A 48,411-nucleotide genomic window follows, 5' to 3' on the forward strand; every position below is an offset into this window, starting at 1 on the left:
GGCGAGCGCCTGCTTGGCCAGCGCCTGCGGCAGCGCCGAGCCGCCGATCACCATCTTGAGGCCCTTGAGATCGACCTTGGCCGCAGCGGCGGCATTGAGCAGCATCTGCAGGATGGTCGGCACGCCATGGGTGAAGGTGACGCCTTCGCTCTTGATCAGCTTGACCAGCATCGCCGGCTCGTAGCGGCCTGGATAGACCTGCTTGACGCCAGCCAGCGTCGCCGACCACGGGAAGCCCCAGGCATGGACGTGGAACATCGGCGTAATCGGCATATAGACGTCGTCGCGCGAGAAGCGCCCCTGCGAGCCCGCCATGCCGAACAGCGCTAGCCCGGCGATCGAGTGCAGGACGAGCTGGCGGTGGCTATAGTAGACTCCCTTGGGCAGCCCGGTCGTCCCGGTCGTGTAAAAGGTGGTCGCCTGGGTGTTCTCGTCGAAATCCGGGAAGTCGTAGTCGGGCGAGGCCGCGGCGAGCAGGCCTTCATATTCACCGATGAAGGACAGGCTGCCGGTCTGCGGCGTCGGACGGTCCGACATCACGATCAGCCGCTTGACCTTGGGCAATTGCGCCTTCAGTCCTTCCAGCAATCCGACGAATTCGTCGTTGACGAGAAGCGTCGAGGCGCCGGCGTGATCGATCGTGTAGGCGATCTGTTCGGGCGACAGGCGGACATTCACCGTCTGCAGCACGGCGCCCATCATCGGGATCGCGAAAAAGGCTTCGAGGAAGCGATGGCTGTCCCATTCGAGCACGCCGACGGTTTCACCGGGCTCGACCCCCGCCTTGCTCAGCGCCGACGCGAGACGGCCGATCCGCTCCCTGGTTTGACGATAGGTGAAACGCTTCAGATCGCGGTAGACGATCTCCTGGTCCGGCGCCTGGACGCTCGGCGTGTGCCACAATTGCTTGAAGATGAGCGGATATTGATAGGCGGATTTGGCGGTCTGAATCAGCCTTCCTACCATGGCGGCCTCCCTCGACTTGTCATTGCCTCCGACCGATGCAGGCGTCCGCAATTCTGAATGCGCGGATCGCCTAGTCTGCCGTCCTGTGCCGCGACGATTTCACCGCGCGACCTTACGGCGGAAGCGTCGCGTGATGCCCGCTCCTTGTGAAGGTCCGAAACGGACATCGCCCCGGTCTGAACCGGACAGGCTGCTCGCATGACAAGCATCGGTCTTGTCCGAAATTGCTCTCTTTGTCGTATCCGACTTCTTTTCAACGCGATCCTTGCTGCTCCGCAGCAAGGACGACGCGGCCAATATGCCTTGGGTTGTGCCGGGAACCGGTTATGTTCTGTTGCATCGCCGAACAGAATCCGCCCGGGAGAAGCAGGCCCGGCTCAAACATACGGCGTCCTTTTCCGCCACGGAACGAAAGGCTGCTTCAGATTGCGACCAACCACGCGACCCAAGAGACCTCAGGGCTCACACGGCGACATCATGACCGTCGGCGTCAGCGACAGGGTCTATGAGACCACCAAGCTGGGCGCCGTCTTCGACGTGCTGATCAGTCACGGCGTCGCCGCCGATGCCATCTTGCGCGACGTGCGCATCCCGTTGCAGGACATCCATTCGCCGCAGGCACGGATATCGCTGACGCAGTTGATCACCGTCTGTCAAAACGCGCTGCGGCTGTCGACCGACCGTAACCTGCCCTATCGGATCGGCGCGTCGATCCACGTCTCGACCTACGGGATGTACGGCTATGCCCTCCTCTGCTGTCCCGACTTCCGCAAGGCGATGGAATTTGCGATGCGCTACCACGCACTCGCTGCGCCCCTGGCAACGATCGACTTCAGGGAAGACAAGGCTGACGCGAGATGGGTCATCGAACCCAATCTGCATGCGATGGGCGACTCCGCACTCTGCCGTTTTGTCACCGAGATGCAGATCGGCATCCACATATCGCTGATGCGCGACATCATGGGGCCGACCTTTGCACCCTCGGAAATCACGCTCACCTACCCGCAGGCGTCGGACTTCGAGCTTCCGCGGAATCACATCGGATGCCCGGTCCGTTTCGACCAGCCGGTCAATCAGATTGTTTTCCAGTCAAAATGGCTGGATCAACTTGCCGGCCTCGGCAACAAGACGACGTATCCGACCATTGTCGCCCTGTGCGACGACTTGCTCGGAGACCTGACGTTACGGATCGGGATCGCAGGGAAGATTCGCACCGTCCTGCTCCGCGACATCGCGAACCCTCCGACCTTTGAGGCCATCGCCAAGCTACTTGGTGTGAACGAACGGTCGCTGCGGCGCCAGCTTCGTCAGCAAGGCTTCTCCTTTCGCGGACTGCGGGATGAATTGCGCAGGCAGATCGCTCTTAAATATCTCCGCAGCACGTCTCTGGCCAACGAAGACATCGCGCTTGCGCTCGGATTCAGCGATGCCGCGAACTTCAGGCGCGCATTCCATCGCTGGACCAACAAGGCGCCGAGCGAGATCCGCGGCGAATAATCGCAACTCGTTCGCTGGCCCCGCAGCGCTGCCGACGCGCGAACAGGTGACGGCGAGCCCGAGGCCGGCTCGATGCTTGAAAAAATGGGCCGATGGCGGCGGCGCTGGCCATCGGCCCAACTGACCCGGTTGACGTCACGCAAGGACTGCGACGACGACGAGCATCTCGGGAGAAGAAGACGCCCACCTCAGGTCGGGTGTCGCACGCATGGTACGGGGGTGAGTGCGACGCAATTCAAGCTACATGATCGCGGTGGTCGCCGCTTGTCTGGAGTTGTCGTGAACACAGACCAGCGGAGTTGACGGCACGTCGCGCCCGCCCGCATTTGCGCAAGCCCGTTCATATGGGCGCAAGGTCATTCGCGAAGCTATGCGACGGCGACGCTAGAACTCACGGCATCAAGTCCGTCGTGGAGCTACCCAATGACGAGAATTGCCATTCTCATCGCGTCTGTGGCGTTCAACGTCGCGTCGATCGCTGCCCGTGCTTCCGAATGCATATCGAATTCCGACATCGCGGCCTCGCGCACCCGTCTGGCGGCGACGCGCAGCCTGCCAGCCGGCATGGCACACGACGACAGGACTTGCCGTGCGTACGCCGCCTCGTTCTACGAGCTGGTAACCATCCGCCAGGCAGCCGCGAACTGCGTCCGCGGCTCCGATCGCGAACGTGGCCTCGCGCTTCTGGATTCGGAGATCGACGCCTTCAACGACGCCCTCGCCCGATGCGGCGGCTAACGCTTCCCGCGAGAGGCTTGGGTGTGATCGCCGGACTGGTCGGCTTCGGCTTTCGAACGGAACGGAGATTTCTGTGTAATCACCAGCGGTAGCGCGGCCAACGGCAAACGGCCTGGTTCCCGCAGGCCGAGCGAGGGCCGAAACCACGAAGCCAGCGTCGGCACAACGGACGAGCCCGATGCGCCGGAATCAACGTTGAGCTCTGCTTGATAACCGCGTCGCGAAAGATCAACCGTGGCGCCGCGGCCGCCACCGGCAAGCCCCTACGGTATCGACCAGCGATAGTCGCGCGGCGACATTCCGACGTGCTGCCGGAAACGCCGCGCACAATGGCTTTGATCCGCGAAGCCCGCCGCCAGGGCGATTTCCGAAAGGGACAGGTTCGTGTGCGATAGCATTTCCATTGTTCGCTCGACCCGGCGCCGGATCAGATAATCATGTGGCGTGAGGCCCACAGACCGCTTGAATGCGCGGACAAAGTAGCACACCGAGAGATTCGCGAGCCTGGCTAGTGCTTCGACACTGATCCGCTGCTCGATGTTGGCGTCAACATGATCGCGAATCCGACGCAAGACTCTCGGAGGCAATCCGCCTCGGATAAAGCCCTGCGATGGCGTGGCCGCGGTATGATCGACCACGCCGGCCGAGAGCGACTGTGGCAGGCGGGACTCGGGCTCTTCTTCCGCGACCGCAGGCCGCAACAACAGCATCAACGGCTCGATTTGTCGCTCGTCCAACGATTTGAGCATGATTGGATCCCCTGTAAGATCGCTTCCCGTCGCTTCCGCATCGAGCATGGGAGGCCCGATCGCTTCGCGTTCAAAAAGGTGCTTCGTCGTGCCAGTGAGGATGATGGACGCCCTTCGCGGCGCCAATCGTGCCGGGGTCTGATCACATCACACGTTGGTATGAGGTGTGGTACGAATGATCGATCTATGAAAAGCGTGCGCGTTTTGTACAAAACAGGGCAATCAGGCGGGTTGGCGCGTAGCTCAATTGTGTTGCTGGCGAACCGCCGCTCATAATTTCCGCATCGACGGCTCCGCTCGGCGACCATACTTTCGTGTGATGATGCTAAGGCCTTGAACCATGGTATGGATATCGGTATCGCTGCTCATCCAGCCACTCGGTGGACTTTAACATGCCCCAGGCGTCCGGTGAGACCCCTGTCGTGCACATCGTCGACGACGACGACTCGCAGCGCTTTGGGCTCGACAGCCTGCTTCGTTCGGTGGGTCTCGCGGCACGGACCTACGGTTCGACGCAGGAATTCCTGAAAGCGGATCGGCTGGATGGGCCTGGCTGCATCGTGCTCGACGTTCGCCTTCCAGGCACCAGCGGGCTCGATTTCCAGGAGGAGCTGGCGACGTTGGGAATTCGCCTGCCGGTCGTCCTCATGACGGGGCACGGCGACATCCCGATGTCGGTGCGCGCGATGAAGGCCGGCGCTGTCGACTTCCTGCCAAAGCCGTTTCGCGAGCAGGACATGATCGACGCGGTCACTGCGGCGATCAATCGCGATCGGTTGCAGCGGGCGAACGAGAACCAAGCCATCGCCATCGTCGACCGCCACGCGACACTCTCGCCGCGGGAGCGCGAGGTCATGGCCCTGGTAACCGCGGGCAAAATGAACAAGCAGATCGCCGCAGAGCTCGGCCTGAGTGAGGTCACGGTTAAAATTCATCGCGGCGCGGCAATGCGAAAGATGGGGGCCCGCTCGCTGGCTGACCTCGTTCGCATGGCGGATGCGTTGAAGGACAGGGCGCGATGACCGGAAACATGCCAAACGCATGCCGCGAACTCACCTGGCGCCAGCAGGCATTGCCTGCGGCCGCCTCCCCAGGGGCTGAAACATGGCTGCGGGACATCTGATTTCGATTGTCGACGATGATCCCTCGATGCGAGACGCTCTCGCAGGGCTGATCCGTTCGCTGGGACACGATGTTCGTGTCTTCGCGTCGGCCGAAGCCTTTCTGGCATCCGACGAGCTCGGGCGCTTCTCATGCGCGATCACCGACATCCAGATGCCGGGCATGAATGGAATCGAACTCAAGCGGCAACTAAGCCAGCGTCACGAGACCGTCCCCGTGATCATGATCACCGCCCGCGCCGAGCCCGATCTCGAAGAGAAAGCCATGTTGAGCGGTGCAGCGTGCTTCCTCCGCAAGCCGATCGAGGCGGCGACATTGGTCGGCTGCCTTGAGAAGGCGCTCCGCACTTAATAGGACATATCGTCATATCACGCCGGCCTCGTGCGCAAGCGCGGCCGCCTGTGTACGTTTACGCGTCCCAAGCTTCTCATAGATGCGCCGCAGGTGCGTTTCGATGGTATTCTCGGTCAAGAAAAGAGTCCGGGCGATTGCCTTGTTCGTGCTTCCCTTCCAGACAAGCCGCAGGACCTGAACTTCCCTGGAGGTCAGGCGAACGGCGTTGCCAGCATCGGCGCTCGCCACATCCCCCCGGTCCGGAGTGGTCGACCGGGCGATCGGCTCACCCAGTTCGCGCAGAAGCCCGACCAGGCGAGCTTCACCAGTAACTGACGACCGCACCGCCAACGCTTCGGTGAGCCAACTCTCGTCGGCCAACACCCGCACCATTCCGCTTTCCGCGGCACGAGTCGCCGCCTGATCGAACGCCTCGCTTGCCTCACGCCGGCGCCCCGCCGCTTCGAGCGCCTGCGATTCGAGGAACAGGAGCCGCAACGCGCGCCGTCGACGCCCGGCCGATTCGGCCGCGTGCCGCTCGGCGCAGATCTTTGGCAAGGCCTTGGTGCCCTCACCGGTCGCCAGGCACAAGCGCAATCCGGCTATCAGGACGTCGTCGATCTCGCTGGTATGTGGATTGAACGCACCAAAACTCTCCCACATGGCCGTATCGCTGCCGTTGGCCAGCGCCCGGCGCGCGCTCTCAGCGTCGTTGCTGCGCAGCGACGCATATGAGCGCTCAAGCCACGCAACGACCCCGAGCCGGCGCAGGCCCCGCCGTGCGCCAATCTCGCCAAGTCGGACCAGTATCGCGTGGCCCGCATCGAAGCTTCCGCGCAGGAAATAGAGCCGAGCTGCAATACGATGCAGCATAATGAGATGATCCGGCAGTCCGGTCTCGATCACAATCGGCAGATAGTCGTCTACCAGCGTCTGGCAGGCGTCAAGCTCGTTGGCCTCGTACAGGCATTCGGCGAGATAGGTCGCGATGACGGCGCCGGCGCTGCCATATCGCTGGCCCGCGTCGATCGCACGAGTGAAGGCCTCCTCCAGCCTCGCGCGCGCCACCACGACCTGCCCCAGATTCAGCTCGAGCGCAGCGGCGAAGCACACGCTGTAGCTCAGGACATAGAGCGCATCGATCGGTTCGCAGGCCTCGCGCGCCTGCGTCAGGTCGCGCTCTGCCTCGGCATATTGACCCAATGCGATATGGCAGAAGGCCCTTGCATTGCTGACCAATCCTGCGGTGAATTCTCCGAAATGAGTATCCTTGGCGCGCAGCTCCTCAATAGCGCCAAGCAGCTCGGGAATACTGTCGGTCCAACCGAGCAGCATCATCCGCATGGCGATGGTCTCGTCGTCGCCGGCGCGCTCATCGACCCGCTCGATGACGTCCATGTATCGCCTGGCCGCCTCGTAGCGGTGTGCAAAGATCGCGGCGAAGGCAGCGGCCCGCAGCAATTTCGGCCTGCGGTACACCTCGGTGTCAGGTAGCGTTTCGATCGCGCGCGCGGTGTCGGCCACGCGGCCCGATTGGAGGTTGTCCATTGCGAATACGGCGAGCAGATCCGCTGCGAGTGACTGGTCATTTGCCGCCAGCGCATGTGCGAAGGCCTCATTCATGAAGCCGTGGGCGGCCGCCCAGTCCGCCGCCCGCCGATGAAGCAGAGTCGGCCGCTCTATCCCATCGCGAGCCACGTGCGCGCGGAGAAAATCCGCAAGCAGGGGATGATAATGATACCAGAGTTGCTCGGCATCGATCGGGACGAGGAGAAGATTGTCCTGCATGATCTGAGAGATCATCTCCTCGCTGTCCGATCGCTCCAGCGCTGCATCGCACAATTCGGCACAGAATTGGCCGAGCACAGCGGAGTGCAGGAGAAATTCGCGTTGCGGAGCGGACCGGCTGTCGAGGATCTCTTGCGCGAGGTATTCGGCAATGCCTGCGTTCATTCCGGAAATGGACCGCAACGCATCGGACCCATGCTTGCCGTGGATTGCCGCCGCCGCAAGCTGCAAGACGGCAGGCCATCCTTCGGTGTGCTGCTGCAGTGCACGAATGACCGGCGCGCCGACGTTCTGACGCTCGAGAAACGCCTGGGTCTCCTCGAGCGTGAAGCGCAGTTCGCCTTGACCAAGTTCGAGAAGCTGGCCATGCGCGCGCACCCGACCAAGCTCCAGCGGAGGCCTGGTGCGGCTGGCAAGGACCATGCGGTGATGCATGTCGAGATCGCCCAACAGGCGCTGCAGAAACGCCCAAACGCCCCGGTCGACGATCAGTTCGAGATCATCGAGAAACAGGGTGACCGGCACGTCGGAGAGCGAAAGGCGCGCGATCAGGTCGGCTGCCCTGCCCTGCGGCGGGTTCGCGTTGGTTGCGTAGGGCTCCGGGGCTGGGCTTTGCGGATGTCCCCCCAGCACGGCCTGGACGGCCGCGGTCAGCGATTGCAGGAAACGACCGAGATCGTTGTCGGCCTGCTCGACCGCGAGCCAAACCGCAGCGACATCGCGTGCCTGGAGACGCTGGCGCAATTGCTGCATCAGCGTGCTCTTGCCAAATCCGGCCGGCGCACAGATCAGCGTGAGCTGGGCGTGGCTTTTGTCGATCTGGGACACCAGGCGGGCCCGCTCGACCATGGCAGCCGGCGCCCGCGGGGGCGAAAAGCGAGCGCCTCGTAGGCCTGCCGTTGAATTCTCGTGGGATAACGGCATCCAGTGCTCCAGCCCGGCGTGATGTGCAAGGAATGCTGCGACGGTAGTTTTCCACTGTCAACACAGCCGCTTGCGTCCGTGACCTCCTATTCACGGTTCTCCGTGATCCCGTGTCCGCGCAGCGCTCTTTAACTCCCGCCCATCGTCATTCATCAACCGGTGGGGAGAGGAAGTTGGCTTGTCACGGCGCGACTGCGCAACAACATCTGGACGGAGCGCCTCGTTTGGCAGCCGGGCGAGGTGGATATGCCGCCCCCTGGCGATAAGGCGCCCCGGCCCCGCGCACTCGATGATCGGCGGTTGCGCAAGATCATGCAGTTCGTTGAGGCCAACCTGCACGCCGACATTCGTCTGAAGGATTTGGCCGATGTCGCGAACCTGAGTCCGTTTCATTTCTCCAGGGCGTTTCGGAAGTCGACGGGCGAGCCGCCCCACCGCTTCGTGCGCGGATGCCGCCTGGAAAAGGCAAAGCAACTTCTCATCGAGGGCGACGCGTCCCTTGCGGAAATCTCGCTGATCTGCAACTTTTCCTCGCAATCGAGCTTTACCAGGGCTTTCACCCGCGCGTTCGGAGCACCGCCTGGCACATTCCGCAAGGACGGCAAAAAGCCGCCGCGATAGTCAGGGCGACACGTTCAAGGTCGTTGTGCGAGAGCAAGATCGGTAAAGACAACTGTGGTATGAGGATGCCTAGATGGCGACTGCTGTCGCGCGACTGCTCGGACGGAGGCCGGCCAACTGGTATCTCCGACCGTGCACCTGACGACATCGAGGTCGAGGGGGTCTGGCATGGAAGATAGCAGCGCTTTTGGCGAAGCGTTTGGCGAACGCCTGCGGGCACGCGCCACATCGTTCGTTCGCACATTGCGCCACACCCAGATCGCAGTGACGGAGGTGCGCAACGACGACCCTCCGCACGGTCTGTCAGGTGACCAAATACGTGAGGACGCGTTTCTGGTCACGTTGCAGCTGCGGGATTATCCTGCGCACGAGTATTTTGAGGAGGGGCGAATCGCAGGGCTGACGTCGCTCAAGGCCGGAGAGACGGTGCTCTACGACATGAAGCGCAACCCGCAATTCCTCATCAACAACCCGATTCACAGCGTTCATTTCTATTTCCCGCGGGCCGCGCTCGAACTTGTTGCGGACGGCGCTGAAGCGAAGCGGATCGATGAGCTGCGGTACCAGCCGGGCGCGGGGGTCGACGATGCGGTGATGCGCGGCCTGGTCGGCTCGCTCAGGCAGGCGTTCGAGCATCCCGAACAAGCTAGTCGCTTGTTCGTCGAACATGTCACGCTGGCTGCCTGCACCCATGCCGCGACGACCTATGGCGGTCTTCGGCCGGCGACCAGGCCCGCGCATGGCGGGCTCGCGCCGTGGCAAATCAGGCGCGCGGAAGAGACGCTGGCGGCCGATCTCGAGGGAGATATCTCGCTGGCGGACCTCGCCAGCGATTGCGGCCTGTCAGCCAGCCATTTTTCCCGGGCGTTTCGACAATCAACCGGGCTGTCGCCGCATCAGTGGCTGCTGCGGCGCCGTGTGGAATTGGCGAAAAGCCTGCTGTCCGACCGCAAGCTGACACTGTCGGAAGTGGCGCTAGCCTGCGGATTCGCCGATCAGAGCCACTTTACGCGTGTGTTCTCGCGCCTCGCCGGGACCAGCCCGGGCGCTTGGCGCCGCAACAGTGATTGACGGAGTGCCGGCTAAGTTCAAGTTTCGCGGAATGCTTGATCCCCGAATCGGCTCGCCAATATCCAAGTTGCTGGAAGGCCAAAGACGACCATCGAGGTTCGACACTCAGCCGCCTCACAAACCACGCCGGATTGAAACGCCAAGTCAGGCAGCCAAATGCCTGTCAGGTGCGGATCCGTTAGGGCGGAGCCGCGGCCCGGCGCCTCTTGCTCTCAGAACGGACGGCGCCAGCGCTCAGGATCGATTCCAACGTGGCGCGTGAACTCTGCGACGAAGTGGCCAACGCCTGAGTAGCCGGCCAAGCGGGCAATGTCCTCAAGCCCACGTTCCTCCCGAAGCAGGAGATCCTTGGCCCGCTTTATGCGGAGCCCCGACAACCACTCGTAGACGCTTTTTCCCGTGGTCTCTTGATAGGACCCGATCAATTGCAAGGCAGACATGCCACTCTCGTTCGCGAGGTCGGCGAGCCCGACGTCGCCGTCGATCTTGTCGGCCAGCATTTCCTCGAGCCGCGCTATTTGCTCCGGCGACAACGAGAAGCACTTGTCTGCCTGACCTTTGCGAGCCCAATTGCCATAGCTCTTCACCGCGTGAGCGGTTGCAGCGACCGCCATGTGATCGACAAACAGCCTATTGGCTCTTGCGGGATCACGGAACGACGGAAGGAGGCCCACCGCGAGATTGTGCAGGACATTATCAATGACACCGCGTCCGGGGTCATGTTCGAATTCGTCAATCGGTGGAATTTCCTCGACCTCAACGATGGCGTTGAGCGCCGGGTGAGGAAGGTAAAAGGACACGTGGTGAAATGAGCTGATGCTGTTGGCCACGGGCGTGGACCTGAGGTCGTAGATGTTCGTAGTTCCGGCAGGAAGATACATCGTATCGATCTGCTTCCCGTTCAGCCACATGTCGTGCCTGGGCACGCTCCGCAATTGTACGATGACCAAGAAAGCATGTTCCGCCGGGATGGGCGCGGAAAGACCGGTATTCGTCCCGTCGCAGCGTATCTCCGTCACCGCGATGTGCGCTTTTTTCAAGGTCCGCGCAACAAAGGCAGGTGCTGCATCGACGCCGAAGGTCTCTCGCAATCGTTCTCCATATGCACCGTCTTCGGCCATCAGGGAGCCTCCCAATTGTCCTATCGGTTTTCTCGTCTCCACGCGCCGGGGCTTGTACCTGCGACATTGGTGAACGCTCGCGTAAAGTGGCTTTGGTCGGCAAACCCACAGTCAAGCGCGATATCAAAAATCGTTTGGGCGCTGTTGCGGAGAAGATCTTTGGCAACTTCGACCCTGCGAAGGACAAGCCACCGGTGAGGTGCGACCCCCACCGACCGCCGAAACGCCCTTGCAAAATGACCCGCTGACATACGACATTCCGCGGCGATCATGGCGAGGGGTACATCGCCACTCAGATTGGCATCCATGATCTCTTTGGCCCTGCGCTCGTTACGGTGGGACAGGCCGCCGCGTATCGGCTTCTGATCAATCCTCAGTCCGCCATAGGCATGTGCGACGTGGGTGGCTACAGCCAGCGTGGTGTGATCAAGGTATAGTCGGCTTATGGCGTCCGGATTCTCGAAGGCCGGAAGGATCGCCGCACTCAGTGCTTGCACGATAGGATCGTCCGTGCCTACGCCGGGCGGGTGTCGCAGATCATCAATGCGAGGCGCATCGCTCTCGTCGGCAATCGCATCGAATGTCGAGCGCGGAAGATAGAACATCAGGCAGTTCGACGTGCTGCGCATGTAGGCGATGGGATTGGTTCTCAGATCGTAGAAGGTGGTTTGCCCCTTCAAGAAGGGAATCTTCTTCACCGCCTTGCCGTCGACCCAGAGTTCGTGGTCGACGCAATCCTCGCTGTGGCACGCCACGAGATAGGCATCCTCGATCGGAATGGGATCGGTCAGGCCTTGATTGGGTCTGCGACATTGCAAATGGGTGACGGCAATCTCGGCGCGCTTCAGCGTACTCGTGACGAACGCGGGCGCCTCGTCTTCGAGATGGAAGCGATCCGACAGTTCGCGTCCATAGACTCCCTGCGTGCTCATTGAGAGCCTCCTGTCCGGGATTCTTCTTCGCAAGGGTGCAACTCGGGGAAACCCGCGCACCACCCTTAGGCTGCCATCTTACCTCCCGCTATTGGGAAAACATCGTTTTTGTCAAATCCCGGCTTTTTGTCGAAAGCGGTCTCAGCCGGCTAGGCAAGGAATCGATTGGGGCCATATGCGGACCCCTTTTCGAAGTCGCCGTTGCCCGAGGCTCTGATGATCAAGGCCACTTTACCTGTGTGTTCCGCCTCGCCGGGACCAGCCTGGGCGCTTGGCACCGCACCGCAACAGCGGCTAAACGTCGGCTTAATGATCGGAATCGACAATCCGCGCACGTTTTTTCAATCATCTGCCCGACAACCCCGTCAATCTACGGGGAAATAGCCGCCAGTCGCCGCGGATTTGTATGCTTTCGGCATGTTCTAGCCAGCGCTTTCGCGACGGCGGCTACAGTACAGATTGGCCACCGAATCCGGTACGGCAACACTCAAGCGATCGAGACTTGGGATGCAAGAAAGCAGCGGCTACGGCGAACGGTTCGGCGAGCGCTTGCGGGCGAAGGCGACCGCGTTCGTTTCGCGCACCCTTCGCAATACCGATATCGCGGTCACCGAGCTACGCTCTGACAACCCCGAGCTCGGCATATCGGCGCCGCTGGTGCGCGAAGACGCCTATCTGATCGGCTTCCATTTCGTCGACTACCCGGTGCACGAGTATTTCGAGGACGACCGCGTCGCTCCCGTGACATCGCTCAGAGCCGGAAACACCACGCTCTACGACCTCAAGCGCAGTCCGCAATTCACCATCAACAAGGCATGCCACTGCGTTCATTTCTACTTTCCGCGGACGGCCCTGAACATCATCGCGGATAGCGCCGAAGCGGCCCAAATCGGCGAGTTGCGCTACCAGCCCGGCGTCGGAATCGACGATCCCATCATGCGCGCGCTCACCTCCTCGCTCGTCCCTGCATTCGAAGCACCGGAACAGGCCAGCCGGGTCTTCATCGACCATGTGACGCTTGCGGTCGGCATTCATGTCGCCAAAACCTATGGGGGCATGATCTCCGCGGTCCGGCCCCCCCGCGGCGGATTGGCGCCATGGCAACTAAGGCGAGTGCAGGATGTCCTTGCTGCCAACCTCCGTGGTGACATTTCGTTGGCCGATCTAGCGAACGAGTGCGGCCTCTCAGCGAGTCACTTCACCCGTGCCTTCCGGCAATCGACCGGTCTTTCACCGCACCAGTGGCTGCTGCGGCATCGCGTGGAAATGGCCAAGCACCTGCTGCGCGATCGACAGATCCCCCTCTCCGACATCGCCCTCGCCTGCGGCTTCGGTGACCAGAGCCACTTTACCCGCGTTTTCACCCGCCTGACGGGTATCAGCCCCGGTGCCTGGCGCCGAACTCTGGACTGACGCCGTCATTCGCTTCTTGGTCGAAATCGGCAAAGCCTGCGGCATTCTGACAATCGTTTTCCGCAAGAGCGATGCAAATAGCAGCATCGCACCTTGCAGGAGAATCACTCGTGACCGACCAGGGCGCCTACGGACAGCGGCTTGCAGATGTCTTTCAGCTCGAGCGTGCGCCGTCGTTCGTCACGCGCTCGCTGCAGAAGTCGACAATCGCCGTCACCGAAATCAAATGCGGCATCACCAACCACGGCCTGACCGCGCCGATTCCACGCGAAGAGGCCTTTCTGATTACACTGCAGCTGCGGGATTGCCCGAGGCACGATCTGTTCATCGATGATCGGCAGGTGCCGAGCGGCCATTTGCAGGCTGGCTCCGTCTGCATCTACGACCTGCGATCCAGCCCGGTCGCCAACAGCATCAGCCCTTTTCATTCGCTGCACTTCTACGTGCCGCGGGCAGCGCTCAATGCCATTGCCGATATGGAAGACAGTGGCCGGGTCGACGAATTCGACAACAAGCCGGGCCTCGGCACCAGAGATGCGACCCTCGGCGGCCTTGGCGAAGCCCTGCTCCCTGCGTTCCGCCGTCCCGAGGAGGCCGATCAGCTCTTCGTGGATCACTTGACGATCGCCGCCATGGGCCACGCGATCAAGACCTATGGCGTGGCACCGCGACAGGCTTCATCGGTCGTTACGGCCTTGACGCCGATGCAGGTCCGCCGCGCCGAGGAGCTGTTGAGCTCCCGTTTGGATGGCGAACTCTTCGTATCCGACCTTGCAAGCGAGTGCGGGCTTCCGACCGCTGCATTCCTGCGGGCGTTCCGCGCGGCGACCGGCGTCAGCCCCCATCGCTGGTTGATGCAGTATCGGGTCGAGCATGCCAAATCCCTGCTGAAGCGAGCGCCGGTCAGTCTGAGTGAAGTCGCCAGGCTGTGCGGGTTCGCCACCGACGATCACATGGCGCGGAGTTTCAGGCGTGTCACCGGCCAGCATCCCAAGAACTGGAGGAAGGGATAGGCCGCAGACGAAGGATTCAGCCGGGCCAACCGGCCGATTGCGCTTCGCGACATCTCGGCGAGCAATGGTCATGAAACAGTTGAGGAAAACAGACACCATCATCGAACGGAAACCGCTGGACGCCGGCCAGAGCGCGACGACCAGCTTCCTCTCCGAGTTCGTGGGTGCCCTTCTCAACACCAAGCGGCCGCCGAATGTACTCGTGCCGCAAGCCACCTCGCTCGGCGAGCAGGTACGGTATCTCGCAAAGCTTTGGCTTTTTGGCGTCGTCCTGATGACCGCGGCGACCTGGGGGATGGTGAGGCTCGATATCTTCGATCGCCCGGGCACCGCGGCTCTCGTCTATCTGCTCATCATCGTCGTGCTTTCGCTGATGGACAGCTTCATCACCTCGGCGATCTTCTCTTTGGTCGCGGTCGGCTGCCTGGACTACTTTTTCATGCTGCCGCTCTATTCCCTCGAGATTACAAGCACGCAGGACATGGTGGCGCTCGCGGCTTTCATCGCAACCTCGTTTGCGATCACGACGCTGGTGCGCAGGGCACGGCACTTCGGCGAGGCGCAGCATCAGCAGGCCCATCTTCTCGACCTGACGCCCGATGCGATCCTCGTCCTCGACGTCAATCGCGTCATCACATACTGGAATCGCGGCGCCGAGAACCTGTTTGGCTGGAAACGCGATGAGGCGATCGGAAAAGTCGCACACCTTCTGTTGAAGACTGCTTATCCCGCCCCGCTCGACGAAATTCTCGAAACCTCGAAGCGCATGGGGCGCTGGGAAGGCGAGCTTGTCCAGACAAACCGGGACGGCGGGCAGGTCTATGTCCAGAGCAAGTTGATCCTGCGACGGGACGTTCGCGGAAATCCGATCGGCGCCCTCGAGAGCAATACCGACATCACGGCCCGAAAGCGCGCCGAAGAGGCGCTTCGCAGGAGCCAGGCCGCGTATCTGTCGGAAGCGCAGCGACTGAGCCATACCGGCAGCTTCGGCTGGAACGTAACGACCGGCGAACTGACCTGGTCGGAGGAAAGCTTCAGGATATTCGGATATGACCGAACAACCAGCCCGACGCTCGATATGTTGTTTCAACGCGTCCATCCGGAGGATCGCGACCTCGTGCAGCGGACGCTGGAGCAGGCAACCTCGCGCGAGGAGTCACTCGATTTCGAGCATCGGGCGCAGATGCCGGATGGCTCGATCAAGACCTTGCACGTCGTCGGCCGGCCATCAACCGACGAGAGCGGCCAAGTCAAGATGATCGGCGCCGTCATGGACGTGACGTCGCACAAAATTGCCTACGACGCCATGGAGAACAGCGAACTGCGCTATCGCAATCTCTTCAAGTTCATGCCGATCTCGCTCTGGAAGCTCGACGTGCGCCGGCTGATGGAGATGTTCGACGAGTTGAAGGGGAACGGTGTGACCGACTTCCGCGCCTATCTCTCGGACCATCCCGAGTTCTTCAACCGCGCAACGGATGTCATCATTGCCGAGGAGGTCAACGAAGCGACCGTCCGCATGTTCGGGGCCAGCAGGCAGGAAGAACTGCTTGGATCGATCGGGCGCTTCTTCAAGATGCGTCCAGACACGATGGAGCGAATCCTGGAAAGCCGCTTCAACGACGATGCGCTGTTTGAGGAGAAATCGCAGCTCGTCACAATAGACGGCCGCCTGATCGACGTGCTCCTGACCGCGGAGCGCACCGAGTTCGGCGTCGCCCTCGCCGGTCTTGTCGAACTGACGGATCTCGTGCGAACGCAAGAGACCGTGGATCGGTTGCAGATTGAGTTTGCCCATGCTGCCCGCGTTTCGACATTGGGTGAGCTTACCGCTTCGATCGCCCATGAACTGAACCAGCCCCTCGGAGCGATCACAACCAATTGCGAGGCCGGCTTGCGATGGCTCGATCGGCCGGAGCCGAACCTGAATGAGGTCCTCGCCCTGATCCGGCGCAGTCTTGCTGATGCGCGGCGTGCGGCGGACATCATCGCCCGGGTGCGCGCCATGGCAGCACGCCGCGCCCCTGAGCGCGTACTTGTCGGACCTCACGACGTGATCCTCGAGGCCCTGCAATTCCTCCGTCACGAAGTCGAGTGGCGCGGTGTCACCGTGTCACACGTCTTTTCGCCCGCGGCGCCGCAGGTTCTGGCAGATAGGACCCTGCTGCATCAGGTCATCGTCAACCTCGCCGTCAATGCCATGCAGGCGATGGCCCAGGTCGGGACGGCCGAGCGCAGGATCACGGTGCGGACGGCTTCCTCCGACGGAGCCATGTTGCGCTGTAGCGTCGAGGACAGCGGCCCGGGAATCGAGCCCGATCACCTGCCCCGCCTGTTCGACAGCTTCTTCACCACCAAGCCGGGCGGCATGGGGATGGGATTGTCCATCTGTCATTCCATCATCGAGGCGCATGGCGGACGGATCGAAGCCGACAATGGCAGCATCCACGGCGGCGCTCGATTCTCGTTTACGCTTCCGGCGGCCGGCGGAACCCTACAATAGCCATTGCAACGCGCCAACACGACCTGTGGGCGGCATGGCGGCGGCCAACAGAAGCGCAAAACCATCCCAGAGGTCGCAATCCCATTCAATATGGCGAACGGAGCCTGAGGCATTGTCGCCGGCGACGCGGATCGAACCCGATCGCGTGTCGGACGCGTTGGCCCCACAGGTGACAGATGCCCGAATCCGTCTTGAAATCAGCACCGCGCGCAGACGCGCCGACAGCCACTCCCCGCCTGTTCGTGCTCGAACTGAATGCCGGCAACATTCATTCGATGAATATCGATGGCTCGGACAAGAAGACCATCGTGACCGGGTGCCGGCATCCGGACGGAATCGTCGTCGACGTCGAGGACGGCCACATCTACTGGACCAATATGGGCGTTCCCAGCAAGAACGACGGCTCGATCGAGCGCGCGGATCTCGACGGCGGCAGTCGCAGGACGATCGTCGCGGAGGGAGGCACCTACACACCCAAGCAGATCATTCTCGATAAGAAGGCCGGCAAGCTCTATTGGTGCGATCGCGAGGGGATGCGCGTCATGCGCGCGAACCTCGACGGCTCCCAACTGGAAACGCTGATCGAGGCCGGGCACGGCGATGCAGATCGCCGCGACCAGACCAAATGGTGCGTTGGCCTCACGATCGATCACATTCACAACAAGATCTACTGGACACAGAAAGGCCCCGACAATGCCGGCCGAGGCTGCATCTTCCGCGCCAATCTCGAGATTCCCAAGGGCGAGACACCGGCCGGCCGTACCGACATCGAAGTGTTCTTCGGCCGCCTGCCAGAACCCATCGACCTCGAACTCGATGCCAGGAACCGGGTCCTTTACTGGACCGATCGCGGCGACGCACCGCGCGGCAACACCGTGAACCGGGCCTCGATCGACAACAAGCCGGCCGAACCGGACATCGTGCTGACCCACCTCATGGAAGCGATCGGCATCGCGCTCGACGTCCCCAACAACCGGATGTTCGTGACGGATTTCGCGGGATCTTTGTACTCGTCAAAGCTGGACGGGTCGGCCGAGCGCAACTTCCTCTACGCCCAGGGCAACCTCACCGGCATCGCCTATGCCGAAATCCCGAAGGAGATCTGACATGTCACAGCAGAAGCCCATTCGCCGGGTTGCAATCATCGGAACAGGGGTCATTGGCGCTAGCTGGGCCGCTCTCTTCCTGGCGAACGGCCATGAGGTTGTGGCGACCGACGTTGCGCCGGACGCGGAAGCGGCCCTCAGGCGCTTTGTTGCGGCGGCCTGGCCGGCGCTGCAACGACTAGGCCTCGCGGCCGGCGCAACTCAGAGCAAGCTTACCTTCACCGCGGCCCTCGTTGACGCGGTGAAGGGTGCCGATCTGGTCCAAGAGAACGGACCCGAGAAAATCGATTTCAAGCGGACACTCTACAAGCAGCTCGACGAGCTCCTGCCACCCGACGTCATCATTGCGTCCAGCTCGTCGGGCCTGACCATGAGCGAAATCCAATCGGCCTGCGAGCGTCACCCGGAACGCTGCGTTATCGGGCATCCCTTTAATCCGCCGCACTTGGTCCCGCTGGTCGAGATCGTTGGCGGCAAGCAGACCTCCGAGGACACGATCCGCCGCGCCGCGGAATTCTATACCGCGATGGGCAAGCGGACGATCCGGCTCACTAAGGAAGTTCCGGGCCACGTCGCCAACCGCTTGCAGGCAGCATTGGCGCGCGAAGTCTATTACCTCGTCGCCGAAGGCGTGGTCAGCGCCGCCGATGTCGACACCGCGCTGAGCTGGGGACCGGGCCTGCGTTGGGGCATCATGGGCCAGCTGATGCTCAATCATCTCGGTGGCGGCCAGGGCGGCATCGAGCACTTCTTCAAGCAATTCACCGCTCCCATGACCGCGTGGTGGAAAGTGCTGGGCTCACCGGAGCTGACGTCCGAGGTTCAGCAGAAGCTGATCGATGGCGTCCACGCCGAAGTCGGCGCGCGCTCGATCGATGATCTGGCTGCCGAACGCGACGAGATCCTGCTCGGACTGATCGAGATGCGCAACAAGGCGAGCAAGGCAAACCAGGCGAAGGTCGCCTAGACGACAGCTGCCCGATCGCGCCGATTCGCCTCCAGAGGTCGTGCCCCTCTGGGGGCGAATTGATTTTGCAGGGCAGCTCCGTCGTCACGACCTTGCGGGCCGCGACAACAACGCAAAAACGTCCCCGGGACGGCAAGCGGCTTCAAGAACACGAGCGGCACTCCCGGCACATTTCGACCACGACCGAACGACGCCCTAGTGCGTCGCCGCGCTCATCGCTTTCAAATGTCCTGTCCAGGAGATCGAACATGGCCACAGCTGCTGCAGCCCGCAAAACCGACGCGAAAGCGCTGCCGGTACCAAACGGTGACTTCTATCAGCTCGTCGAACTGCTGACCGCCGACGAACTAGCGCTGGTGAAAAAGGTCCGGGCCTACATGGACGCCAAGGTCAAGCCGATCATCAACAACTACTGGTCCGATGACGCCTTCCCGTTCGAGCTGCTGCCGTCATTCAAGGAGCTCGGCATCGGCGGCCTCGGCTACGAGGGATATGGATGCGCCGGCGGCAGCCAGAAGCTGTTCGGCTATGTCGCGATGGAGCTCGCCCGCGTCGATCCGTCGATGTGCACGTTCTTTGGCGTTCACAGTGGCCTTGCGATGGGCTCGATCTACCTCGACGGTTCCGAGGAGCAGAAGCAGAAATGGCTGCCGCAGATGGCGCGGTTCGAGAAGATCGGATGCTTCGGCCTGACCGAGCCGCTGATCGGCTCGGGTGCCAGCGGCGGCCTGACCACGACCGCCAGGCGTGACGGTGATAGCTGGATTCTGAACGGTCAGAAGCGCTGGATCGGCAACGCTCCCTGGTGCGACCTCTCCATCATCTGGGCGCGCGACCTCGCCGACAACCAGGTGAAGGGCTTCATCGTCGAGAACAAGACCACTCCCGGCTTCAGCGTCGAGAAGATCGAGCACAAGGTCGCGCTCAAGGTGGTGCAGAACGGGCAGATCACGCTAAAGGACGTGCAGGTCCCCGAAGCCAACCGGCTGCAGGGCGGCAACTCGTTCCGCGATACCGCCCGCGTGTTGCGGATGACCCGCTACATGGTCGGATGGGCCTCGACCGGCGCGCAGATGGGCGCGTTCGAGAACACCCTTGCCTATACCCAGAGCCGGCAGCAATTCGGCAAGCCGATCGCCTCGTTCCAGCTGGTGCAGGACCTGCTGGCCAAGATGCTCGGCAATCTCACCGCGTGCCAGTGCATGATGCTTCGCCTCGCACAGCTCGACGACGAAGGCAAGCTCGGAGACCATCACGCCGCGCTCGCCAAGGCGTTCTGCACCGCCAAGGCGCGCGAAACGGTGGCGTGGGGACGCGAACTGCTCGGTGGCAACGGCATCGTCGCCGACTATCACGTCGGCAAGCTGTTCGCCGATGTGGAGGCGCTCTACTCCTACGAGGGCACCTATCAGATGCAGAACCTGATCGTCGGCAAGGCGATCACCGGCATCGGCGCCTTCGTCTGACCACATCTGAGAACGGGCGTCAGATCACTCCGCCCGTCCTCGTTCCATCAAAAGGAGACAGCCATGGCAGCCCAGTTGGCGCTGGAGAACGTGCTCTACGAGAAGAAGAACGGTATCGCCTATGTGACCCTCAATCGGCCGAAGGTCCTCAACGCGCTCAATACGCCAACCTGGATCGATCTGCGGAAAGCCTTCCTCGACGCGAAGGAGGACGGCTCCGTGCACGGCGTGATCCTGACCGGCGCGGGCGACAAGGCCTTCATCGCCGGCGCCGATATCGGCGAGCTCGCCCATGTCGATGCCTACGAGGCCGAGGAATCCAGCCGTTTCGGCCAGGAAGTTCTCAGCCTCGTCGAAAATCTCGGCAAGCCGGTGATCGCGGCGATCAACGGCTTTGCGCTGGGCGGTGGATGCGAGACCGCCATGGCCTGCACCATCCGGATCGCCGCCGAACATGCCAAGTTCGGCCAGCCCGAAGTCAAGCTCGGCCTGGTACCAGGCGGCGGCGGCACCCAACGGCTGCCGCGCCTGGTCGGCAAGGGGCGCGCGCTGCAGCTGATCCTCACCGGAGAGACGATATCGGCCCAAGAAGCCTACCGCATCGGGCTGGTCAACGAGGTCGTGGCCGCGGCAAATTTGGTCGCGCGCGCAGAGGCGATCCTGAAGCAGATTTCGGCCAACGCGCCGATCGCCGTGAAGTTCTCGCTGGAGGCAGCCAATAAGGGCCTCGACACCAACCAGAGCGAGGGATTCGCGCTCGAGGCCTCCTATTTCGGCATCTGCGCGGCGACCGAGGACAAGAAGGAAGGCACGTCCGCCTTCCTCGAGAAGCGGCTGCCGCAATTCCACGGACGGTGACGCACAATCGAACCCGGATGGATGATCATGGCAATCCCGAGCCAACAGCCGATTCCAGACTCCCAATTTCGCCTGACCAGCGCCGACGGCATGTGCATCGCATGTGCGCGCTGGGACAGCCGCGGTCCGACCCGCGGCGTGATCCAGATCGCGCATGGCATGGGCGAGCATCTGCGGCGCTATGCCGACACCATCGAAGTCATGGTGTCGGCCGGGCTCACGGTCTACGGCAACGATCACCGCGGCCACGGACTATCGGCACGCTCCGCAGTGGCTCTCGGGGATTTCGGCAAAGGAGGCTTTGAACTCCTGGTCGCCGACATGCTGCGCCTCACCGAGCTTGCCCGCGACGAAAATCCCGACGTGCCCCTGCTACTGCTCGGCCACAGCATGGGCTCTTTCGCTGCGCAACGCTACGTGATCGATCACAGCCACGAGATCGACGGACTCATGCTTTCCGGATCGGGATCGCTCGATACTCTGGCTCGCCTCGTGAATGCGGCGCCGCCGGGCGCAAACCTGCTCAACGCGGCCTTTGAACCGGCACGGACCCCGTTCGACTGGCTGAGCCGCGATCAGCGGGTCGTCGACGCCTTCGTCAACGATCCGCTGTGCTTTGCGGCACTGCAGCCGGATTCGCTCGCGTCGTTTCTCGGCTCGGCCCGCCGGCTCGCGGACCCCATTGCGCTGTCGAAGATCCGCGGCGACCTGCCGGTCTATCTGTTCTCCGGCAGCGAGGATCCCGTCGGCCAGCACCTGGCTGGCGTCAATCTCCTGATCGAACGCTATCAAGCTGCCGGCCTGCGCGACATCGCTTTCGACTTCTATCCGGGCGGCCGCCACGAGATGCTCAACGAGATCAACCGTCGCGACGTCCAAACCGGTTTGCTTGGCTGGATTTCAGATGTGCTGGACCGGTCGGACGTCCACACCAACCATCTTTCCATTGCGCGCGAACTGCAACGCTGAGGAGACGGCAATGTCCACTGACAACATCTTTTCCGGCCTGAAGGTCGTGGATCTGGCGAGCTTCATTGCCGGTCCCGGCGCTGCCGTCATCCTCTCGGATTACGGCGCCGACGTCATCAAGGTGGAGCCGCCGAGCGGCGACACCTGGCGGATCGGCTACAAGATCCCGCCGCAACCGCGCGCCAAGGACAACTATCCCTGGCATCTCAGCAATCGCAACAAGCGGAGCCTGACGCTCGATCTGAAGTCGCCACACGCGGCCGAGATCCTCGAGCGGCTGGTCAAATGGGCCGACGTCCTGATCGTCAACACGCCGCAACCAGCGCGCAAACGCCTGAAACTCACCTACGAGGACGTCTCGGCCTGGAACCCGCGCCTGATCTACGCCGACCTTACCGGCTACGGCGACAAGGGGCCCGATGCCGACCTTCCCGGATTTGACATCACGGCCTATTGGGCGCGGAGCGGCCTGTTATCTCTGACCCGGGACGCTGGCGCGCCGCCGACCCTGCCGGTCTCGGGCAGCGGCGATCATGCCACGGCAGTGAGCCTCTACTCCGCCATTGTCACCGCGCTGTACCGCCGCGAACGAACCGGACAAGGCTCCTCCGTGACGACATCCCTGCTCGCCTCCGGCGTCTGGGCCTGTGGCGTCTCGGTGCAGGCTGCGCTCTGCGATGCCCAGTTCTATCCGTTGCACGATCGCAAGAGCCCGCCGAACGCAATCTTCAACGTCTACCAGGCATCGGACGAAACCTGGTTCCTGATCGTGCTGACGCCGGACCGCTGGCCGGCCTTTGCCACCGGGATCGGCCGCCCGGACCTGCTGTCGGATTCCCGGTTCTCGGACGCGGCCAAGCTGGTGGCAAACGCAAAAGAGCTCGCCGCGATCCTGGACGACGTGTTCCACGCGCAGCCGATGTCGCACTGGCACGACGTCTTCGACCACAACCACATCACCTTCGGCGTCGTCCGGGCGCCCCACGAGGTCGTCAAGGATCCGCAGTTGCATGACAACGACATCGTGGTTCCGCTTCAAGGCGCCGGCGGCAATCTGACGTTCACCGTCAGCAGTCCGCTGAAGGTCCATGGCGTGACCAAGGTCGCCGCCCGGCGCGCGCCCGAACTCGGCGAGCACAACGCCGAGATCCTGAAACAGCTCGGCTATGACGACGGCCGGATCGAGGGCCTCCTGGTCAGCGGCGCCGTGCCACGCGCGAAGGAACAAAAACCTTCCGCAGCCTAGCAACGGCCGCAGACACACAGCGAGGCGGACATGACGGAGCATCAGGTCACAGTCTGCGAAAGCGGCGACGGCCGATATTCGGAGACGATCAGGATCGGCCGCCATACGCTTCGCTCGGACGAAGCGGCAACAAATGGCGGCGACGACCACGGGCCGTCGCCGTACCAGTTCATCATGGCTGCGCTCGGCGCCTGCACCGCCATGACGGTCCGGATGTATGCGGAGCGCCACAAAATGCCGCTCACCCGAACGAGGGTCGAGCTGGAGCATTTCACCCTGCCGTCGATCGGCGACGCAGGCACGCTCGACTACTTCACCCGGACCATCTCTCTTGAAGGGGATTTGACCGACGAGCAGAAGCTGCGCCTTCTTCAGATCTCCGAAAAATGCCCGGTCAGCGAAACCCTGCGCAGGTCGGCCACGGTCGATGCCCGGCTGGCCGGCATGCCAGGCACGGAGCCCGCCGCATGACATACGATAAATTCTTCGCAGACGCGCTCAAGCCATTGCATGATGAGCAGCGCTACCGCGTCTTTGTCGAGATCGAACGAATAGCCGGCCGCTGTCCGCTGGCAACCTGGCAATCCCCCACGGGACCGCGCACCGTCGTGCTTTGGTGCTCAAACGACTATCTCGGCATGAGCCGGCACCGCGACGTGATTTGCGCGATGACCGAGACCGCCGCCAGGACCGGCATCGGCGCCGGCGGGACCCGCAACATCGCTGGGACCAACTCGCCTCTCGTCACGCTCGAGCGCGAACTTGCGGACCTGCATGGCAAGGCCTCGGCGCTGGTGTTCACCTCGGGGTACGTCTCGAACCAGACCGGCATCTCGACAATCGCAAGGCTGATTCCGGATTGCCTGATCCTGTCGGATGAGCTCAATCACAACTCGATGATCGAGGGTGTCAGGCAGTCGGGCGTCGAGAAGAAGGTCTGGCGCCACAACGACACCGCGGCACTCGAGCGCCTGCTGGCCGCCGAGCCGTCCCGTCCCAAACTCATCCTGTTCGAGAGCCTCTACTCCATGGACGGCGACGTGGCGCCGATCAATCGCATCTGCGATCTGGCCGGGCGCTATGGCGCCATGACCTATTGCGACGAGGTCCACGCCGTCGGCATGTACGGCGCGCGCGGCGCCGGCGTCGCCGCACGTGATGGCGCGATGCACCGCATCGACGTGATCGAGGGGACGCTCGCCAAGGCGTTCGGATGCCTTGGCGGATATATTACAGGGAGCCGAAACCTGATCGACGCGGTCCGCTCCCACGCCGCTGGCTTCATCTTCACCACCGCCCTGCCGCCGCCGCTCTGCGCCGCTGCAACTGCCGCGATCCGCCACCTCAAGACCTCGGACGAGGAACGCCGGTTGCAGCAGAGACACGCAGCGCGGTTGAAGCAGGTGCTGGTTGCGGCGGGATTGCCCATTCTGCCGACCAGCACACATATCGTCCCCCTCATGGTTGGCGATCCCGGGCTCTGCAAGCAGGCGAGCGATCTGTTGCTCAGCGATTACGGGATTTACATCCAGCCGATCAACTACCCGACGGTGGCCAAGGGGACCGAGCGGCTACGCATCACTCCGACGCCGTACCATGACGATGCGCTGATCGGTCAACTCCGGGACGCCTTGGCAGACGTGTGGCAGCGGCTGCGCCTTCCCCTCGCCAATTCCCTGGTTGCAGCTGAATAGGACTTGGTCGGCCCCGGTCGTCAGAACCATCGCCGGGCGGCGTCAAGCGCCTCGAATTCCACGCGGGCAGCTGTGCTGAATTCGCGCAACAGGTCGATCGCGCCGTTCTGTGCCATGTCACGAAGCTCGACAAAACTCTTATCCGGCTCCAGATAGGTGTCGAGGATCTTCCTTGCGATATGTTCGGCGGACCTGACGACCGGTTCGCTCGAGAGCACTCGCATCCGACCAAGTTTTGCGTAAAGACTGACCAGGCTCGGTATGTCGGCCTCGTCGTGCTGGAGCGAGTCGATATAGCACTTGGAGGCTTCCTCGATGAAATCCCGGTAAAGGTTCTGGCGGCGATTTTTCTCATGCGACAGCCATTGTGCACGAAGCTGGACGCGCTGGCTCATCAGGTTGGCAATCAGGCTGCTCATTCCGCCGACGGCAGTACCGGTCAAGGCAGCCAGCGCCGAGATGATCGATGCATCCATTTATGAAGTTCCCCGAACTGGAGCAGGTGTTGACGCACGACGCCGGTTGTTGAACTCGATGACAACTGCAATGCTGGCGTAGACGGCCACGAGCAGCCACAGTCCCAGGAACTCGCCGCGGACGTCGGACAGGCTCGCGCCGAGCTGAGCAACGTCGACGAGGCCGTCGATCGCGAGAGTGCTCGGAAGGAGCTTCGCGACCCACCTAACCGCCAAGGGCATGGCTTCGGCCGGCCAGGCGAAACCGGCGAGGAAGAAGAATGGCAGCCCGATTGCCGCGAACACGAGTTGAACGGCGAGCGGCTTGCGGAGAGCGGCCGCCACCAACAAGCCCAGCGCGCCGACCGCAAGCGTGAAGGGCAACGCAAATGCGAGGATGGTCGCGACCGAGCCAAGGCGCGGAATGCCGTAGAGATATGGCAGGCCGATCAGGTAGGTCGCGACAATCAACGCTTCCGCCGCCAGGTATGCGAGAAGCTTGCCGGCAACGGTTGCGATCGACTCGTAGGCAAGATCGCCGAAGCGCCGCGACGTGCCAACGGCGATCGCCGCTCCACCCGGCAAGGTTCCAAGCAGCCCGACCCCGATCAGCAACGTCTGCTGCAGGATCAGGACGAGCGCGGCTGGCAGGATGTAGGTGGCGTAACCGCCCTGCGGGTTGAACAGCGGCACCGGGATGAATGGCATCGGATCGGTGGCCGCCTCGGCAACGGGAAGATCGACGCCGAGCCCGACCAGCCGCGCGACCTCGAAACTCGTCCCCAGCGTACGGGACACTGCCGTCACCGCACCGTTCATGCGCTGATACATCAGGAAGTAGCTGGCGTCGGCATACAGCGCGATCGGGGACGTCCGGCCGTGCAGCAGGTCGCGTTCAAAATGCCGGGGGATGAGCAAAATCCCGAAGACCGACCGCGCATAGACTTCGCGCTGTGCGGTCGGTACATCCGGCAGCACCTGCGCGACGGCGACGTCCGGCGTCGCGTCGACGAGCCGGGCCAACTCGCGGCTGGCCTGGGTGCGATCCTGGTCCACGACCGCGATCGGAACCTTGCGCAGGGCTTCATTCAGATAGGGCTGCGGATAGAACACGGCGTAGACGGCCGCCGCGACCACCACGACCGAGACCACCGGCCGCAGCGAGAACAGCCGGCCGATCTCGTTTCGAAAGACAGCAAGAACCGTCGTCATGGTGCGCCGCCCTCGCTGGAGCCCCGCATCTTCCAGACCCTGAGCGTGCTGATGCTGATGAGCGCGATCACGAAACCAACCAGCACCAGTATTGGCTTCCAGGACAGATCGAGCGGCGTTCCCCGGATGGTCTGGTCGATCCGGGCCATCAGATACCAGGTGCCCGGCAGCAATTCGCCATAGCCATAGGCGAATTGATTCATGCCGAGCCGGGGAAAGCCGATGCCCATAAATCCGAACGCCGGCGCCGTCAGCAGCGTGGCAATGCTGACCGCCACGGCCGCCTGCCGAAGCAATAGCGCGAGCAGTGCCCCGATGAACTGGCAGGCCAGCACGAAGAGGACGCCGGCGAACACAAGCAGCGCCGGATCGCCCCGCAATGGCAGCTCGAGAAAGCGGAACAGCACCGCGTCCGCGATCCCGAGCATCGACAGGAACAGGATCGTGTATGGAAGCATCTTGCCGAACATCGCAGGCACGAGCCCACGACCCAATCGACGCAGGACCGCGAAGCGATGACGGGTCTCGACGTCGAGGCCGACGGCATAGGCCATGGTCGTCACCACGAGGGTCTGCAGCACCGCCGGCAACAACGCCGCAAGCAGGAAGTGGACGTAGTTCAAGGTCGAATTGAACAGCGCGTGGGTTTGCAGCGGGATCGGCGTGATCGCGGCCTGCGCCTCCTCCACCGGCTGCCCTTCCGCGGTTCGCAGCGAGATCCGGATGCCGGCGGCAACGGTCGGTATTGCGGCATTTGCGCCGCGCAGCACGAGGTTACCGACCGTGAACGTCTGGGTGTTGTAGAAGAACACGACCTCCGGTCGGCGTCCGGCAAACACGTCGCGCTCGAGATTTCGTGGCAGCATCAACAGACCGCGGATCTTGCGCGCAACGATGAGATGCCGCCCTTCCGATAATTCCGCCACGTGCAGCACGGCTGCGGTATCCGGCGTGGCGTCGACGGCGCGGATGACGGAACGCGAGAGTTCCGAACCATCCAGGTCGAGCACGGCAATCGGCAACCGTGTTGCGAGCCCGGCGCTCAGGATCGCCGTCAGCAACAGCATCAGGCCGAGCGGGATCACGACAGTGAGCATCAATAAGAGCGGGCGCCGGCGCAGCCAGGCCAGTTCGCGCCAAAACACCAGCGAGAAGCCCGGACGCTCGCGGTCTCGGCGCTGCATGTCAGCGCCCCCGTGCCGACCAGGCCGCGATGGCGCTCATGCCGGGCCGCAGCCCGTCGACCGGCTGCACGGGCTTTGCGCGCACCTCGAATGTCCGCAGGTCGAAGTCGCCGGTTGCGCGCGTGGCCCGCCAAGTCGCGTACTGCCCCTGAACGTTGATCATCGTGACGCGCACAGGAATGACCTGCGACTTCAGGGCCGGCACAGTCACGTCGAACCTGTCGTCGACCTTCAACCCGGCGAGCAGGTCCTCGCGGAGGTTAAAGGTGAACCAGAGATCGCCCATGTCGATCAGCGAGAACACCGGCGCGCCGGCGCTGAAATTCTCACCGAGTTCAGCGACGCGGCTCGTGATCTGCCCCGAGGTCGGGGAATGCAGCGCAAGTTCGGCGACATCGACCTCGCGCTGGTTCAGGTTGGCTTCGGCCTGCTTGACCTGCGCCCCCGCCAGCGCCTTCTCCTCGTCACTCGCGCCCTTGATGACGAGATCAAGCGCGGCTTTCGCCGCCTCGCGCTTGCGCGTTGCTGTCTCCAGATTGCGTGTAGCCTCATCGACGCGCTGCTGCGGGGTTGAACCCGAACTGATTAGGCTCGTCTGCCGGTCAAATACCTCCTTGGCGAGAACGACGTCGGCGTCGGCCGCTGCGAGGTCAGCTTTGTGAGCGGCGATATTTTCAGGGCGCGTGCTGTAGACGCGATCGAAATCGGCCCTGGCGACCGCGAGTTGGGCGTGCGCGGCTATGAGGGCCGCCTTGAGCTGGGGGCTGTCGAGCTCTGCAAGCAGCACGCCTCGACCGACCGTGTCGCCGACGTCAAAGCGCAGTTCTGCCACCCGTCCGTTGACGCGAGGACTGACATCTACCCGGTTGGCGGTGACCTCGCCCTGGACAGTCAGCGGCGGTGGTCGGGTTGCAAACCACAGGAAAGTGCCGAGACCAAGCACGGCCCCGGACAGGACGATCCAGCGGACAGTTTTCAAGGCTGCGGATGAGGCGCTCATGGTGCGGATTTCTGCTTGCCGGGGTCGATGGGACGGGGCGCTTCCGTGATCAGCCGCGAACTGCGTTGGCCGGTCAGATACGACCACAGCCATTGCGTCTGCACCCTGAAGCGGTTCTGAAGCTGGGGTAATGCGAGCACGTGGAGCACGGCCCACACGACCCAGGTCGCGAAGCCGCTGGTGCGCAAATGACCGGCCTCCAGGATCGCGAAATTCTTGCCGACAACCGCCATGTTGCCCTTGCTGCGGTAACGGAACGGGCGGCCGTCCTTGCGTCCCGTGACGCGATTGGCGATCAGCCGGCCGACGAACCCTCCCTGCTGGATCGCCGCCTGCGCGACACCCGGCACCGGGTGGTCGTCCTGTGTCATTGATGTCGCATCGCCGGCCACGAACACATCGCCAGCTTCTCCGATTTCCATGTAGGGACCGACCAGCGCGCGTCCCGCCCGATCGGTCTTGGTACCGAGCATTTTCACGACCGGTGACGCCGCCACTCCAGCGGTCCACAGCACGGTGGCGCTGGCGATGCGCTCGCCGCCGGCAACAACGCCCTGCTCGTCGACCTTCTCGACTTTCAGGCCGGTCCTGACCTCGACCCCGAGCCGCGCGAGCCGCCGCTCGACCTTCCCGGACAGGGATTCGGCGAACGTCGGCAGGATACGATTGCCGCCATCGACCAGGACGATCCGGCTTCGCGCCGGATCAATGCTGCGAAAATTGTCGCGCAGTGTAATCGAGACCATGTGGGCAATCGACGCCGCCAACTCGACGCCGGTTGGGCCCGCCCCGACCAGCACGAACGTCATCTGGCGAGCCCGTTCGGCGTCGTCTTCTGTCGCTTCAGCCAATTCGAAGGCGCTGAGGATCTTGGTGCGGATCGTCTCGGCCTCGTTGAGGCTCTTGAGGCCCGGCGCGTACAGCGCGAACTCGTCGTGCCCGAAATAGCTCGGGCGCATCCCCGCTGCGACGACGAGGTAATCGAATCCAAGCTTGCGAAGACCAAGGCCTGGATGGATCGCCTCGACCGTGCGCCCACTCAGGCTGATGCCGGTGACCTCGGCCAGCACCACGCTGAGGTTCTTCTGCCTGGCTTCGAGCTGGCGGATCGGCGTCGCGATTTCCGACGGGGCCAGGACCGCAGTCGCGACCTGGTACAGCAGCGGCTGGAAGATATGATGGTTGCGCCGATCGATCAGAATCACCTCGGCATCGACCTTCCTCAGTGCACGCGCGGCGGCGATCCCGGCAAATCCGCCGCCGACGATCACGATGCGCTTGCGCCTCGATTGCAGCTCGGCGTCCGGCGTGCTCTTCGCTTGCGAAAGATTCTCGGTCAAAACGGTGCTCATCGGCGTCCCTGACGATCTTTCCTGCTGAGGCCGTCTGCCCATTGTCCGAGACGAGATACTTCGGCTTGCCCCTCCGCGCTTGAACGGGGTTGCCAAGCCTAGAACGCTCTTGCCGCGTTCGAACCGGTTCTCGGTTCCGACAAGGTTGGGGCGGACTGGAGGAACTGGCTGCGGGTTAGACACTACGCGGCAAGAACGTCCCGCTGCGGTCAAACCGATGCACGCACTCCATCGCCCGGATCGGCATATCAGGCAGCAACAGTCGAAAGCTGCCCCGGAAGAGCAAGCCTCACCGGCGTCTGCCACCAGATCATGCGAGGTCCGCGATGTCCTTTGACCCTGTGCTGCTATCGCGTATTCAGTTTGCCTGGGTGATCGGCTGGCACATCCTGTTGCCGGCCTTTACCGTGGGCGCCGCGTCCTTCATCGCCGTCGTGGAAGGCCTGGCGCTGAAGACCGGGCACGAGGTCTACGTCCGCATCTCGACCTTCTGGATCAAGATTTTCGCGATCGCCTTCGGCATGGGCGTGGTGACTGGCATCATCATGCCATTCCAGTTCGGCACCAATTGGAGTCGGTTCGCCTCAGCCGGCGCCAATGTGCTGTCCCCCCTGTTCGCCTATGAGGGCTTGACGGCCTTCTTCCTTGAAGCGGCATTCCTCGGCGTGCTGCTGTTCGGCCGCAAGCTGGTCCCGCCCTGGGCGCACTTCGTGGCGGCCGTCATGGTGGCGCTGGGAACGCTGTTCTCGTCGTTCTGGATCCTGTCGGCCAACAGCTGGATGCAGACGCCGGCGGGCTACGAGATCATCAACGGCCAGTTCTATCCGAAGGACTGGATCGAGGTGATCTTCAATCCGTCGTTCCCCTACCGGCTGGCCCACACCGTCATTGCCTTCTTCACGACCACCGGCTTCGTGGTGCTCGGCGTCGGCGCCTACCTGCTCCGCCGCAGCCGTTCGGTGGCGGAGTCGCGCACCATGCTATCGATGGCGTTGTGGATGTTGACCGTGCTGGTGCCGCTGCAGATCGTCGTCGGCGACCTGCACGGTCTCAATACGCGCGACCATCAGCCGGCAAAGCTCGCGGCGATCGAGGCGCGCTGGGATACGGCGCGGCGCGTGCCGTTGACGCTCTTCGCCGTGCCCGATGACGAGGCGGAGCGCAACAAGTACGCGATCGAGATTCCATGGCTCGGCAGCCTGATCCTGACCCACGACCTCGACGGCCAGGTGAAGGGCTTGAAGGACTTTCCGGCCGATCAGCGTCCCCCGGTCGCGATTCCGTTCTTCGCATTCCGTGCCATGGTCGGCTGTGCCGGCGTGATGTTCCTGCTGGTCGTGGCCGGCGCGTGGCTGCGTTGGCGCGGGCGGCTCTATGACACGCCGCTTTACCTTCGGCTGTGCCAGTACGGCATTCCGCTCGGTTTTATCGCCGTGATCGCCGGCTGGTTCGTCACCGAAGTCGGACGCCAGCCCTGGACGATCTACGGGCTCTTGCGCACCGCGCACTCCGTGTCGCCGTCGCTCACGGGTCTCGACGTGACGCTGTCGCTGCTGGGCTACATGGCCGTGTACCTGCTGATCTATCCGTGGGGCCTCATCCTCATGCTGCGGCTGGTGCGCAGAGGCCCCTTGGAGACAGCCGAGGCAGTCGCCATCGAGGCGGGACGTCCGGCCGGCCCCGTTCTTGCACCCGCAATCGCCGTAGCGAAGGGAAAAACGCTATGACCCAGGTTCTCGATCTTGTCCCGATCTGGACAATCATACTCGGATTGGCCGTATTCTTCTACGTGCTGCTCGATGGCTTCGACCTCGGCGTCGGAATGCTCTATGGCCTGGCGCCCGGCACCGGTGCCCGAAACACCATCATGAACTCCATCGCGCCGATCTGGGACGGCAATGAAACCTGGCTGCTGCTTGGCGGCATCGGCCTGCTGGCTGCGTTTCCGGTCGCATTCGCCGTGATCATTCCCGCGGTCTACTTTCCCATCCTCGTGATGCTGCTCGCGCTGGTGTTCCGCGGTCTGGCGTTCGAATTCCGTTTCCGTGACGCCGAGAACAAGACGTTCTGGGATCACGCGTTCTGCTATGGATCGGCCATCGCAACGTTCGCCCAAGGGCTCGTGCTGGGCGCTTTCATCCAGGGGTTTTCCGTCGTTGACGGGCAATTCGGCGGCACCTCGTTCGCATTCTTGACCCCGTTCTCCGTCCTGACCGGCGTTGCCCTGATGTTCGGCTACGGCCTGCTCGGCGCTGGCTGGCTGATCCTGAAAACCGAAGGCGACGTCCAGGCCGCAGCGCGCCGCCATGGGCGGATCTGTCTCGCGGGCGTGGCTGCCGCGATCGGCATCGTCTGCATCTGGACGCCGATGATCAGCCCGATGGTCGCAGCCCGCTGGTTCGACTGGCCGAACATGTTGCTGTTCGCACCGGTGCCGGTGCTTACGACCGCGGTCGGGTTCGTTACCTGGCGCGCGCTCAGCGGCAGAGCCGAGGCAATGCCCTTCCTCGGCGCGATCGGGCTGTTTCTGCTGTCCTATCTCGGCATCGCGATTAGCCTTTATCCGATGATCGTTCCCTATCAGTTGACGCTGTGGGATGCCGCCTCCTCGCCGCGCACCCAGGCCTTCCTGCTGGTAGGCACACTGTTTCTGCTGCCCGTCATCCTGACCTATTCCGGCTGGTCCTACTGGGTGTTCCGCGGAAAGGTACGAGCCGACATCGGATACCAGTGACGGGGATCTGCGGGAGCTGCTGCCGTGCATCGGATAACCTACTCTCACGGAGTTACGATCGAGGCATCCAGCGGTCAGACCTTGCTCGACGCCTCGATCGAAAACCGCGTTCCGCATCACCACCAGTGCGGCGGTCAGGCGCGCTGCACGACCTGCCGCGTTCGGATTCTCGACGGTCTCTCGCAGGTCTCGGCGCGCACACCACTCGAGGAGCAAGTCGCGGCACAGCGCGGCTGGGACGACTTCACGCGTCTCGCCTGTCAGACCAGGATATATGGTAACGTCGTTGCACGCCGGCTGTTGCAGAGCCCGCAGGACGTCGTCGTCCTCGACCTCGACGAGTTAGGCGCGAGTTCGGGAGCCGAGGAGCGAGAGCTGGATGTCGCCGTGCTCTTCTGCGACATACGCAACTTCACGAGCCAGACCGAACGCAGCCTGCCCTACGACGTCGTCTACTTCCTGAACGGCCACTTCGCCGCGGCCGCCGAAGTGGTGCTGAACAACAACGGCTTCATCGACAAGTATATCGGGGACGGCTTGCTTGCAGTTTTTGGGATCAGGGGCGAGGCACCCGCGGTCGCGTGCCGCAATGCGGTTCGCGCTGCGATCGGGATGCAAGACGCCGCAACGCGGCTCTCTCCGATCTTCGAGCGCGATCTCAACATTTCATTACGTATCGGCATCGGCGTGCATTTTGGCCCGGCGATCCTGGGCCATGTTGGCCATCCGGGAAAGCGGCAGATCACTGTGATTGGCAATACCGTGAACGTCGCCAGCCGGATCGAGCGCATGACAAAGCAGCTCAATGCCCCAATCCTGCTAAGCGACAGCGTCGTCACCCATTTGTCCGGCGCACTTCGTCTTGGCGTCTCCAACAAGCTTCGCCTCAAGGGTACTTCCGAAGCGGCCCTGCTGCACGCCTGCGATGGCTTCATAAGCCCCGATCCGATTCACCTCGTCCAATCGTCCTTCCATCGGATCGCGCCTCGCCTGATCGCGTTCGGCGAACGCTTCTACACCATTTTGTTTGAAGCCAACCCGGAGCTGCGTCCGTTGTTCAAGAACGACCTTGCTGCCCAGCAACGCATATTGGTGTCGATGCTGAGCTCGCTGGTCAAGGGACTAAACCGGATCGCGGACATCAAAGGCGGCGTGCGGGAGCTGGGACAGCGTCATTGCCGATATGGAGCTTCCATGAACCACTACAACAAGGTCGCTAGCGCTCTGCTGCTGACACTGGTGGAGTTCCTCGGCGATGAATTCAGCCCCGAGATGCGCGCCGCCTGGATTGCCGTATTTGGTACAATCTCGAGCCTCATGATCGAGGGTGCACAGACGGTTGAAGCCGCTCCCGTGGCCTGACCGGGATGTCCCCTTCTGATTGCTGCACTGCGTGAGGCCGGCCTCGCCCCGCAAGCAGGGCGAGGCTGATCAACTCAGGTGCCTTCAAACTTGAACGACACGTTCAGCTTGGCACGATAGGCCTCGACCTTGCCCTTGGCGTCCAGTTGTACGTCGAGCTTGATGACCTCGGCGACACGAAGATCCCGCAGTGACTTTGCGGCCTGCTCGACCGCGTTGGCGGCGGCCTTCTCCCAGGAATCGCTGCTGGTACCGATCAGTTCAATGACCTTGTAGACGCTCTCAGGCATGTCGTCCTCCGTTCGGTATGAAGCAGGGCGCAGATGCTCCCTGCCGGCATCAAGCCTAGCACCACGATGTCAATGCCGAAAGGACGCGGCGTGGTGGCGGCTGCCTGCAAACGTTGGCCAGGCCGTCATCTGTCCGACGGCGCGACGGCAATTTCGCCAGTGCAGGACGATTGAGACAAATCTGACCAAGCGTTTTGCCGTTGGACAGGGTGAGATCGCGGCAAGCGCCCTGTGAAGTCGTACAGGTTGTTCTGATTGGTGCAGCCCGCCGACCGGGTTGAGCGCGACAAGAATGCCTCGGAGAGATGACCATGAAACGGCTTTGGCTTTGTGTGACGGCAACGAATTGCATTGTGGCCCTGACGCCCGCAGCATATGCGCGCTCGGCCTATGACGGGTCTTGGGATCTCCTCTTTGTGACCCAAAGCGGCGGCTGCGATCCGAGCTATAACTTCACGGTCAATGTTTCCAACGGCGTCGTGACGCACCCCAACCTGGTGAAATTCAGGGGGCACGTCGCGAGATCGGGCGCCGTTCGCGCTTCGGTAACCGTTCATGAGAAATACGCCGCTGGCACGGGCCGCCTGTCCAATACCACGGGCCGCGGCACATGGCGCGGCCACTCCGGAAGCGCACAGTGCCTGGGCTATTGGACCGCGCAGCGAAACTAACTCCTTCCGCAATGAATCAGCTGCGAAACGCAGCAAAGACGTCCTCGAATCGGCAAGCGCCTTCGCGATGCCAAGCTGCATCGGCGCAAAACTTGCCCAGGTTCTTACAAATGCGCGGGGACAGTCGCATGATCGCCCAATTGACCCTGATAGAGCGGCAGCACGCAATCATGATCAGCGCGGCTATCGCCCTTCTCGGCGGCCTGATGATCCTGGCCGGCCGGGACGACCTCATGGGCGTTCATGGTGCTCTGATTTCTGTCGCGAGCATCATCATGATCTTCCGCATCGGCGGGAGCTATTATGCTCCGCCGCCCTCCGAAGATCGCCTTAGGCACTACTATGACGATCCGAGCAAGGTCGGCATTGTCCTCTCGATGATGTGGGTAGTCGTCGGACTCGCGGTTGGCGACTGGGTCGCCTGGCAGTTGGTCAATCCCGATCTCACCTTCGGCGCCGGCTGGTCGAGCTTTGGACGGCTTCGACCGGTCCACACCACGTCCGTGATCTTCGGATTCGGCGGCAATGCGCTGATCGCGACATCGTTCTACGTGCTGCAGCGAACCTCGCGCGCCCGCCTGCCGGACCAGGTGACCCCCTGGTTCGTGTTGTTCGGCTACAACCTGTTCTGCCTACTCGCCGTCACCGGCTACATGATGGGCATTACCCAGTCCAAGGAATACGCCGAACCGGAATGGTACACCGACCTCTGGCTGGTCGTGGTGTGGGTCACCTATTTCATTCTCTATCTGCGCACACTGGCCCGGCGCAAGGAGCCTCACATCTACGTATCGAACTGGTACTACATGGCGTTCATTCTGGTGGTGGCGATGCTGCATATCGTCAACAACCTCGCCGTGCCGGTCTCGCTCGGTCACGCCAAGAGCTACTCAGCTTTCTCCGGCGTGCAGGATGCGATGACACAGTGGTGGTACGGGCACAACGCGGTCGCATTCTTCCTGACCGCCGGCTTCCTCGGCATGATGTACTACTTCCTGCCGATGCGCGCCGGTCGACCGATCTATTCCTACCGGATGTCGATCATCAGCTTCTGGGGAATCACGTTCTTCTACATGTGGGCCGGATCGCATCACCTGCACTTCACCGCACTGCCGCAGTGGGTCCAGACGCTCGGCATGACATTCTCGCTGATGCTCCTGATCCCGTCCTGGGCTTCCGCCGGCAACGTGCTGCTGACGCTGAACGGTGCCTGGGACAAGGTCCGCGACGACGCCACGTTGCGCTTCATGATGGTCGCTGGCGTGTTCTACGGACTGACGACCTTCGAGGGATCGTTCATGGCGATCCGCTCGGTGAATTCGCTGTCGCACTACACCGACTGGACGATCGGCCACGTTCACGCCGGCGCGCTCGGCTGGGTGGCCATGATCACCTTCGGATCGATCTACGCGTGCGTGCCCTGGCTGTGGAAACGCGAGCGGATGTACTCGCCCAAGCTCATCGAGGCGCATTTCTGGCTCGCGCTGGCCGGCACCGTCATCTACGTTTTCGCGATGTGGAATTCCGGCATCGTCCAGGGACTGATGTGGCGGACCTACAATGAGAGCGGCACGCTCGCTTATTCCTTCGTCGACACACTGGTCGCGATGCACCCTTACTACATCGCGCGCGCAGTCGGCGGATTGCTGTTCCTGATCGGCGGGTGTCTCGGCGCCTACAATGTCTGGAAGACGATCAAGCTGCCGGGCACGGCTGCTGAACATGCGGGTGATCTTCCCCAGCCCGTCGTGCTCGGCGCGGGCATCCCGCAGGCCGCGGAGTGAACATCATGTCGTTGTTCGGATTTCACTACCGGCTCGAGAGCAAGGCGATCGGCCTCACCCTCGGGATCATCGCGGCCGCGAGCATCGGCGGGATGGTCGAGATCGCACCCCTCTTCACCATCCACCAGACCGTCGAAGACGCGCCCGGTATGCGGCTCTACACGCCCCTCGAGCTCGCTGGACGCAACATCTATATCCGCGAGGGCTGCTACGCCTGCCATTCGCAGATGATCCGCACGCTGCGCGACGAGGTCGATCGCTATGGCCCCTATTCGCTCGCGGTCGAGTCGAAATACGACCACCCGATGCTCTGGGGATCGAAGCGCACGGGTCCAGACCTCGCCCGGATCGGCGAGAAATATTCCGACCAATGGCACGTCGCCCACCTGAACAATCCGCGCGATGTGGTGCCGGTCTCGGTGATGCCGGCCTACGGATGGCTGCTCACAACGGAATTGCGCACCGACGATCTTGACCTTCACCTGAGGGCCCAGCGCAAGGTCGGCGTACCCTACACCGACAACATGATCGCCAACGCCGCAAGCGACGCATACGCGCAGTCCAACCCGGATGCGCCGCAAGCGGACGGTGTCATCAAGCGTTATGGCAAGGCCACAACATTGCGCGCATTCGACGGCCAGCCAACCCGCCTGACCGAAATGGACGCGTTGGTAGCCTATCTCCAGGTGCTTGGGCATCTCACCGACGCGGCGCGCAAATCGATTGCAGAGGTGGAGGCCGGCCAATGATCGTCGAGCACGCGTTCCTGGTCGGCTTCTCGAAGTCGTTCGGGCTGTTCTACCTGATCGCCCTGTCGGTCGCTGTGGCGATTCACGCGATGAAACCGTCGAACAAGCAACGATTCGACGAGGCGGCCCGATCGATCCTTCGCGATGAGGCAGAACCATGGCGGTAGAGCACCCAGATCGTGACGCCTATACGGGCTATCTCACGACCGGTCACGAGTGGAGCGGCCTGAAGGAGCTGAACACGCCGGTCCCGCGCGTGCTCTATTTCTTCCTGACGTTGGCGTTCCTGTTCTCGGTGGGCTACTGGGTGCTGATGCCGGCATGGCCGCTCGGCGTAACCTATACCAAGGGTCTGCTCGGCATCGACCAGCGCAAGCTCGTCGCAGTGTCGCTTCAGGATGCCGCACTCGAACGCAGCGTCTGGACCAAGCGGATCGAGACCGAGGATTTTGCTGCGATCCAGTCTGACGCACGTCTGATGACGATCGTGCGCGAGACCGGTCACACCCTGTTCGGCAACAATTGCGCGTCGTGCCATGGCGCCGATGCCAAGGGCGGTCCCGGCTTTCCGAACCTGACGACGAACTCCTGGCTCTGGGGCGGCAAGCCCGAAGATCTCTTCAACACCATCCGGGTCGGCGTCAATTCCGCGCATCCGGACACGCATGTCTCACAGATGCCGGCATTCGGCCGCGACCAGATGCTGCCGCGCCAGGACGTCATCAAGGTGGCGAGCTTCATCTACTCCTTGTCGCATCCGCGCGCGGATGATGTCGATCCAGCGACGATCGCAGCCGGCAAGGCGATCTTCGCCGCAAATTGCGTGGCCTGCCACGGAGCTGACGCAAAGGGCAATCCGGAGCTCGGCGCGCCCAATCTGACCGATCGCTTCTGGATCTATGGCGGCGATTTCGACACCATCGACACCACGGTGTGGGGCGGACGGCAGGGCCACATGCCGAGCTTGGAAAGCCGGCTCTCTCAGCTCGACCGTAAGATCCTGACGCTCTACCTCGTCGACAAGAGGATACCGCCCGAATGACCGACCTTGCCTTCGAACGACGGAGCGGCAGGGCGACCGTGGCGCTCTGGTCCCTGATCGCGTGCGGCGTGGTCGCCGTGCTGGCCGCCAATGCGCACTTGCTTTATGTCGCGTCGAACTCGCAGCCGCCCTGTGTCGACCACCTCCGCCAGAACGAAGCCGGTAGCGAACCGGGCCTCTACCGCGCGGCCAGTTCGTCCTGTTCGCCGTCCGCCGGCCGCCCTCCTGCACAAGGAAACGAGCGATGACGATGCTCCCTTCCGTCGCGCCGCCGCTCCCGACGGTCAACAAGTGGGCTCGGCCATTGACGATGGCCGATCCGGTCAAATGGCTGGCACAAGGCTGGCGCGATTTCGTCACGCAGATGCCACTGAGCCTGGCCTATGGCGTGCTGATCCTCGCGATCTCCCTCATCCTGGTGTCGGGCCTGATCGCGCTCAGGCGCGACTACATCCTGTTTCCGGTCTTCGCGGGCTTCATGGTGATCGGCCCGATCCTGGCCGTCGGGCTCTACGAGAAGAGTCGACGGATCGAGGAAGGCCTGCCGGTGCGCTGGCAAAACCTCTTTTTCGTCAGGCCGCGATCCGGCGGCCAGATTCTGTTCACCGGCGTCCTGCTCTGCCTGCTGATGATCGTGTGGATCCGTGCGGCCGTGCTGATCTATGCGCTGTTCTTCGGCATGGTGGCATTCCCCGGACTCGACCATATCGCGCCGATGCTGTTCACATCAGGCACCGGCTGGGCGATGCTGACCGTCGGCACTCTCGCCGGTGGATTGTTCGCTGCCTTCTCTTTCGCGATCAGCGCGTTCTCAATTCCGATGCTGCTCGACCAGCGTACCGACGCGCTGACCGCGATGGGCTCCAGTATGGCCCTGGTCTGGAACAATTTGCGCGTCCTTCTGGTGTGGGCCGTGATCGTGCTCGTGTTGTTTCTTGCAGGTCTCGGCACGGGCATGCTCGGACTGATCGTGATCTACCCCCTGCTCGGTCATGCCACCTGGCACGCCTATCGTGCCGTGCAGCCGGAGGAGGCTTGACCGCGAAACTGATGGAGCTTCCCGATGAGCTGCTGTGCCCCTGGCGCCGAACTCTACCTTCAGCAGGTCAAAGCCGTTGACGACGAGATCCTGCTTGCAAGCCGGACCGTCCATGACGATCTCCGTCAGACCGACCTGTCGGTGCCCGACATCCATTGCGGCGGTTGCCTGCAGCAGATCGAGACGGCCCTTCGCAAGCTCGAAGGCGTGGCGGAAGCACGGGCCAATCTCTCGACCCGCCGCGTCACGGTTCTGTGGCGCGGCGATTCACCGCCTCCCCTGATCCCGACGCTGACAGCGATCGGCTATCGGGCCCATATCCACGATATCGACTCCGGAAAGCAGGACGCGGCGCTGGCGCAATTGCTGCGCGCACTGGCGGTTGCGGGCTTCGCCTCGACCAACGTGATGCTGCTGTCGGTTTCGATCTGGGCGGGAGCGGAAGCGGAGACGCGCGATCTGTTCCACTGGATATCGGCGCTGATCGCGCTTCCGACGCTTGTCTATTCCGGCCGGATTTTCTTCCGCTCCGCCTGGCGCAGCCTGAAGCACGGCCGGACCAACATGGATGTCCCGATCTCGATCGGCGTCCTGCTCACCTTCGCCATGAGCCTGTACGAGACCCTTCATCATGGACCTTACGCCTATTTCGACGCGGCGGTATCGCTCCTGTTCTTTCTCCTGATCGGCCGGACGCTGGACCATGTCATGCGCGAGCGGGCGCGGGAGGCGGTTGGCGGGCTGGCGCGGTTGGCCGCGCGCGGCGCACTCGTCCTGCGGCCCGACGGCAGCCGCGCATATCTGCCGGTTGATGAGATCGAGTTAGGAATGACCATCCTGCTGGCGGCCGGCGACCGGGTCCCAGTCAATGCGCGGGTGCTCGAGGGGGTCTCCGAGCTGGATTATTCGCTTGTGTCCGGCGAGAGCGCCCCGCGGCCAGCCATCGAGGGTGCGGAGCTGCAGGCGGGCATTCTCAATCTATCGGGACCACTGACCGTCGTCGCGACCGCCACGGCTGATCACTCGTTCCTGGCCGAGATGAGGCGGATGATGGAGGCTGCGGAAACCGGCCGATCGGCCTATCGCCGGATCGCCGACCGCGCCGCACGGCTTTACGCGCCGGTGGTTCACTCGGTTGCGTTTCTGAGCTTCGTTGGCTGGATGATCGCGACCGGCGATGCGCACCGGGCCGTCACCATTGCGATCGCGGTCCTGATCGTCACCTGCCCGTGCGCGCTTGGCCTCGCCGTTCCAATGGTGCACGTTGTCGCCGCGGGGCGGCTGTTCAACAAGGGCATCATGATCAAGGACGGCAGCGCCCTGGAGCGGCTCGCCGAAATCAACATCGTGGTCTTCGACAAGACCGGCACGCTGACTGCCGGCCGGCCGCGGCCTACGGCGAGCGGCCGAACCGATGCCGATATCCTGGGCCTCGCCGCTGCGATCGCGATGCACTCGCGCCATCCCTATTCGCAAGCGGTGGCCGCGCTGGGCCCCGACGGTCGACAAGCCGTCTTCGACGCGGTGTCGGAATTTCCCGGCAAAGGTGTCGAAGCAAGACGCGGCGGCCACGTCTATCGCCTGGGACGTCAGGACTGGGCCGTTACCGGAGGCCAAAGCCCCGCGAATGATCGCGATGCGACCGTGACACTTGCGATCGACGGCGTGGGCACTACCCATTTCCGCCTCGACGACACATTGCGCACTGGAGCGCGAGAGGCCCTCGCCGAGCTCAGAGGATCGGGAGCGTTCGTGGAAATCCTGTCCGGCGACCGCGAGCCGCGCGTGCGCGACATTGCCCGACAACTTGGTTTGACCTGGACGTCCGACGCCGGACCGTCCGACAAGGTCAGACACGTTTCAGCATTGAAGCAGGCCGGCAATACGGTGCTGATGGTCGGGGACGGACTGAACGACGCACCGGCGCTCCGCGCGGCCGATGTGTCGATGGCGCCGGCGTCGGCTTCCGATATCGGACGCAACGCCGCCGATCTCGTATTCTTGCACGATAGCCTCGAGGCAGTTCCTGAGGCGGTCGCGATTTCGCGCGCGGCGCGTGCTCTGGTCCGGCAGAATTTTGGGCTGGCGATCACCTACAACATCGTGGCGATCCCGCTCGCCGTGCTCGGCACGGTGACGCCACTTCTTGCCGCGGTCGCCATGTCGCTTTCATCGGTGACGGTTGTCGCCAATGCGCTGCGGCTTGACGGCCGGGCGCAACGCGAACCGCGGGATGTCCTTCGGGCGGCAAAGCCCGTGATACAAAGCCCGTGATACTCGGGATGCTCAAATGATCGATTTCTTCTTTCTCGTGCCGATCGCGATAGGGTTGGGGCTTGCCGGCCTCGCTTCATTCATGTGGACGCTTCGGAACGGCCAATACGATGACCTCGAAGGTGCAGCTGAGCGGATCCTGTTCGAAAGCAAGCTCGGTCCGGAATAGCCAATCGTCAGGCGGCGAAAGACGCTCCGGTACGGAGGGCGCGATAGCGCTGCGAAGCAGATACTGTTCACGGCAAGGAACACGGCGGCCCAGGCGAAGCCTGGCTAGGGAGCACATCGCTCCCCGCCCGGACAATCCGATTCTAGTTCTGCAGCAAGCGGTACCCTCCCGCGAAGGGCAGAACAGGATTGTCCGTTTTGCTCGCCCAATTATCCCATTCTACGACGGGCACGTGATCGACCTGTGCCATCGAATCTACGCGTTGTATCGAATGGCGTGAACATCAACGGGAAAGTCGCACAGCAAACTAGCCGTGGGACGTCCCGATCACAGAGAAACGTCGCACGAGCCGCCTTGTTCTCGGCACCCCTCCGCGAAGGTCTTGGAAAATAAGGATTTTCCTTTGGTGGGCGCACCAGGGCTCGAACCTGGGACCCGCTGATTAAGAGTTCAAAACGGGCGCCTCTCTACGATTTCTGAATCTACGCCACGCTACGACAGCGGCCAAGAAGGTCTTTTATTTCTAGGGACTTGTCACATAGCTTCGCAGTCCAGCGAACCCAGACCTTCAAACACCTCGGCTCGCCAAAACCGTTTGAAAACCGTTTTAGCAGTTCACATCCGCCCCCCATGACCGACATTCGCATTGCTCTCAGCGACAAGGCCATCGCTCAGCTACCGACCCCTGAAGATAGATGGTATCTGGCTCGCGACACCGAGTTGAAAGGCTTCTTCGTGGTCGTGGGGAAGCGGAAAAGGACCTTCACTGTTCAAGGTGATCTCAGACAACGGGGAAAGCGGGCCTCTTCCATAAGAGTGTCAATTGGAGATGCCACCGAATTAACGACTCGAGCAGCTCGCGCAATTGCCAAGGAATACCTTGCTCAAATCAGCAAGGGACAGCACCCGAAAGCGAAGTTAGACGAAAAGGTCGGGCAGGCCGAGGCCGATGGGAATAGTGCCGTAACGGGCGCTACCCTGAAGCAGGCTTGGCAACGCTATTTGGAAGCCCACCTAATCCGAAAAGGCCGTAGCGAGAAAACGATAAGTGGCTATCGAGATCACGTCGAACGTCTCTTTTCGCAATGGCTTGATACCCCTCTGCTCGATCTCGCGAACGATCCGGGTCGCGTCGCCAAAAAGCATGATGAGCTTACCCGCGAGAACGGTCCCTACATGGCGAATGGCAGCATGCGGACGCTGCGGGCCATCTACAATCATGCTCGAAAGACCAATCGATCGCTGCCGCGTGACAATCCCGCGGATGCCGTCGATTGGAATCAGGAGGAGCGCAGGAATACCGGTATGGGCACAGGCGATTTGAGAGGTTGGTTCATGGAGTTGGCGAATCTAGATAATCCGATCCGGCGCGAATTCCATCTTTTCACATTGCTGTGTGGGTCTAGGCCAACTGCATTGCAGCAGGCTAAGCCAGAACACATCAATTTTCGCCGGCGAACGCTCCATATCCCTAAGCCCAAGGGAGGCAGCAAGCGAGCGTTCGATATCCCACTGTCTCGGGAAATGATCCTGAGCCTCATTCGAGTGCTTCGCTTCGGCAGGCAAATGCATCCGTCTCAGGCGCAAGAATGGCTATTCCCAGCTGAGAGCGCCTCCGGACACCTGGCGGAAACTAAGGAGGATCGAGATATTTTGTCAAAGTGGGGCAATGACCTTCGTCAAACATTTCGGACAGTTGCTGCCGCTGCTGGCGTTTCCGAATTCGACGCCAAGCTTCTGATGAACCATTCAATCCCTGGAGTGAATGCAGGCTACGTCACTCGACACAAGCTAGTTGAAGACCATCTGCGCAGCCAACAACAGGCCATCAGTACCGTCGTGTTTTCCGCAGTCGGTCAGTTGCGCACAGAACAGGGAGCTCTGATCGATTGGCTTGGTCACCGGGGAAGCCGAAGAGCTGTGAGCAAATTCCGATCGAAGCAAGAAAGCATTCGGCAGGCAGCGTAACCTCAAGCCAGCTCGCTCGGGTTCCGGGCGCTTCTGCCCAGTCACACGTCGGGGGGGCGAGTCACTGGTCCGCAGTTCATCCCGGCTGCCTTTTGGGGCCCATAAAGCTTGCCGTGCGTCGTTTCCAATCAGCGCTTCGTCTCCCTCGGATACGGTTCGCTCGTGGCCCTGTGAGACTTTCGGGGCCAGCCGAAATGTCCAGTTTGCGCCCGCCAAGAGCTGCCACATGAGACTGGCCTGCCCGGTTAGCAATACAGGTCATTGCCAGGATAAGCACGGGTCGGACGAACGATCGTGGAACAAGCACGCCGGGCGGTGCTAACATGGAGGGCTAATCGCTCGGCACTTTGAAGCCGATCTGCACCGCTATTGGAGGAATCTATCGGCCTCAGCAGCAAGCCGTTAGTCTCCAAAGGCGAATAGACGTTGTAAGCCAATGTTCACCTGAATCACGGGGGTGAGAATGAAGACGATCTTGGTCGCGATCCAAAACATTGCGCTCATGACATCCGTACTCGAAGCGGCCGCTCGTCTCGCGCAACGTACCGGCGCCTACATCGAAGGCTTTCCGCTCCGGTTCGGTATCCCTCAATACTTAGTCGCAGAATTAGCAGCCGGCATCCCTTTGGATTCTTACAATGCGAAGAGCCAGGAAGATTTAGCCGAAATGCACCGGTTGTTCGAAGCGTTCATGCTAACGCATGATATTCCTCCAGCCACTGCAGGCTCGAGCCGACCATGTTTCGGCTGGTTGGAAACCGCGCCTGAGGGTGAAGACTTTGTCGGAAGCTATGGGCGTGCTTTCGACGTCATTGTAATGTCGCGCTCCGACGTTGATGCTGCCGGCCCGAACCGGCGCGCCATTGAATCCGCACTCTTTGAGAGCGGTAGACCCGTTCTACTGGCGCCACCAGACGCGCCAAGAAGCATCGCGACAAACATTGTGATCCACTGGAACGGTAGTACCGAGCAGGCTCGGGTCAACGCTTTTGCTATGCCGTTGCTTCGTCTGGCAGAGAGGGTAACGGTGCTAACCGTGATTGGCGGACAAGGGGTACCAGGCCCATCTGCCGATCAGATAGTTCGACAATTGCTGTACAACGACATTGCCGCCAAGCTAGTGAGCATTGAACTGGAAGACCGCAACACTGGTGAGGCGGTCCTTGATGCCGCCAGAACACAAGGCTGCGATCTGTTGATAAAAGGAGCCTTTACCCGCAATAGGCTGCGGCAAATGATATTCGGTGGCGCGACCAGTTATATCATGGAGCACGCGGATTTGCCCGTCCTAATGGCGCATTAGAACTGCGCGCATAATTCGCTACGCCTCCGACGCAACGCGGCGCGAGTGGGCATAGAACTGCTTTCTACGGCAGCTCGCTCAACGCAGGAGCGTATCTTCCTCGCGTCCAGTCAGCCACGGCAATTCCTTAACGCCTTTGGCTCGATCTTGATCGACAAGAGATCCATTGGATATCCGCTTCCACTGAGTTTATCGAGCCGGACCACCGTCAGTTCGCGGAGGCCGTCTGCACCGCGATCTTGTTCTGCGCGATGATGGCTTCGGCCCGCGCGAGATTTTCCAGTAGGCGCTGGCTGGTCAAAACAAGGAAGTAATAGCCGAATAGCGGGTTCTGGAAGTAGATCTCGAGCAGCTTTTCATAGGTGATGGTTAGAACGTGGCCATCCTCGATACATTCGATCGTCGCGGTCCGGCGGTTGTCAGGTGTGAGGAAGCCGAGTTCGCCCATCAGGCGGCCCGGCGGAACATCGACGTTGATTTCGACGACCCGGAATCTGCCGGTAACTGTCAGCAGCATTTCGTTGGCTGCGTCACCTTTCTCCATCAAGATATCGCCCTTGCGATACTTGCGCTGAGTCATGAACGGCTTGAGCCACTCCATCGAGATGTCGCCCTGTGTTGCGGCGCGCGCCTTCTTCACGAGAGCGAGCATTTGACGAAGGCGGTAGGCGTCGATGGGAACCATCAAGAGATAAAGAAGAAATGTCGTGACGGCTCCAGTGAGCGCACCGAAGATGGCGAAGAATACGCAACCGATCATGTTAGCGACCCGGAGCGGCACCATGGTCTGCGTCAGCAGGGTGGCGACAAAGAAGATCGCGCCGCTCGGGATCCTGCCCGAGGTCGCCTCGGAAAATTCGCCGCTCAGATGCGAGTCGTTTCATGCTGAGGACGATCTGCTAAGCGCGACGGGATCGCGGCTGACACTCAGCACATCGTGCTACCGCACATGCCAGAAGACGCGAGGCTGCGACTTGGCGAGCGATGGTGGCTCGGCAATCAATAAGGTGCTGATGGCGGGATTGCCCCGGCCATTTCCGCTCCTGTAGCCTGTTGGAATGCCCCCCTCCACCGCCGTAGCCCACGCCCCGATCCCACCGCCGAGACAGCCCGCTTGATGAAGGTCGCCGAGGCGATCGTCCACGAGATGGACCGCCAGGGCGTCGCCGAGATGTTGGCCAATCGAGGCTTCCAGATCCTGGGGATCTGGCCGAGGTCGTCATCCGCGCCGCCGACGGCGACGTCGTACCCTTCCGGAGGCCGTGAATGCCAGACGACGACCCGATCAGGATCCAGCGACACACGACCGAACGCATCCCGGATTCAGGCAGCTACGGCGTGCACTTCGCCGACGGCCAAGAGCCGGGTCTACTTCTATTTTCGACGACAACGCCGGGCGCCGGTCGATCCGACAAGTAGACGACAGCGAGACTGCGTTGGAAAAAGCCAGGGCGTTTGCACGAGCCGAGTGGGACAAATGGCCGAAATAGAGGTCGACACCGGCCGCTACGAGCGGGAGCACGGCCACCCGCCGGCCGGCCACCGGTTCTGGCACTTCACCCTGGTCTCCGAGACCGGGGCTCTGCTTTACGAGCTAAAGCTCAACGAGCAGCTGGTCTACCCAGCGGCGCTGGAACGGGCCCGCGCCACCGCCGAACAGCGCAAGGCCTTCCGGATCATCGTGGAGCCGTAAGTCCTACAGGCGTCAACGCTGAAATAGGCCATTTGATTGGAACGATGCATAGCCGGGAAAATTAGGAAATCGGGTGAAGGCACACACGGTCCTGCCCCGACCACCCTCACCGTCAGTCCCAGCGCTCTTCCCCCGGAGCGCTGGGACTTATCGTGAATAACGTTGCAAAAAAGGGCGCTCGGCAGCTCTAGTTCGTAATGAATGTCCTGCTACTTCCCGACCAACTCCGCCCTGCGGCCAGTACTATCGATGGGCGCGGCACTCGGTTGCTTGCATTCAGCGCTAGATCGAGTCGACACCGGCAGGAATACAGCGATCCCGGGTGATCGGCTGACACGACGCGTCCACTTCTCAACAGCCCCGACACGCTGTAGCCATGTCCTGTTCCGCGCCTCAACACATTGATAATTTGCGCGGCGACCCTCGTCCTGCGCTCTAGTCGGGATGGGCTCGAAATCTCGGGAGTACATGTTCGGAACAACCGTTCGACATCTGGCCGAACGGGCAGTTGAGGCGCGGAAGGACGCAGACTCGCTCGCCTGCCAGGAACGCCCGCATGCTCGCCTTCCAGGGGCCGGCCCAGCCGTCCCCGGCCCTCGGTGACGCGCTCAACGCCGGTTATCGCCACCTCGAAGTGAAGTGCCTCGGATGCGACACCCATCAGACAGTCGCACTGGACATTGTCCGGCGCCCGAAGTGGACGCCGATCCACGAGCTGGAGCGGTACATGCGGTGCAAAGAGTGCTCGCGTCGGAACGCCCATCCGTTCAAGCGCAGCCATCTGGTGGCATTGCGGACCACCAAGATCTCGACCATGAACCCGCCGTCGACCTGGTGGCCGGGAGAGCGATAGAAAACCCAAGCCTTCTTCACCCATGTTAAAGCGGAGAGCAGCTTTCGCGGCTTAGGTTGGTCGATGACCTCGCTTTACACTCAGGGGCATCTTGGCTCGGCAGAACGAACCGACTGAGCCTAAACAGGCCGACATTTGGCGGGTCCTATTTTCGTTTGGGGTGACCGCAGCCGTGGGGGT

The 48,411-nt window shown here is 62.2% G+C and carries 43 protein-coding genes and 2 pseudogenes; 33 read left to right on the forward strand and 12 right to left on the reverse strand.

All coding sequences use genetic code 11. From position 1 onward, the window contains the following. The coding region (locus H8B02_RS12265; RefSeq protein WP_229166469.1) for an AMP-binding protein at positions 1-966 on the reverse strand (966 nt) is incomplete at its 3' end. Between the two features lie 477 nt (positions 967-1,443). On the opposite strand from H8B02_RS12265, the gene H8B02_RS12270 reads away from it, so the two are divergent. Beyond that, entirely contained in the window at positions 1,444-2,463 is a 1,020-nt protein-coding gene (locus tag H8B02_RS12270; protein WP_229166470.1) for an AraC family transcriptional regulator, read from the forward strand. A 423-nt stretch (positions 2,464-2,886) separates the two neighbouring features. Further along, a complete protein-coding gene (locus H8B02_RS12275) occupies positions 2,887-3,201 on the forward strand; it encodes a hypothetical protein (protein WP_229166471.1) in 315 nt (104 codons plus the stop codon). 263 nt (positions 3,202-3,464) lie between these two features. Here H8B02_RS12275 and H8B02_RS12280 read toward each other — a convergent pair whose 3' ends face one another. Continuing rightward, a complete protein-coding gene (locus H8B02_RS12280; RefSeq protein ID WP_229166472.1) occupies positions 3,465-3,950 on the reverse strand; it encodes a helix-turn-helix domain-containing protein in 486 nt (161 codons plus the stop codon). Positions 3,951-4,342: 392 nt separating this feature from the next. On the opposite strand from H8B02_RS12280, the gene H8B02_RS12285 reads away from it, so the two are divergent. Together H8B02_RS12285 and H8B02_RS12290 are read left to right on the forward strand one after the other, a co-directional pair. Next, a complete protein-coding gene (locus H8B02_RS12285) occupies positions 4,343-4,972 on the forward strand; it encodes a response regulator transcription factor (RefSeq protein ID WP_229166473.1) in 630 nt (209 codons plus the stop codon). Between the two features lie 82 nt (positions 4,973-5,054). Further along, complete coding sequence (locus H8B02_RS12290) at positions 5,055-5,423, forward strand: response regulator transcription factor (protein ID WP_229166474.1); 369 nt, start codon at positions 5,055-5,057, stop codon at positions 5,421-5,423. A gap of 12 nt (positions 5,424-5,435) precedes the next feature. Here H8B02_RS12290 and H8B02_RS12295 read toward each other — a convergent pair whose 3' ends face one another. Next, on the reverse strand, positions 5,436-8,042 hold the full coding sequence (locus H8B02_RS12295) for a winged helix-turn-helix domain-containing protein (RefSeq protein WP_229166475.1): 2,607 nt from the start codon (positions 8,040-8,042) through the stop codon (positions 5,436-5,438). Between the two features lie 375 nt (positions 8,043-8,417). On the opposite strand from H8B02_RS12295, the gene H8B02_RS12300 reads away from it, so the two are divergent. Both H8B02_RS12300 and H8B02_RS12305 read left to right on the forward strand, forming a co-directional pair. Next, entirely contained in the window at positions 8,418-8,738 is a 321-nt protein-coding gene (locus tag H8B02_RS12300) for a helix-turn-helix domain-containing protein (RefSeq protein ID WP_229166476.1), read from the forward strand. Positions 8,739-8,870: 132 nt separating this feature from the next. Then, positions 8,871-9,809 carry an AraC family transcriptional regulator gene (locus tag H8B02_RS12305; RefSeq protein WP_229166477.1) on the forward strand — a complete coding sequence of 313 codons (939 nt, stop codon included), beginning with the start codon at positions 8,871-8,873 and terminating at the stop codon, positions 9,807-9,809. Positions 9,810-10,021: 212 nt separating this feature from the next. On the opposite strand, the gene H8B02_RS12310 is transcribed toward H8B02_RS12305, so the two are convergent. Together H8B02_RS12310 and H8B02_RS12315 are read right to left on the reverse strand one after the other, a co-directional pair. Continuing rightward, positions 10,022-10,930 carry a helix-turn-helix domain-containing protein gene (locus H8B02_RS12310; RefSeq protein ID WP_229166478.1) on the reverse strand — a complete coding sequence of 303 codons (909 nt, stop codon included), beginning with the start codon at positions 10,928-10,930 and terminating at the stop codon, positions 10,022-10,024. 20 nt (positions 10,931-10,950) lie between these two features. Beyond that, positions 10,951-11,862: a helix-turn-helix domain-containing protein gene (locus H8B02_RS12315; protein ID WP_229166479.1), complete on the reverse strand. Its 912-nt coding sequence runs from the start codon at positions 11,860-11,862 to the stop codon at positions 10,951-10,953. Between the two features lie 507 nt (positions 11,863-12,369). On the opposite strand from H8B02_RS12315, the gene H8B02_RS12320 reads away from it, so the two are divergent. From H8B02_RS12320 to hemA, 11 genes are all read left to right on the forward strand, one after another. Continuing rightward, the gene (locus tag H8B02_RS12320; protein WP_229166480.1) at positions 12,370-13,275 is read left to right on the forward strand and encodes a helix-turn-helix domain-containing protein; all 906 of its coding nucleotides are present in this window, start codon (positions 12,370-12,372) and stop codon (positions 13,273-13,275) included. A gap of 110 nt (positions 13,276-13,385) precedes the next feature. Continuing rightward, the gene (locus H8B02_RS48485; RefSeq protein ID WP_229166481.1) at positions 13,386-14,288 is read left to right on the forward strand and encodes an AraC family transcriptional regulator; all 903 of its coding nucleotides are present in this window, start codon (positions 13,386-13,388) and stop codon (positions 14,286-14,288) included. 295 nt (positions 14,289-14,583) lie between these two features. Beyond that, positions 14,584-16,791, forward strand: coding sequence for a PAS domain-containing protein (locus tag H8B02_RS12335; protein WP_376711647.1), 2,208 nt, complete (start codon positions 14,584-14,586; stop codon positions 16,789-16,791). A 191-nt stretch (positions 16,792-16,982) separates the two neighbouring features. Next, positions 16,983-17,897 (forward strand): 3-hydroxyacyl-CoA dehydrogenase, encoded by a 915-nt coding sequence (locus H8B02_RS12340; protein ID WP_312000838.1) that lies wholly within the window; start codon positions 16,983-16,985, stop codon positions 17,895-17,897. Between the two features lies 1 nt (position 17,898). Next, positions 17,899-18,864, forward strand: a complete 966-nt coding sequence (locus tag H8B02_RS12345; RefSeq protein WP_229166483.1) for a 3-hydroxyacyl-CoA dehydrogenase NAD-binding domain-containing protein — start codon at positions 17,899-17,901, stop codon at positions 18,862-18,864. Positions 18,865-19,112: 248 nt separating this feature from the next. Then, entirely contained in the window at positions 19,113-20,330 is a 1,218-nt protein-coding gene (locus H8B02_RS12350; RefSeq protein ID WP_229166484.1) for an acyl-CoA dehydrogenase family protein, read from the forward strand. A 63-nt stretch (positions 20,331-20,393) separates the two neighbouring features. Beyond that, a complete protein-coding gene (locus H8B02_RS12355; RefSeq protein ID WP_229166485.1) occupies positions 20,394-21,188 on the forward strand; it encodes an enoyl-CoA hydratase-related protein in 795 nt (264 codons plus the stop codon). Between the two features lie 27 nt (positions 21,189-21,215). Further along, positions 21,216-22,157 (forward strand): alpha/beta fold hydrolase, encoded by a 942-nt coding sequence (locus H8B02_RS12360; RefSeq protein ID WP_229166486.1) that lies wholly within the window; start codon positions 21,216-21,218, stop codon positions 22,155-22,157. A 10-nt stretch (positions 22,158-22,167) separates the two neighbouring features. Continuing rightward, entirely contained in the window at positions 22,168-23,403 is a 1,236-nt protein-coding gene (locus tag H8B02_RS12365; protein WP_229166487.1) for a CaiB/BaiF CoA transferase family protein, read from the forward strand. Positions 23,404-23,433: 30 nt separating this feature from the next. Further along, positions 23,434-23,874, forward strand: a complete 441-nt coding sequence (locus tag H8B02_RS12370) for an OsmC family protein (protein ID WP_229166488.1) — start codon at positions 23,434-23,436, stop codon at positions 23,872-23,874. Beyond that, positions 23,871-25,097, forward strand: coding sequence for a 5-aminolevulinate synthase (gene hemA / locus H8B02_RS12375; RefSeq protein WP_229166489.1), 1,227 nt, complete (start codon positions 23,871-23,873; stop codon positions 25,095-25,097). Before H8B02_RS12370 ends, hemA begins: the two co-directional genes overlap by 4 nt. Positions 25,098-25,117: 20 nt before the next feature. Here the strand turns inward: hemA and H8B02_RS12380 are convergent, their stop codons facing one another. The 5 genes from H8B02_RS12380 to H8B02_RS12400 form a co-directional block, all read right to left on the reverse strand. Then, positions 25,118-25,573: a hypothetical protein gene (locus H8B02_RS12380; protein WP_229166490.1), complete on the reverse strand. Its 456-nt coding sequence runs from the start codon at positions 25,571-25,573 to the stop codon at positions 25,118-25,120. After that, positions 25,574-26,692: an ABC transporter permease gene (locus H8B02_RS12385; RefSeq protein WP_229166491.1), complete on the reverse strand. Its 1,119-nt coding sequence runs from the start codon at positions 26,690-26,692 to the stop codon at positions 25,574-25,576. 68 nt (positions 26,693-26,760) lie between these two features. Then, positions 26,761-27,948 carry an ABC transporter permease gene (locus H8B02_RS12390; RefSeq protein ID WP_229166492.1) on the reverse strand — a complete coding sequence of 396 codons (1,188 nt, stop codon included), beginning with the start codon at positions 27,946-27,948 and terminating at the stop codon, positions 26,761-26,763. 1 nt (position 27,949) lies between these two features. Further along, the gene (locus H8B02_RS12395; protein ID WP_229166493.1) at positions 27,950-28,948 is read right to left on the reverse strand and encodes an HlyD family secretion protein; all 999 of its coding nucleotides are present in this window, start codon (positions 28,946-28,948) and stop codon (positions 27,950-27,952) included. Further along, a complete protein-coding gene (locus H8B02_RS12400; protein ID WP_229166494.1) occupies positions 28,945-30,300 on the reverse strand; it encodes an NAD(P)/FAD-dependent oxidoreductase in 1,356 nt (451 codons plus the stop codon). Before H8B02_RS12400 ends, H8B02_RS12395 begins: the two co-directional genes overlap by 4 nt. A 326-nt stretch (positions 30,301-30,626) precedes the next feature. Here H8B02_RS12400 and H8B02_RS12405 point away from each other — a divergent pair, with 326 nt between their 5' ends. From H8B02_RS12405 to H8B02_RS12415, 3 genes are read left to right on the forward strand one after another with little or no spacing between them, the layout of a single operon-like run. Then, complete coding sequence (locus H8B02_RS12405; protein WP_229166495.1) at positions 30,627-32,027, forward strand: cytochrome ubiquinol oxidase subunit I; 1,401 nt, start codon at positions 30,627-30,629, stop codon at positions 32,025-32,027. Then, the gene (cydB, locus tag H8B02_RS12410) at positions 32,024-33,034 is read left to right on the forward strand and encodes a cytochrome d ubiquinol oxidase subunit II (RefSeq protein ID WP_229166496.1); all 1,011 of its coding nucleotides are present in this window, start codon (positions 32,024-32,026) and stop codon (positions 33,032-33,034) included. The genes H8B02_RS12405 and cydB overlap by 4 nt, the downstream gene beginning before the upstream one ends. A gap of 24 nt (positions 33,035-33,058) precedes the next feature. Then, positions 33,059-34,396, forward strand: a complete 1,338-nt coding sequence (locus H8B02_RS12415; protein ID WP_312000841.1) for an adenylate/guanylate cyclase domain-containing protein — start codon at positions 33,059-33,061, stop codon at positions 34,394-34,396. A gap of 74 nt (positions 34,397-34,470) precedes the next feature. Here the strand turns inward: H8B02_RS12415 and H8B02_RS12420 are convergent, their stop codons facing one another. Continuing rightward, the gene (locus H8B02_RS12420) at positions 34,471-34,686 is read right to left on the reverse strand and encodes a dodecin family protein (RefSeq protein ID WP_229166498.1); all 216 of its coding nucleotides are present in this window, start codon (positions 34,684-34,686) and stop codon (positions 34,471-34,473) included. Between the two features lie 311 nt (positions 34,687-34,997). Between H8B02_RS12420 and H8B02_RS12425 the strand changes: the two genes are divergently transcribed. The 11 genes from H8B02_RS12425 (at position 34,998) to H8B02_RS12475 (ending at position 45,685) form a co-directional block, all read left to right on the forward strand. Beyond that, positions 34,998-35,357, forward strand: coding sequence for a hypothetical protein (locus tag H8B02_RS12425; RefSeq protein ID WP_229166499.1), 360 nt, complete (start codon positions 34,998-35,000; stop codon positions 35,355-35,357). 128 nt (positions 35,358-35,485) lie between these two features. Beyond that, the gene (ccoN, locus tag H8B02_RS12430; RefSeq protein WP_229166500.1) at positions 35,486-37,141 is read left to right on the forward strand and encodes a cytochrome-c oxidase, cbb3-type subunit I; all 1,656 of its coding nucleotides are present in this window, start codon (positions 35,486-35,488) and stop codon (positions 37,139-37,141) included. Between the two features lie 5 nt (positions 37,142-37,146). Further along, positions 37,147-37,890: a cytochrome-c oxidase, cbb3-type subunit II gene (ccoO, locus tag H8B02_RS12435; RefSeq protein WP_229166501.1), complete on the forward strand. Its 744-nt coding sequence runs from the start codon at positions 37,147-37,149 to the stop codon at positions 37,888-37,890. Then, a complete protein-coding gene (locus tag H8B02_RS12440; protein ID WP_229166502.1) occupies positions 37,887-38,057 on the forward strand; it encodes a cbb3-type cytochrome c oxidase subunit 3 in 171 nt (56 codons plus the stop codon). Before ccoO ends, H8B02_RS12440 begins: the two co-directional genes overlap by 4 nt. After that, positions 38,048-38,932 carry a cytochrome-c oxidase, cbb3-type subunit III gene (ccoP, locus tag H8B02_RS12445; RefSeq protein WP_229166503.1) on the forward strand — a complete coding sequence of 295 codons (885 nt, stop codon included), beginning with the start codon at positions 38,048-38,050 and terminating at the stop codon, positions 38,930-38,932. Before H8B02_RS12440 ends, ccoP begins: the two co-directional genes overlap by 10 nt. Then, positions 38,929-39,180 carry a hypothetical protein gene (locus H8B02_RS12450; RefSeq protein ID WP_229166504.1) on the forward strand — a complete coding sequence of 84 codons (252 nt, stop codon included), beginning with the start codon at positions 38,929-38,931 and terminating at the stop codon, positions 39,178-39,180. The genes ccoP and H8B02_RS12450 overlap by 4 nt, the downstream gene beginning before the upstream one ends. Beyond that, positions 39,177-39,971 (forward strand): DUF2189 domain-containing protein, encoded by a 795-nt coding sequence (locus H8B02_RS12455; protein ID WP_229166505.1) that lies wholly within the window; start codon positions 39,177-39,179, stop codon positions 39,969-39,971. Before H8B02_RS12450 ends, H8B02_RS12455 begins: the two co-directional genes overlap by 4 nt. Before the next feature lie 24 nt (positions 39,972-39,995). Continuing rightward, on the forward strand, positions 39,996-42,245 hold the full coding sequence (locus H8B02_RS12460) for a cation-translocating P-type ATPase (protein ID WP_229166506.1): 2,250 nt from the start codon (positions 39,996-39,998) through the stop codon (positions 42,243-42,245). A 16-nt stretch (positions 42,246-42,261) separates the two neighbouring features. After that, positions 42,262-42,414 (forward strand): cbb3-type cytochrome oxidase assembly protein CcoS, encoded by a 153-nt coding sequence (gene ccoS / locus H8B02_RS12465; RefSeq protein WP_229166507.1) that lies wholly within the window; start codon positions 42,262-42,264, stop codon positions 42,412-42,414. Between the two features lie 630 nt (positions 42,415-43,044). Further along, positions 43,045-44,382, forward strand: coding sequence for an integrase family protein (locus H8B02_RS12470; protein ID WP_229166508.1), 1,338 nt, complete (start codon positions 43,045-43,047; stop codon positions 44,380-44,382). 463 nt (positions 44,383-44,845) lie between these two features. Next, positions 44,846-45,685, forward strand: coding sequence for a universal stress protein (locus tag H8B02_RS12475; RefSeq protein ID WP_229166509.1), 840 nt, complete (start codon positions 44,846-44,848; stop codon positions 45,683-45,685). Between the two features lie 208 nt (positions 45,686-45,893). Here the strand turns inward: H8B02_RS12475 and H8B02_RS12480 are convergent. Next, a pseudogene (locus H8B02_RS12480) lies at positions 45,894-46,508 on the reverse strand (Crp/Fnr family transcriptional regulator); the annotation flags it as partial. A gap of 294 nt (positions 46,509-46,802) precedes the next feature. On the opposite strand from H8B02_RS12480, the gene H8B02_RS12485 reads away from it, so the two are divergent. Both H8B02_RS12485 and H8B02_RS12490 read left to right on the forward strand, forming a co-directional pair. After that, the gene (locus H8B02_RS12485) at positions 46,803-47,378 is read left to right on the forward strand and encodes a hypothetical protein (RefSeq protein ID WP_229166511.1); all 576 of its coding nucleotides are present in this window, start codon (positions 46,803-46,805) and stop codon (positions 47,376-47,378) included. Positions 47,379-47,822: 444 nt separating this feature from the next. After that, positions 47,823-48,231 (forward strand): annotated as a pseudogene (locus H8B02_RS12490) (hypothetical protein). Positions 48,232-48,411 lie beyond the last annotated feature (180 nt).

The organism is Bradyrhizobium altum, from assembly GCF_020889705.1.
In the GTDB taxonomy this organism is placed as follows: Bacteria; Pseudomonadota; Alphaproteobacteria; order Rhizobiales; family Xanthobacteraceae; genus Bradyrhizobium; species Bradyrhizobium altum.

What these genes read in the sequence shown, in the direction of transcription:
- H8B02_RS12270 (WP_229166470.1), top strand. Translation starts at nt 1,444, where the DNA reads ATGACCGTCGGCGTCAGCGACAGGGTCTATGAGACCACCAAGCTGGGC.
- H8B02_RS12275 (WP_229166471.1), top strand. Translation starts at nt 2,887, where the DNA reads ATGACGAGAATTGCCATTCTCATCGCGTCTGTGGCGTTCAACGTCGCG.
- H8B02_RS12280 (WP_229166472.1), bottom strand. Translation starts at nt 3,950, where the DNA reads ATGCTCAAATCGTTGGACGAGCGACAAATCGAGCCGTTGATGCTGTTG.
- H8B02_RS12285 (WP_229166473.1), top strand. Translation starts at nt 4,343, where the DNA reads ATGCCCCAGGCGTCCGGTGAGACCCCTGTCGTGCACATCGTCGACGAC.
- H8B02_RS12290 (WP_229166474.1), top strand. Translation starts at nt 5,055, where the DNA reads ATGGCTGCGGGACATCTGATTTCGATTGTCGACGATGATCCCTCGATG.
- H8B02_RS12295 (WP_229166475.1), bottom strand. Translation starts at nt 8,042, where the DNA reads ATGGTCGAGCGGGCCCGCCTGGTGTCCCAGATCGACAAAAGCCACGCC.
- H8B02_RS12310 (WP_229166478.1), bottom strand. Translation starts at nt 10,930, where the DNA reads ATGGCCGAAGACGGTGCATATGGAGAACGATTGCGAGAGACCTTCGGC.
- H8B02_RS12315 (WP_229166479.1), bottom strand. Translation starts at nt 11,862, where the DNA reads ATGAGCACGCAGGGAGTCTATGGACGCGAACTGTCGGATCGCTTCCAT.
- H8B02_RS12320 (WP_229166480.1), top strand. Translation starts at nt 12,370, where the DNA reads ATGCAAGAAAGCAGCGGCTACGGCGAACGGTTCGGCGAGCGCTTGCGG.
- H8B02_RS12335 (WP_376711647.1), top strand. Translation starts at nt 14,584, where the DNA reads ATGGTGAGGCTCGATATCTTCGATCGCCCGGGCACCGCGGCTCTCGTC.
- H8B02_RS12345 (WP_229166483.1), top strand. Translation starts at nt 17,899, where the DNA reads ATGTCACAGCAGAAGCCCATTCGCCGGGTTGCAATCATCGGAACAGGG.
- H8B02_RS12350 (WP_229166484.1), top strand. Translation starts at nt 19,113, where the DNA reads ATGGCCACAGCTGCTGCAGCCCGCAAAACCGACGCGAAAGCGCTGCCG.
- H8B02_RS12355 (WP_229166485.1), top strand. Translation starts at nt 20,394, where the DNA reads ATGGCAGCCCAGTTGGCGCTGGAGAACGTGCTCTACGAGAAGAAGAAC.
- H8B02_RS12360 (WP_229166486.1), top strand. Translation starts at nt 21,216, where the DNA reads ATGGCAATCCCGAGCCAACAGCCGATTCCAGACTCCCAATTTCGCCTG.
- H8B02_RS12365 (WP_229166487.1), top strand. Translation starts at nt 22,168, where the DNA reads ATGTCCACTGACAACATCTTTTCCGGCCTGAAGGTCGTGGATCTGGCG.
- H8B02_RS12370 (WP_229166488.1), top strand. Translation starts at nt 23,434, where the DNA reads ATGACGGAGCATCAGGTCACAGTCTGCGAAAGCGGCGACGGCCGATAT.
- hemA (WP_229166489.1), top strand. Translation starts at nt 23,871, where the DNA reads ATGACATACGATAAATTCTTCGCAGACGCGCTCAAGCCATTGCATGAT.
- H8B02_RS12380 (WP_229166490.1), bottom strand. Translation starts at nt 25,573, where the DNA reads ATGGATGCATCGATCATCTCGGCGCTGGCTGCCTTGACCGGTACTGCC.
- H8B02_RS12390 (WP_229166492.1), bottom strand. Translation starts at nt 27,948, where the DNA reads ATGCAGCGCCGAGACCGCGAGCGTCCGGGCTTCTCGCTGGTGTTTTGG.
- H8B02_RS12395 (WP_229166493.1), bottom strand. Translation starts at nt 28,948, where the DNA reads ATGAGCGCCTCATCCGCAGCCTTGAAAACTGTCCGCTGGATCGTCCTG.
- H8B02_RS12400 (WP_229166494.1), bottom strand. Translation starts at nt 30,300, where the DNA reads ATGAGCACCGTTTTGACCGAGAATCTTTCGCAAGCGAAGAGCACGCCG.
- H8B02_RS12405 (WP_229166495.1), top strand. Translation starts at nt 30,627, where the DNA reads ATGTCCTTTGACCCTGTGCTGCTATCGCGTATTCAGTTTGCCTGGGTG.
- cydB (WP_229166496.1), top strand. Translation starts at nt 32,024, where the DNA reads ATGACCCAGGTTCTCGATCTTGTCCCGATCTGGACAATCATACTCGGA.
- H8B02_RS12420 (WP_229166498.1), bottom strand. Translation starts at nt 34,686, where the DNA reads ATGCCTGAGAGCGTCTACAAGGTCATTGAACTGATCGGTACCAGCAGC.
- H8B02_RS12425 (WP_229166499.1), top strand. Translation starts at nt 34,998, where the DNA reads ATGAAACGGCTTTGGCTTTGTGTGACGGCAACGAATTGCATTGTGGCC.
- ccoN (WP_229166500.1), top strand. Translation starts at nt 35,486, where the DNA reads ATGATCGCCCAATTGACCCTGATAGAGCGGCAGCACGCAATCATGATC.
- ccoO (WP_229166501.1), top strand. Translation starts at nt 37,147, where the DNA reads ATGTCGTTGTTCGGATTTCACTACCGGCTCGAGAGCAAGGCGATCGGC.
- H8B02_RS12440 (WP_229166502.1), top strand. Translation starts at nt 37,887, where the DNA reads ATGATCGTCGAGCACGCGTTCCTGGTCGGCTTCTCGAAGTCGTTCGGG.
- ccoP (WP_229166503.1), top strand. Translation starts at nt 38,048, where the DNA reads ATGGCGGTAGAGCACCCAGATCGTGACGCCTATACGGGCTATCTCACG.
- H8B02_RS12450 (WP_229166504.1), top strand. Translation starts at nt 38,929, where the DNA reads ATGACCGACCTTGCCTTCGAACGACGGAGCGGCAGGGCGACCGTGGCG.
- H8B02_RS12455 (WP_229166505.1), top strand. Translation starts at nt 39,177, where the DNA reads ATGACGATGCTCCCTTCCGTCGCGCCGCCGCTCCCGACGGTCAACAAG.
- H8B02_RS12460 (WP_229166506.1), top strand. Translation starts at nt 39,996, where the DNA reads ATGAGCTGCTGTGCCCCTGGCGCCGAACTCTACCTTCAGCAGGTCAAA.
- ccoS (WP_229166507.1), top strand. Translation starts at nt 42,262, where the DNA reads ATGATCGATTTCTTCTTTCTCGTGCCGATCGCGATAGGGTTGGGGCTT.
- H8B02_RS12470 (WP_229166508.1), top strand. Translation starts at nt 43,045, where the DNA reads ATGACCGACATTCGCATTGCTCTCAGCGACAAGGCCATCGCTCAGCTA.
- H8B02_RS12475 (WP_229166509.1), top strand. Translation starts at nt 44,846, where the DNA reads ATGAAGACGATCTTGGTCGCGATCCAAAACATTGCGCTCATGACATCC.
- H8B02_RS12485 (WP_229166511.1), top strand. Translation starts at nt 46,803, where the DNA reads ATGAAGGTCGCCGAGGCGATCGTCCACGAGATGGACCGCCAGGGCGTC.